The sequence below is a fragment of the Micromonospora citrea genome (assembly GCF_049629545.1).
GTDB lineage: Bacteria > Actinomycetota > Actinomycetes > Mycobacteriales > Micromonosporaceae > Micromonospora > Micromonospora citrea_A.
The window spans coordinates 57,672-113,907 of record NZ_JBNADX010000021.1; the positions used below are offsets into that span (position 1 = coordinate 57,672).

Below are 56,236 nucleotides of genomic sequence, written 5' to 3' on the forward strand. Positions count from 1 at the left end.
CGGGTCCGCCAACAACCTGATCACATCAGGCGACGATGATATCAGCACGGCATGATGTAACCACGACGAGCCGCGCCCGTCCACCCCGCGGGGCGACAGGTCACCCTGCGGGCCTTCCCGGACACCGCCCGGCAGGAGGTGTCCGGCCGGTGATCACGCCCGGAGCGGACACGCCGTCCCGTCGCCAGGTCGGCCGGCGGGCGTGACCCCACGGATCGGGATGCCGGCGATAGCATCGATTCGCCTCGAACTGCGGCCCGATCTGATCGCGGCCCGGTGTTCGGTCGATGCTGCGCCATTCCCGGCGCATTTCTCCACTCTCAGGGAGCCGATACGTGCGGAAGATCTTCAGCGTGTTCGTGGCCGTACTGTTCCTCGTCATTTTCGCACCGGCCGCACAGGCCGATTCGGGACCGGTGACCCGAGTGACGTTGACGAGCGCGAACAACTTCCATTCGAGAGCCGAGGAGCGCCTGCTGAGCAGAACGGTCACGCTCGCCGCCGGGGAGTCCCGACACGTACGGGGCCGTCTCGAGGCCACGAGCAGCGTGACGCAGATCGTGGCGATGAACAACACGCTCAAGTGCGTCGACCCGACCGGCGCGGTCGTCGGCATCACCTCGACGTCGTCGCGCAACCACGAAGGCTCGGACACCACCTACTACGCCACGCCCGGACACCTGCCGATCTACGCCGACCTGCTGTTCACCGCGCCGTCGGCCGGCACCTACACCTGCGGCCTGTACGCGTACACGGCCTCCAGTTCGCTCACCGGCTACCACCTGACCGCCGTCGCCGGCAACACCTGGCTCGAGGTGAGCGACACCGACCAGGTCGGCGCGCGCTGGTGGCAGAACCCCACCTGCAACAGCACCGGGACGTCCAGCACCTGCACCTACATCGGCGCGGGCACCTCCACGGCCTGGGTGTTCTACAACGACGGCACTCCGGTCCACAAGTGGACCGCCGCGAGCAACGCCACCAGCGTGCAGGCGCTGGCCAACCTCGAACTCACCACCTGCTACACGGGCACGGCCTCGTGCAGCAGCAGCGTCGACGCCCACGAGAAGCCGCGCGGCACCAACGCGGTGGTGGACGTGCGCTTCGAGCTGATCCAGCTCGACCCGACGGCGCACACCTGCCGTACGACGAGCACGGCCACCTCCCGCAGGACGATCCGCGACGACGCACACCACTACGTCGCCAACTTCGCGCTGTCCGGCATCCCCGTCGACCCGGCCTGCGGCACCCGCACCTTCATCATGCGCATCTTCGTGCAGCACGTCTCCGGCAATCCGATCAAGATTGACGGAGTGCAGAACACCACCTCGCTCACCAACGGCATCGCCATGAACATTTTCTGACCAGCCACACGGACGTCGGACACGGATTCGGGAGCCCCCGCGTAGGGGCCCCGGATCCGTGTGATGTTCGGGCAGGTGAGACGCCATCGGTCAGCTCGTCACCTCCACCACGGGACAACGGGATCGCGTGTGCGCATATACGCTCGTCGAACCATCGGGGGCACTGGTCCATTAAGGAGGCTCCATGCGTAGACGCATGGTGTTCATCTGCTGCGTACTCACCACGATCGCGGTCACCTCGCCCGCCGCCCAGGCGAAGGAGCCGGCGGCGAAGTCGGCGGCGCAACCCGGATTCGCCGCAGCCGTCGACGTCGAGGCGATGACCGCGCAGTTCCACCGGCTGGAAGCCATCGCCGCCACGCATCCGGACGGCGCGGGCGGCACCTACTTCGACGAGGGGACCGGAGAGCTGGTCGTCCGCCAGGTGCAGAACACCGAGGGCGCCCGGCTGAAGTCCGCGGTGGGTCTGCGGGCCCGCCAGGCCGGCGAGGTCCCCGTCCGGTTCGAGACCGCCGCGGTGCCGATGAAGCGGCTGGAAGCCGCAGCGAAGCGGCTGGACCGCAACCGCGCCTGGGCCGGCGCCCACGCCGGCAGCGTGCACCGGGTCACGCTGGACCGCCTGACCGCGCAGGTCGTCATCCACGCCACCGGCGACGCCGAGTCACTCGTCGCCGCCGCGGCCAAGGCCACCGGCGTGACGCCCCGGGTGTCGCTCTCGGAGGCCGGGGTGACGCCCGCCAGCCGCCGGGTCGACTCCATCCCCTACTACGGCGGGCTGGCGCTGTTCGACTACAACGTCACCGGTGCGGGACACAACCCGCGCACCGTGACCGCAGCCTGCACCACCGGTTTCCGGATGACGCGCGGTGGCACGAACAGCAACTGGGTGACGACCGCGGGACACTGCGGCGCCAACGGCACCTACTTCTGGCACAACGGCGGCTGGAACCTGCGCGTCAGCTCGAACTACCTGAGCCTGGGCACGGACGTCTCCATGGTCGCCGGCGAGAACGGCGCCTACTTCAGCCGGTACTCCTGGTTCGGCGAACGCGACACGTCGACGGCCAACCCCGTCACGGCGAAGCTGACCGGATGGCCCGCCATCGGCTCCGCCGTATACTCGTCCGGCTCCAACGGCGGGCTGGTCTACGGCAGGGTGACCGACACCGGCAACATCGGCTGCACCGGTTCCCCGGTGGTCGAGCTCGACACCGTCACCGGCCACCCGGAGGACGGCCCTGTGCTCGGCGGCGACTCCGGTGGACCGGTCACCAGGTGGAACACCGCCACCTCGGCGACGAACGACCTCGTCGCCGTCGGCAGTGTCACCTGCTCCGACCGCAGCAGCTACGCCGAGTTCGACCCGATCCACCGCATCGAGGCGGCGACCGGCGCCGTCGTCGTGGTCGCCGGCACCTGACAGAGCCCGGTGTGCGGGCGGTGACCACACCGTCCGCACACCGGCTCACCGAGGTCGTCCCGCGCCGGAGACAGCCTCGCTGCCAGCCGGCGGTGCTACGAGGTCGGGCCCGGCGCCGACAGAGTCGCCGGCGGCAGACCCGGCACCAACCGGAACCCGGTGACCAGGCGCGGCTGCAGCGTGATCACATGGTTCGGCGTGCCCACCCACGGGTGCAGCAGCTCCCGGTACCGGTCGGCCAGGGCGGATTCGCCGACCCGCGTCGCGAAGCCCGTCACGACCACGCTCCAGCCGGTGCGGCTCGCGACGTCGATCTCGTCGGCCTCGTACGCGATCACGATCCCCCGGGCCCGGCCGACCTCCGTGGACACCGAGGAGTCGTCGTGGGTGCCGAACACGACCAGGCCGTCGGTCACCACGTGGTTGACGGGACGGATGGCCGGCAGCGCCCGCTGGGTGAAGACCACCCGGCCCACCGCCACCGAGGCCAGCAGGCGCAGCGCATCGGACCGGGACAACTCCCGCAGGGTGCGTCGGTCCTCCACGCCGGTTCCTCCCTCGGTTGCGCTGGTGGGCAATCAGCAGGTCAAGGCCACGATGCCGACGCTCACCCCGGCCCGGCTAGGGCCTAAGGTCCTCTGTCACCCGGGCCTGGGCCCCGGCCGGCGCCCACCGGCGCTGCGAGACGGCACCGTAACCTGATCGGCCACGGTCGACCGGCCCCGATCCGGCGGGACCTTCCGCGCTGCCGCGACGGGGTTTCCCCGGGTCACGCTCAACCATGATCTCGGTACGCCAGGCGGCCTTCGACATCTTCCGCTCGCACCAACTCACCACCGTGTTCGGCAACCCCGGGTCGACGGAGCTGCCGATGCTGGCCGACTTCCCCACCGACTTCCGCTACGTCCTCGGTCTCCAGGAGGGCGTGGTGGTCGGGATGGCCGACGGGTACGCCCAGGCCACCGGCCGTCCCGTCCTGGTCAACCTGCACAGCGCTCCGGGCGTGGCGACCGCCATGGGGGCGCTGGTCAACGCCGCAGCCGCCCGCAGCCCGCTGGTGCTCACCGCCGGTCAGCAGGTCCGCGCCCTGCTGACCGGTCCGGCGATGCTGACCAATCCCGAGCCGACGGTGCTGCCCCGCCCGCTGGTGAAGTGGAGCGTCGAGCCACCACGGCCGCAGGACGTGCCGGCCGCCCTCGCCCGGGCGGTGCACCTGGCCGCGCTGCCGCCGCGCGGGCCGGTACTCGTCTCGCTGCCCATGGACGACTGGGCCGCCGAGGTCGACGAGGACAGCGTACGGTCGCTCGCCGCGCGGCGGGTCGCCGTCAGCGCCGCACCCACCACGCAGGTTCTCACGAGGCTGGCCGCCCGGATCGCCGCCGCCCGCTCCCCGGTGCTGCTGGTCGGTGCGGGACTGGACAACCCGGCGGGCTGGGCCGCGGCGGTGGCGGTGGCCGAGCGGTGCCGGCTGCCGGTGTACTGGGCGCCGCTGGAGCCGCGCTGCGGATTCCCGACCACCCACCCGGCCTTCCAGGGAGTGCTGCCGCCGAGCCAGGAACGGGTCGGCAAGGCCCTGCGGGGCCACGACCTGATCCTGGTGGCCGGCGCCACCGCCTTCCGCTGGTACCCGTACGTGCCGGGACAGCTCCTCGGCGGCGAGGCGGAGCTGGTGCTGCTGACCGACGACCCGGACGAGGCGGCCCGGGCGGAACTCGGGGAGGCGGTGCTGACCGACCCGGTGGCCGCGCTCGCCGGGCTGGCCGACGAGGTCGCGGCGACGCGGCGTCCGGCACCCGCACCGGGCCCCCGGCCCGAGCCGGTCGACCTGGGCAGGCGGCCGATGACCACGGCAGCCGCGTACGCGACGATCGCCCGGGTGCTGCCGGCCGATGCGGCGCTGGTCTGCGAGGCGGTGTCGAGCATGCGGGACTGCCAGGACCAGATCCGCATCGCCCGGCCCGGGGGCTACTACAGCCCGGCCGGAGCGAGTCTCGGCTTCGGTGTCCCGGCGGCGATCGGGGTGCGGTTGGCCGAACCTGACCGGCCGGTGGTGGCGGTGGTCGGTGACGGCGCGTTCCAGTACGCGGTGCCCGCGCTGTGGAGCGCCGTCCGCTACGGGGTGGGGCTGACGGTGGTCGTGCTGCGCAACGACCGGTACGCGGTGCTGGAGGACTACCGCGACTTCCTCGGGCTGGCCGGGGTGCCGGGGTTGCGGGTGCCCGGCATCGACACGGTGGCGCTGGCCCGCGGCTACGGGGTGGCGGCGCTGCGGGCGGAGGGAGCCGACGAGCTGGCCACGGCGCTGCGGGACAGCCTCGCCCGGCCGGGGCCGACGCTGATCGAGGTGCCGGTGGGCGGCTGCTCCGGGAGCCACTGGTGAGCGGGGACGAGGCCGCAGCGCCCGCCCCGACCCGGCAGCGCCGCAGCGCGCGGGCCGACCAGCCCGTCGTCTACTCCTGCTCCGGGTGCTCCAGCGCGGCCCAGACCGCCAACGCGCTGGCGCTGCAGCTGGACCGCCTGGGTGAGGCCGAGATGTCGTGCATCGCCGGGCTCGGCGGCGACGTGGCGCCGCTGCTGCGCCTGGCCCGCTCCGGCCGGCCGATCGTCGCGCTGGACGGCTGCCCGCTGGTCTGCGTCGTCGCGACGCTGCGCCGCCACGGGCTGACCCCCGACGCCCACGTGGTCCTCAGCGAGCACGGCGTACGCAAGCGCCGGCACGCCGACCACGACGACGAGGACGTCCGCCGGCTGCTGCCGCTGGTGGCGGAGGCCGCGCGGTCGACCCGTCGCGCCGGCAGCGACGACCCGGCGGCCTCCGACGCGCCTGTGGCGAGCCGGCGGTAGCGTAATGGGCGGTGGCCGACGGCGTGACGCGCCGGCCGCCACCGCCCTGCCCGGCCGTCGCACCCGCCCCGCGGCCTACGAGGCCGACGACGCCGCGGCGACCTCCTCGATCCAGCCCAGCGCGGCGATCGCGGTGGGGAAGCCACACGTGGTGATGGCGGCGAGCGCGACCGCGCGCACCTCGTCGAGGGTCGCCCCGTGCTGCAGCGCCTTACGCACGTTGGAGCGCACCGCCCCCTCGGCCTCCGCGCCGATCGCCATCGCCAGCTTGATCAGCCGGTCGGTCCGGTCGTCGAACGGGTTGCGCTCGCGCACCGTGCGCGCCAGCGCGCCCTGGGCCTGCGCGACGTCCGGGAAACGCTCCAGGAACTGCACGTAGATGCCGGGCAGGTAGTCCTCGTCCATCTTCCCTCCAGTACCGATCATGCCCATACCGTAGTCAGGACGCCGGGACCGCCGCGCCCTGACCACGGTACGGGCATCGCGGTCAGCGTCCCGACGACACCGGGTGGCGGGCGGCGTCGCGGACCGCCGCCGGGGCGGGCTGCGCCGCCGGGGGCGCGCCGCGCCGGCTGCGGTAGACGACGTACGGCCGCCACAGGTACGCCAGCGGCGCCGACCAGACGTGCACCAGCCGGGTGAACGGCCAGAGCGCCAGGAAGAGGAACCCACCGATGGCGTGCAACTGGTAGACCAGCGGCGCACCCGTCATCAGCTCGGTGTGCGGCTGGAACCAGAAGACCCCTCGGAACCAGACCGCGATGGACTCCCGGTAGTCGTACCCGTCGCCGAGCAGGTTGGTGCCGACCGTGGCGGTCATGCCGAGCGCCACCATGGCGGCCAGCGCCACGTACAGGATCTTGTCCATCGTCGTGGTGACCCGCCGGACCCGGCCGCTGACCAGCCGGCGCGCGATCAGCAGCACCAGGCCGACCACCAGCATCAGACCGGTCACCGTGCCGCCCCACACCGCGGTCAGGTGGTAGAGGTGTTCGCTGATCCCGATCCGCTCGGTGACCGACGCCGGCACGAGCAGGCCCATGGCGTGTCCGCCGATGACCCCGAACGCGCCGAGGTGGAACAGGGGCGAGCCGAGACGCAGCAGCCGGCTCTCCAGCAGCTGACTGGTGTGGGTGGTCCAACCGAACTGGTCGTGACGCCACCGCCAGACGTGGCCGGCGACGAACACCGCCAGGCACAGGTACGGCAGGACGATCCAGACGAGCGTGTTCATCGCGCAGCCTCCGACGAGGAGCAGACGGGGTACGGGGCGAGGGTCGCACCGTGCAGATCAGGGCCGTGCCCGAGCGACTCCAGGCCGACGGTCTCCACCGGCGGCCCGTCGACGGCGAGCGCGGCGACGGCGGCCCGGTCGGCGTCGGTGAGTTCGGGCAGCACGGCGCAGACGGCGTCGAGCAGCAGCCGGTACGGCGTGCCCGACTCCGCCAGCGCGCTGCGCAGCAGCTCGATGCCGTTGCGGTGCTGGCGCAGCGGCGCCTCACCGTCACCGGGCCCGACGGTGGCGGCGAACTCCAGCACCACCGGCAGCAGGTCCGGCAGCTCACCGTCGGCCAGCCGCAGACCGTGCGCCCGGTAACGCTGCTTGAGCACGAGCAGCGCCATGCCGCGCTTGCGCGTGTCGCCGTGCAGGTGGTACGTCAGGTACAGCCCGCTGCGGCGGCGCAGGTCGAAGGTCTGCACGTAGTGCCGCTGCACATCGACCGGCGCGGTGCCCGACAGCCAGTCCAGGAACTGCCCGACCTGCCGCCGTGCCGACTCGTGCGCGATCCGGTCGGCGGCCGCGCGCAGTTCCTCGCCGGCGCCGAGCAGTTCGTCGTCGGGGTAGGTCAGCAGCACCGAGACCAGCTGGAAGATGCGGGCCCGGTCGACCGGCGGGGCGCTCACGACCGGCTCCGCAGCGGGTTGATGGACAGCCCTCGCCGGCCGTCCGACCGCCGGGACAACAGCCCCGGCCGGCCGGGGCGTACCTCGTCGCCGGCGACCAGGTGGAAGCTCTGCACGGTGGCCTCCGCGTTCATGCCGGGGCCGCCTTCGCAGTCGAGCGAGCAGTCCTCCTGCGCGGCGGCCTGCGCCTCGAGGGCCGCGGCGTCCTTGTGGTAGGCCTTCGGGATGACGTACCGCTCGTCGTACTTGGCGATGGCCAGCAGCCGGTACATCGCCTCGACCTGCTCGGCGGTCATGCCGATGCTGTCCAGCAGTTCCTCGGCGACGGTGCCGTCCAGGGTCCGCATCCGCATGTAGGAGCGCATCACGGCCAGTTTCATCAGCACCCCGGCGGCCGCGTCGGCGTCGCCCGCGGTGAACAGCTCGGCGAGGTACTCCACCGGGATGCGCAGGTCGCGAATGGTGTGGAAGACGTCGTCGGCGTCGGTGTCGTCCCGACCGGCGGCGCCGACCGCGTCCAGCACCGGCGACAGCGGCGGCACGTACCAGACCATCGGCAGCGTGCGGTACTCCGGGTGCAGCGGCAGCGCGATCCGGTACTCGCTGATCAGCCGCCACACCGGCGAGCGCCGGGCCGCGTCCAGCCACTCCTGCGGCATACCGGCGTCGCGGGCGGCCTGCTGCACCGCCGGGTCGTCCGGGTCGAGGAACACGGCGCGCTGCGCGTCGAGTAGGTCGTGCTCGTCGGGCACCGACGCGGCGGCGAGCACCGCGTCCTCGTCGTAGAAGACGATGCCCAGGTAGCGCAGGCGTCCGACGCAGGTCTCCGAACAGATGGTGGGCTGCCCGGCCTCGATACGGGGGAAGCAGAAGGTGCACTTCTCCGCCTTGCCGGTGGCGTGGTTGACGTACACCTTCTTGTACGGGCACGCCGACACACACATCCGCCAACCCCGGCACTTGTCCTGGTCGACCAGCACGATGCCGTCCTCGGCCCGCTTGTACATCGCCCCGGACGGGCAGGCCGACACGCACGCCGGATTGAGGCAGTGCTCGCAGATGCGCGGCAGGTGGAACATGAACGTCTTCTCGAACTCGAACTTCACCTTCGCCGCGGCCTCGGCGGGCATCCGGGCGATGTTGGGGTCGGCGCCGGCGTGCTCGTGCGCCCCGCCCAGGCTGTCCTCCCAGTTGGCCCCCCAGGTGACGGCCATCGGCTCGCCGGTCAGCGCCGAGTGCGGCCGCTTGACCGGGGTGTCGGTCAGCCCGGCGGGCGCGTTGACCAGGATGTCCTTGTCGAAGGTGGCCGGCTCGTAGTAGTCGTCGAGCGAGGGCAGGTCCGGGTTGGCGAACAGCCGGGTGAGCCGCTTGACCCGGCCACCGGAGCGCAGGACCAGCCGGCCCTTGCCGTCCAGCTTCCAGCCGCCGTGCCAGCGGTCCTGGTCCTCGTAGTGCTTCGGGTAGCCGATGCCCGGCTTGGTCTCGACGTTGTTGAACCAGACGTACTCGGTGCCCTCCCGGTTGGTCCAGGTCTGCTTGCAGGTGACCGAGCAGGTGTGGCAGCCGATGCACTTGTCCAGGTTCATCACCATGGCGACCTGCGCACGGATTCGCATCAGTACTCCACCTCCTGCGTACGGCGGCGGATCACGGTGATCTCGTCGCGCTGGCTGCCGATCGGGCCGTAGTAGTTGAACGCGTACGTGAACTGGGCGTGCCCACCGGCCAGGTGGGTCGGCTTGACCAGCAGCCGCGTCATCGAGTTGTGGTAGCCGCCGCGGCGGTTGCTCTTCTCCGCCTTCGGCACGTTCACCGTGCGTTCCGGCGAGTGGTACTGGAACACCGTGCCCTCGGGCATCCGGTGGCTGACCACCGCGCGGGCCACGACGACGCCGTTGCGGTTGTGCGCCTCGATCCACTCGTTGTCCCGGACGCCGATCTTCGCCGCGTCCTCGATGCTCATCCAGATCACCGGACCGCCGCGGGACAGCGCCAGCATCAGCTCGTTGTCGTGGTACATCGAGTGGATGGACCACTTGGCGTGCGGGGTGAGGAACCGCACCGTCACACCACCGTCGACCAGCTCGCCCGGTCGGCCGAAGTGCCGGGCCATGTTCAGCGGCGGGCGGAAGGCCGGCAACTGCTCACCCAGCTCGGCCACCCAGTCGTGCTCGACGAAGAAGTGCTGGCGGCCGGTGATCGTGTGCCACGGCTTGAGCCGCTCCACGTTCAAGGTGAACGGCGAGTAGCGGCGCCCGCCCTTCTCCGACCCCGACCACTCCGGGCTGGTGAAGACCGGCTGCGGCGCGGCCTGCGTCTCCGGGTAGGTGATCCGGTCGCTCTCGTGCCCCTCGATCAGGTCGGCGAACCGCTGCCCGGTGCGCTTCTCCAGGGCCGCGAAGCCGGCGGCGGCCACCCGGCCGTTGGTCGTGCCGGACAGCGCCAGGATCGCCTCGCACATCCGGTCGGCGGTGGCCAGCGACGGCCGCCCCACGAACGGGCCCTCGGTGATGACCCCGTTCTCGTGCCGCAGGTACGCCACCTCGTCGGTGACGTCGACCGTGAGCGCCTTGGTGGTGGTGCCCAGCGTGTCGAGCAGCGGGCCGACGGCGCGCATCTTCGCGCCGATCAACGTGTAGTCCCGCTCGATCTCGACCAGCTTCGGCATGGTCCGTCCCGGCACCGGCTCGCACTCGCCGGCCTTCCAGTCGCGCACCCGCCCGCTCGGCATCGCCAGCTCGTCCGGGGTGTCGTGCTGCAACGGCGCGGCGAGCACGTCGCGGCGCACGCCCAGGTGGTCCACCGCCAGCTCGCTGACCCGGTCGGCCAGGGCCAGGAAGGTGTCGTAGTCGGTGTGTACGTCGCCGGGCGGCTCGACGGCCGGGCTGAACGCGTGCACGAAGGGATGCATGTCGGTGGTCGAGATGTCGTGCTTCTCGTACCAGGTGGCGGCGGGCAGGACCAGGTCGGCGTGCAGGCCGGTGTTGGTCATCCGGAAGTCGATCGCGGTGAGCAGGTCGAGCTTGCCGGTGGGCGCCTCCTCGCGCCACACCACGTCACGCGGCCGGTGCTCCGGGTCGCACTCGCTCGCGGTCGCCGACGAGTCCACCCCGAGCAGGTGGCGCAGGAAGTACTCGTTGCCCTTGCCCGACGAGCCGAGCAGATTGGCCCGCCACAGGGTCAGGCAGCGGGGGAAGTTCGCCGGGTCGTCCGGGTCCTCCGCCACCGCCCGCAGCCGGCCGGCGGTCAGCTCGGCGACGATGTGCTCCTGGACGGTGACCCCGGCCTCGGCCGCCTCGTCGGTCAGGTCCAGCGGGTTGCGGTTGAACGCCGGATGGCCCGGGCTCCAGCCCATCCGCTGCGCGGCGGCGACCGTGTCGGCGAACGCCATGCCGGCGAACCGGCCCGTGCCCAGGGGTGAGGACAGCTCGTCGGCCGGCACCCGCTCGTAGCGCCACTGGTCGGTGTGCAGGTACCAGAACGGGGTGCTGGCCTGGTGCCGCATCGGACGCTGCCAGTCGAAGGCGAACGACATGTGCTGCTGGCCGGTGATCGGCCGCGCCTTCTCCTGGCCGACGTAGTGCGCCCAGCCGCCACCGTTGACGCCCTGGCAGCCGGTCAGGGTGACCAGCGCGATGAACGCCCGGTACGTCATGTCCGAGTGGAACCACTGGTTGGCGCCGGCGCCCAGGACGATCATCGAGCGGCCCCGGCTGCGCTCGGCGTTGCGGGCGAACTCGCGGCCGATCCGGGCGGCGAGCGCGGCCGGCACCCCGGTGATGCGCTCCTGCCAGGCGGGGGTGTTCGGCGCGTCCGCGTCGTCGTAGCCGGTGGGCCAGTCGCCCGGCAGGTCACCGCGGCGCACCCCGTACTGCGCCATCAGCAGGTCGAACACGGAGGTGACCAGGTGCTCGCCGACGCGTCGCACCGGCACGCCGCGGCGCATGGTGGCCCCGCCCTCGGTGTCGCCGACGTCGAACCGGGCCAGGTCGATCTCCACCGTCTCGTCGCTGTGACCGAGCAGGCCCAGCGCCGGGACCACGTCACCGAGGTCCAGGTTCCAGCGGCCCTCACCGGCGTCGCCGTACCGGAACCCCAGCGAGCCGTTCGGCACGACCGGCTCGCCGGTGCGCTCGTCGACCAGGACGGTCTTGTGCGCGCCGTCGGCCTCGCCCAGGTCGGCCGCGGTGAGGAAGCGGTCCGCCGCCCAGGCGCCGTCCGTGCTGCGGCGCAGCGTGACCAGGAACGGCAGGTCGGTGTAGCGGCGCACGTAGTCGGTGAAGTACGGCACCTGCCGGTCCCGGAAGAACTCGGTGAGCACGACGTGCCCCATGGCCATGGCCAGGGCGCCGTCGGTGCCGGGGTGCGGGGCCAGCCAGTCGTCGGCGAACTTGACGTTGTCTGCGTAGTCGGGGCTGACCGCGACCACCTTGGTGCCCTTGTAGCGGGCCTCGGCCAGGAAGTGCGCGTCCGGGGTGCGGGTCACCGGGATGTTGGAGCCCCACATCATCAGGTAGGTCGCGTTCCACCAGTCGCCGGCCTCCGGCACGTCGGTCTGGTCCCCCCAGATCTGCGGGGAGGCGATCGGCAGGTCGGCGTACCAGTCGTAGAAGCTGAGCAGGGTGCCGCCGAGCAGCGCGTGGTAGCGGGTGCCGGCGGCGAACGACGCCATCGACATCGCCGGGATCGGCGAGAACCCGACGACCCGGTCCGGCCCGTACGTCTTGGTGGTGTAGACGTGCGCCGCCGCCATCATCGTGATCGCCTCGTCCCAACCGGCCCGCACGAAGCCGCCCCGGCCACGCTGGCTCTTGTACGCGCGCGCCTTGAGCGGGTTCTCCACGATCTCGGCCCAGGCCAGCACCGGGTCGCCGAGCCGCTGGAGGCCCTCGCGGAACATCTCGGCCAGCACGCCCCGCAGGTAGGGGTGGCGCACCCGCGACGGCGAGTACTCGTACCAGGAGAACGACGCCCCTCGCGGGCAGCCGCGCGGCTCGTAGTCGGGCGCGTCGGGGCCGGTGGTCGGATAGTCGGTGGCCTGGTGCTCCCAGGTGATCAACCCGTCCTTGACGAAGACGTTCCACGAGCACGAGCCGGTGCAGTTCACGCCGTGGGTGGAGCGGACGACCCGGTCGTAGCGCCACCGGTCCCGGTAGAACGACTCCCACCCGTTGCCGTCGACCTCGTGCAGGGTCCGGCCGTGATCACCGACGGTCTCCTTGGTCAGGAACCGGCGAGCGGCCAGCAGCGGCGCCGCCCCGGGCACCTGGTCCGTCGCGGGAGTCCTGGCGGCGTCCGGCGAGCGCTGTGGCGACACGGCGGTCACTCCTTCGAAGTTGAGCAGGTCGACGGTCGTCCCCGTCGGGGACACGCAGGGGCGCGTCCGGCCTTCAGCCTCCGCCCTCGTAGTCCGCAGGTCGTGAGGCTGCGGTCCCGACCCGGCGGGACCAAAGTCCGTACCCGCACGGGGTTGTACGGCCCGCCCGGCCCCAGCTGTGAGCAGCCTCTCCCCGTTGACCGCGCGCCGCACGGGTCCATCGGGCCGCAACCCGGGTCCCCGGTCCCTGCCGACCGGCATTTTCCGCACGAACCCTGAGGGAATGACCGATGAGCAGACGCAGGAGTCCCCGCAGCCGCCGGATACCCGACGCCGCCGCCCCGGCCGCATGGTCGCCGGCGGCCTGGCCCTCGTGCTGCTGCTCGGGACGGCCTACGCCGCCGGCGACCGGTTCGCGGGCGGACCCGCCACGGCACACACCCCGGGACACGAGGCGTCCGACGAGCCGAAGCTGGACACCGAGGACGGGCACGACCACGGCGCCCACGAGGGCACCGAGGGCGACCCGGCGGTGTACGACCCGGGCGCGACCCCCGGCCCGCAGTTCCGCGCCCGCGATGCGACGCTGGCGCCCGCCCCGCCCGGCCGGGAGCACCGGATCACGCTGACCGTACGGGAGTCGGTGCGCGAGGTCGCCCCCGGCGTACGCCAGCGGACCTGGACGTACAACGACATGCTGCCCGGTCCCACGCTGCGCGGCCGGGTCGGCGACCGGTTCGTCGTGACGCTGGTCAACGAGGGCTCGACCGGGCACTCGGTCGACTTCCACGCCTCCCAGGTGGCCCCGAACGCGCAGATGCGCAGCATCGAGCCGGGTGAGCGGCTCACCTACACCTTCACCGCGCAGCGGGCCGGGGCGTTCATGTACCACTGCGGCAGCGCCCCGGCGGTGCACCACATCGGCAACGGCATGTTCGGCGCGATCATCATCGACCCGCCCCACCTGGCACCCGTGGACCGGGAGTTCGTCCTGGTGCAGTCGGAGCTGGCGCTCGGCCCGCAGGACGGGCTGGCCCGGCTGGGCAAGCTGTACCGGGCCGAGTACGACGCGGTGGCCTTCAACGGCTACGCCGGGCAGTACCGCTTCGCGCCGTTGACCGCCACCACCGGCGCCCGCACCCGGATCTGGGTCGTCGACGCCGGACCGTCGGCGCCGACCTCGTTCCACGTGGTCGGCACCGTCTTCGACACCGTGTACAAGGAGGGCGCCTACGTCCTGCGTCCCGACGCCACCAGCGGCGGCGCGCAGTCGCTGGACCTGGCCCCCGCCCAGGGCGGTTTCGTCGAGTTCGCCTTCCCCGCACCCGGGGAGTACCCGATGCTCACCCACCGGTTCGCCGACGCCACCCGCGGCGCCGGTGGTCTGTTCCGGGTGGCACCGTGACCACCTCCCCACCGCCCCAGCAGCCAGGAGCCCTCCGATGACCGCCAGGACACGCCGCAGAACCACCCCGCCGGCCCGGACGCCCGGTCGCCCGGCCCGCCCGACCGGCCGTACGCGTGGCCGGCGGGCCACGATCGGCGCGGTGGCGGCGGCCGTCGTGGTGCTCGCCGCCGTCGTCGCCGCGACGGTCCTGCGCTCCGACGCCGACGCGGGAGACGACCGGCAGGCCCGCGCCGGGGACTTCGGCCACGTCCACGCCCTCGCCGTCGACCCGGGCAGCGGCCGTGTGCACCTCGCGACCCACCACGGCCTGTACCGCGTGGACGACGCCGCGTCGGCGGTACGGGTGTCGGCGCACACGTCGGACCTGATGGGGTTCGCCGTGACCGGACCGGGTCACTTCGTCGCCTCCGGCCACCCGGGCGCCAACGACGACGGGCCCGGCAACCTCGGTCTGGTCGAGTCCACCGACGCCGGCGCCACCTGGACGGCCACCTCGCTGCCCGGCAGGGCGGACTTCCACGGCCTGCGCGCCGCGCACGGGGCGCTGTACGGGTACAACTCCACCGACGGCGCGTTCATGGTCAGCACCGACCGCCGCACCTGGGAACACCGCTCGCTGACCGCGATCGGCGCGTTCGAGGTCAACCCCGCCGACCCCGACGAGGTGCTCGCCGTGGGCCGCGGCGGACTGCGACGCTCCACCGACGGCGGGCGCGGCTGGCACCCGCTGGCGCAGACACCGCCGCTGGTCGTGCTCACCTGGCAGGCCCGACAGGAACTGTTCGGCGCCGACGCCGAGGGCGTCGTCTGGCGTTCGGGCGACGCTGGGACGACCTGGCAACGGCGCGGCCACGCCGGCGCACCCGCGCACGCCATGACCTGGCACGCGACGTCGCTGTACCTCGCGACCGCGGACGAGCGGGTCCTGGTCAGCGACGACGCGGGCGCCTCCTGGCGAACCCACTACGAGCCGGCATGACACCCCTGCCGTCCGGTCCGGGGCCGACGACGTCGACGGTCGTGCTCGACGGGGGCGACCGCGGCTGCGTACGACTGCTGCTGGAACTGCGCGCGCTGGTGGCCGACGTCGCCCCGGGCACCGTCATCCACCTGCGCACCACCGATCCCGCCGCGCCGCTCGACCTGCCCGCCTGGTGCCACCTGACCGGCCACAGTTACCTCGGGCCGATCCCACACCGCGGCGCCCCCACGTACGGCATCCGCACCCACCCGGTCGCCGGCGCGGGCACCGACCCGGGCAACCCGTGGCGTCCGACCCGGCATCGGTGAGCCCTGGAGGCGGGCAGGGGATCAGCGGCGCGGTAGCCGTTCGCCGCCGGGGCGGGACCTAAGGCTCTGTCGTGGCGCGAAGCACGGGCACAGGCTTGCCCCCGATCACCGCTGGACTGTGGCCGGCGGTCCGGACCACGTCGGTACACCGGCGGCGCCTTGATCGGCGCTCGCCGGCAAGGGAGGGTCGAGATGACAGACGGCGTCGTGCACGCAGCGGTGCCCGGCCGTGGCGGGGGCGTGCTGGCGGACGTGTGGGGGCGTTCCGTGGCACGCGACACGGTCATGATCGTCGGCGCCGCCGTCGGCGTCGGCGTGGCCGCGCAGTTGACGCTGCCGGTGCCCGGCTCGCCGGTGCCGGTCACCGGACAGACGTTCGCCGTGCTGCTCGCCGGCGCGGCCCTGGGCCCGGCCCGGGGAACGGCCGGCATGCTGCTGTACGTCGTGGCCGGCGGCCTCGGCGTACCGTGGTTCGCCGGCGGTACGGCCGGCTGGCCGACCGCGACCATGGGCTACCTGCTGGGCTTCGTGCTCGCCGCGGCGCTGGTCGGTCGGCTGGCCGCGGCCGGGGCCGACCGGCGACCGGTCCGTGCGCTGGGCATGATGGCCGCCGGCAACGCGCTGATCTACCTGATCGGCGTGCCGTGGCTGGCCGCCACGACGGCGATGCCGTTGTCCCGGGCGGTAGCCGTGGGTGTGCTGCCCTTCCTGGCCGGCGACCTGCTCAAGGCCCTGCTGGCGGCCGGCCTGCTGCCCGGCTCCTGGCGCCTGGCCGGCCGGATCTCCGACCGACCGGACCCGAGACGGGCTCCCCGATGACCCGCCCGCACGCCGCCGGCACTCCCGTGATCATTCAGGGTGGCATGGGGGTGGGCGTGTCCGGGTGGCGGCTGGCCCGGGCCGTGGCCGGCACCGGCCAGTTGGGCGTGGTCTCCGGTGTGGCCCTCGACGCGCTGCTCGCCCGCCGCCTCCAGGACGGCGACCCGGACGGGCAGGTACGACGGGCGCTGGCACACTTCCCCGACCCCGCGCTGGCCGACCGGACGCTACGCCGCTACTTCGTGCCCGGCGGGACCGACCGGGCCCAGCCGTACCGGCCGGTGCCCCGGCTCGGGCTGCGCTCGCACCGCCACGGTCAGGAACTGGCGGTGCTGGGCAACTTCGTCGAGGTGTTCCTCGCCAAGGATGGCCACCACGGGCCGGTCGGGGTCAACTACCTGGAGAAGATCCAGATGGCCACCCCGGCGGCGGTGTACGGCGCGATGCTGGCCGGCGTCGACTACGTGTTGATGGGCGCCGGACTGCCGACCGAGATCCCGGGCCTGCTCGACACCCTGGCCGAGCACCGCCCGGCCCGGCTGTCGGTGGCCGTGCAGGCGGCCGCGGCGGGTCAGCGTTTCCACGTCACCTTAGACCCCGCCGACCTGCTCCGGGCCACACCCGCACCGGTACGACGGCCCCGTCTGCTGGCCATCGTCTCGTCCGCCGTGCTCGCCGCCTACCTCACCCGCGACGACACCACGCGACCGGACGGGTTCGTGGTGGAGACCCCGCTGGCGGGCGGGCACAGCGCCCGTCCGCGGGGCGCGTTGCGGCTCAGCGCCGACGGTGAGCCGGTGTACGGCCCCCGCGACGGCGTCGACCTGGCCAAGGTGGCCGCGCTGGGTCTGCCGTTCTGGATCGCCGGCGGTCAGTGCGGTCCGGACCACCTGGCCGCGGCGCGGGATGCGGGCGCCGCCGGAGTGCAGGTGGGCACGGCGTTCGCGCTGTGCCGGGAGTCGGGCCTCGACGCGACGTTGCGCCGGCGCATGCTGACCCGGGCGGCCCCCGGCACCCTGGTGGTACGCAACCACGCCGCGGTGTCGCCCACCGGCTTTCCGTTCAAGCTGGTGCACCTGCCCGGCACGGCCGCGGACGACGACGTCTACGCCGGCCGGCCGCGCCACTGCGACCTCGGCTATCTCCGGACGCCGTACCAACGCCCGGACGGCAGGGTCGGGTACCGCTGTCCCGCCGAACCGGTGGACGACTACCTGCGCAAGGGCGGGGCGGTCGAGGACACCGTCGGCAGTCGGTGCCTGTGCAACGGCCTCGTCGCCGCCGTCGGTCTGGGGCAGCGCCGACCGGACGGCTACCGCGAACCACCGCTGTTGACCCTGGGGCAGGATCTGTCCTTCCTGCCCCCGCTGATGGGCGGTCGGGACGACTACGACGCCGCCGACGTCGTCGAATACCTGCTCGGGGCGTCCGCAGCGACCCCCGCCTGAACACCGGCGGACGGGCGACCCACCCGGACCGGTGCCCGGCCCGCTCCCTCCGGCGGGGACGGCACCGGTCCGCTGAGACCGATGGCCGTGACCAGCGATTGCGCCGGTCACGGCCATCGGCGGGGGCAGCCCGGTCCGGACCCGTCCGGCACCGCGGCTCCCGGTGGACCAGACCCGCGTCGTGCGGGTCGAGTCGCTCGCCGAGGACGGCTCAGCCGCAGTTGCCCCAGCTGTACCGGCCGGCGCCCTGCCAACTGGTGCCGTACAGGACCTCGCCGCTGTACATCATGCACCGGTCCCGGGCGGAGCGCTGTGCCCGCGACGCGAGCGTCACCGCCGCGACGGTCGCGGCGACAATCGAGACGGCCAGTCGTCGTGCCGATCCGCGCATACAAGTCCCCCAATGCTTTGACACGAAGATCGCGCTGTCGAGCCGCCATGATTCCACAAGGGAGGGTCACCAAGATCAGGGGTGGCGCCCGACCGGCCGGCAGTAGGATCACCGGCAGGCCGGCCGCGCCGTCGCCTCCGCCACCCCGGAGTCCACATGTCCGAACAGCCACCCGGCACCGTCACCCGTGCCGGCCGAAGGCGGGGTGTCCGTCGAGCCCTGGCTCTCGCGTGGCTGATCGCCGCCGCCGCGCTGCCGGCCGGCCCGTCCCGCGTCGACGCACCCGGGTCGACGACGCTGCGGGCGCTCCAGATGAACCTCTGCAACAGCGGCCGCGCCGGCTGCTACACCGGCCGGTCGGTGACCGAGGCCGTCGAGGTGATCCGCGCCGGGACGCCCGGCCTGGTCACCCTCAACGAGGTCTGTCAGGACGACATGGCCGTGCTGGAGCGCGCGTTCGCCGACGTGCACGGCGGCGGCAGTGTCGTGTCGGCGTTCACGGTCGCCGGTGACCGCCCGAGCGGCGACGCCACCCGGTGCCGCAACGGCCGGCCGTACGGGATCGGGTTGCTGATCCGACTGCCGGGGCCGCACCGGGTTCACACGGTGCACAGCGGGATGCACCCGACGCAGGACGTCGCCGACCCCGAGCAGCGGGCCTGGCTCTGCGTGCACGTCACCGACCTCGTGCACGCCTGCACCACACACCTGGCTGCCACCAGTGGCACGGTCGCGCTCGCCCAGTGCGGCCACCTGCTCGGCACGGTCGTGCCGACGATCCGCAGGAGCGCCGGGTACGCCCCCACCATGGTCAGCGGCGACCTCAACCTCCGGCACGGCGGTTCACCCGACGTGCGCTCGTGCCTGCCACCGGGCTACCGGCGCATCGACGACGGCGCCGTGCAACAGCTCATGGCGACCGACGACGTGACCATCGGTGCCCGCAGGTCGGTGAACATGCACGGGGCCACCGACCACCCCGGGCTGCTGGTCACGCTCACGGTCGGCCCCAGCCGGCCCGACCGGCCCGCCACCGCCCAGCAGCGTCGACCCCAGGCTCTGCGCCCCGACACTGTCGGATCAGCGGCAGGACGGCGAAATTCCGGTCACGTTGCGTCGACACGTCAATACGCTCCTGACGTGGGCGGCGCGTGAGGCGTGCCGCCGGCACCGTCCGCACGACGAGGAGCATCCCGTGTCCCACGCGACCCCCGACGAGATCCGACCCACCGCCCTCGACCCGCCGTCCACCTGCCCGATCGGCTGGCAGCCCAGCGCCCTCGCCCCGGTCTTCTGGGGCTGGCGGGAGTACGGCCCCACCCAGGGCGCGCCCACCCGCGTCCGGGTGTTCCACCCCAGCATCGACTCCACCCCGGACACCGCGGCGATGCTCACCGGCTGCGGCAAGTACCCGCTCGTCGTCTTCGCCCACGGGCACTGCGACCAGGACGCCAACCACTACCAACGGTGGTTCCGCACCCCGGCCGCGCTGGCCCGTTCCGGGTACGTGGTGGCCGTACCCGAGCTGCCCGACATCGCCGTGCACCCCGCGCTGAGCCCTCGCACCCAGCAGGCGCTCGCCGACACGGTGGCGTGGATGCGGCAGGGCTGGAGCGGCAAGAGTGCCCTGCTGCCCGCCGCGCAGACCGGCCTGGCCGGGCACTCCTACGGGGCGCTGCACGCCGGCATCCTCGCCACCCGCATCCCGGTCGCCGCCGTCGCCTCGCTCAGCGGGGTGTGGAACGACTGGCAGCCGAACTACGGCACCAAGCCCATCCACCAGGGCACCGTGCCCCGCCTGCTGACCTGGGGCACCATCGACCCCGACGCCACGCTGAGCGGCCCCGACTGGAACGCGATCGCCAAGCCCCGGCACCGGGCCGTGTTCGGTGAGGCCGAGCACTACGACTACTTCCCGTACCACCAGAACCTGCCCTGCCGGTTCGGCAACAGTGGACCGTGTCCGCACGTCGGCTCCGCCACCGACGACCTGCTCGTCATGTTCTTCGCCAACTACCTGCCACCGGAGCTGTGGCCCGACCTGCCCGGCCGGATCCCCGACAACCTCGTCCCGCCGCCACTGAACCTCACCCCCGAGCAGCGGTTCTACGCCGGTGCACACCTGGTCGGGCTGTCCACGTTCAACGCGACGTCCTCGTGCAGCGTCTCGCTCTCGGTGGAGCTGCCGCTGGACAAGACCGTCCCCCACGTCCGGGAGATGCTGCGCCCGCAGGCCGACCAGGCGGTACGCAACGCGGGGCTGGTGCCGAAGTTCACCGGTTCGACGAGTGCGAGCGCGTGGGTCGCGAGCCAGTCGCCGACGGGCGGCACGAAGGTGGCGGCGGGAACCACGGTCACGATGACCATGCAGACCGGCCCGATCCCGTAGGCCGTCACGGGGCAGCAGTCACCGCCGCCCTGGTCGCGGTCCCCGTCGTACGTCGCGTGCCGGTGGAGGCCCCGACCGGTTCACCGAGCCGCGTACCGACCCTGCACGGTCTCCGACGGAGATCGCAGGGCGCGGGCCAGGCGGCGAACGGCCTCGTCCATCAGATCGGCGGGGGCGGCGGCGTAGGTGAGGCGCAGGTGCGGGGCCGGGGGTTCGGCGGCGTACCAGGGGCGACCGGGAAAGACGACGACCCCTTCGGCGGCTGCGGCAGCAGCGAGCGCGACGTCGTCGGTGCCCTCGGGCAGGCGGACCCAGAGGTGCATGCCCCCGCGCGGGACCGGCTGCTGGGCGAGTTCCGGCACGTGCCTGCGGAGCGCGTCCAGCAGCGCCTCACGCCGTGTCCGTAGCGCGGCGCGCAGGGCGCGGCAGTGACGCGCCCAGGCCGGGGCGGTGACGAACTCGAGCGTGGACTGCTGCAGCGGACCGGCGACGAAGAAGTCGTCGAGCAGCCGGCCCGCCCGTAGCCGGGCGCCGGCCGGGCCGCGGGCGCCGATCGCGGCCACCCGCAGCCCGGGCGCGGTCGACTTGGTCAGTGAACGCAGGTAGATGACGTGTCCGTCGGGGTCGTCGGCGGCCAGCGGTGGCGGGGCCGGGCCGTCGAGGGTGAGGTCGCGGGCGTAGTCGTCCTCGATCAGGAACGCCCCGGCCTCGCGTACGGCATCGGCGACCTGGGCCCGGCGGTGCCCGGCCAGCGTCGCGCCGTGCGGGTTGGCGTGCAGCGGCTGACAGTAGAACAGCCGGGCGCCGGTGCGGGCGAACGCGACGGCGAGTTGGTCGGGTCGCACGCCGTCGGCGTCGGCGGGCACGGGCACCACCCGCAGTCCGGCGGCCCGGGCGGTGGCCAGCGCACCCAGGTAGGTCGGCGACTCGACGAGCAGGGTGTCCCCGGGCGTGGTGAGCGCCCGCAGCGCCGTCGACAGCGCGGCCTGCCCGCCGGGGCAGATCACCATGTCGTCGGCGCGCAGCCCGGCCCCGGCCTCGCGGGCGAACCAGGCCCGTAGGTCCTCGCGCCCCTCGGCCGGCCCGCGCTGCCAGGACGCGGGCTGCCGGGCGGCGCGGCTGAGCGCGGCGCCGAGCGCGGCGGCAGGCTGCAGATCCGCGTCCAGGTAGCCGCCGGACAGTGGGATCGCCCCTGCGGGTGGTACCGCCAGCAGCGCCTGCATCTCCTCCTCACCCGGCCGGCGCGGGCCGAGCGCCACGGTCTGCCAGGACAGGTCGGGGGCGCGCCGCTCGTGCGGCGGGGTGGCCACGAAGGTGCCCCTGCCAGGTCGCGTCTCGATCAGCCCTTGGGCCACCAGCTGCCGGATGGCCTCGGCGACGGTGACCGGTGAGGCCTGGTGCCGGGCGGTCAGCTCGCGCACCGAGGGCAGCCGTGTGCCGGGATCCGCGACAGCCACGAGTCGACGGAGATCTTGGATAACGCGTGCCGCTGCGTTACCGTCATTCATGAGGGCCAAGAGTAGCGCTACTGCCGCGCACACGGTAACAGCGGATCGGACGGTCGGTCTCACGCTCGGCGCGCTGGGCGTGCTCGCCTTCAGCATGTCGCTGCCCGCCACCCGCGTCGCCGTGCAGCAACTCGACCCGTGGTTCGTCGCCTTCGGCCGGGCAGTCGGCGCGGCGCTGCTGGCGTGGGCGTACCTGCGTCTCACCGACGCACCGCGGCCCACCCGCGGCCAGTGGCGGCGACTGTCGATCGTCGCCCTCGGCGTCGTCGTCGGCTTCCCGCTGTTCACCTCGCTGGCGCTGATCACCGAGACCTCCGCGCACGGCGCGGTCGTCATCACCGTGCTGCCCGCCATGACCGCCGTGTTCGCGGTGCGGCGAGCCGGCGAACGCCCGCCGCCGCTGTTCTGGGTCGCTGGCCTCGGCGGGCTGATCGCGGTGCTCACCTTCCTCGGTGCCAGCGGCGCCGTGCGCGGGGCGGTTTCCCCGCCCGACCTGTTCCTGCTCGCGGCGGTCGTGCTCTGCGGCCTGGGATACGCCGAGGGCGGCGCGCTCGCCCGCGAGCTGGGTGGCGCTCGGACGATCTGCTGGGCGCTGCTGCTCTCGCTGCCCGTCACCGTGCCGGTCACGGTCGTCGCCGCCGTGGCCGATCCTCCGCACGCCGACACCGTCGCCTGGTCGGCGTTCGGCTACCTCTGCGTGGTCTCCATGTTCCTGGGCTTCTTCGCCTGGTACGCCGGGCTGGCCCGGGGCGGCATCGCCCGGGTCGGCCAGCTCCAGCTCGCCCAGCCGGTGTTCACCCTGGCCTGGTCGGCGCTACTGCTCGGCGAGACGGTCACCCCGGCCTCGATCGCGGCGGCGCTGATGGTGCTGGCGTGCGTCATGCTGATCCAGCGCACCCGCACCAACGCGCCGACGCCCGCAGGCCCCACCGGGTCCGTGGTGCCCACCGCTGCGTCGACGAGTCCACCGTCGGCGAGTCCTGACCTGATGCCGCCACCGCCGGACCGGTCGCGCCTGCCGTCGGGACCACGACTTCCAGGTACGGCCGGAGCATCAACCGGAGGTGGCCGCGAGCGGCTCCGTCCCCGCCCCGCGCACCGCCCGGCCGACGCGATGCGCCTCGGCCAGGATGTGCCGTCCCCAGCGTCGCCACAGCGGCGCCATCCGGGAGGTGATCAGCACGACGTCGACGGCGTTGTCGGGTAGGACGGTGCGGATGCCGAGGCTGTGGTGGATCTGGTGCTCCGGGCTCCGCGGCAGTTGTCGTAACAGGTGCTCGTCGAAGTCGACCAGCACCGCGGATGGAAAGCCGTCCGGCAGCGCCGGGCCGCAGCCGAAGACGGCGACCCGGGCCCCCGGTGGCAGGTCGTCGCGCAGCCGGGTCAGCTCCGCCGTCACGTCCTTGTTGCGGACTCTGCCGGTCGCACGCCGGATCGCCGGCAGTTCCTGCCTCACGTGCCAGGCGCGGGTGTCACCCAACTGGGGCAGGTGCCGGGAGAACCACGCCCACAGCAGTTCGGTCACCGGCTCGGGATGCTTGTGCAGAATGGTGAGCACGTTACTGCGATTGTCGCTGACATCCTGCGTCACCGATCGCGGGTGCGGTGTGTCCACCGCCCACGCCTCCTGGCTGACCTCGAACGCGAGACCGCGCCGGTGCAGCCTGATTCCCAATTCCATGTCCTCTCCGCCCCAGGACCGGAAGTCCTCGTCGAAACCGCCGACGGCACGGAAGTCAACCGTCGGCACGGAGCAGTTGAGCGACCAGAACAACTGCCAGGGCAGTGGAATGCGCGAGAGGTCGAACCGGCTGGAGGCGAAAGTGGGATGACGGGAGTCCTGAAAGGCGGGGGCGGCACCGAACCGCCGGACGATCTCCTCGGGGCTGTGGGAGCGCAGTGCGGCATCCAGGCCGGGGGTGGGGTCGTCGGGCCGGTAGCCGTAGGTGTAGCCGATCACCGCGCGTGACGGGCCGGGGCGTCGGTGCACGGCCAGGTGGGCGGCGAGGAAATCCGGGCCGGGCAGCACGCCGGTGTCGACGAACGCCAGGACGTCGGCGCCGGCCAGCCGAGCGCCGGCGTTGCGGGCCGCGGCGGCGCGGAAGCCCAGGTCCTCCTGGTGTACGTACCGTATGCGCAGACGGTCGGTGAATGCCTCCACCCGGTCCCGGGTGTCGTCGGTCGAGCCGTCGTCGGCCACGACGACCTCGAAGTGCGCTGCCGACATCCGTTGGTCGGCCAACGCGGTCAGGGTGCCACACAGCAGTTCGGAACGGTTGTACGTCGGAACAACGACGGAGATCAGTGGCGTGGCATCCTGCGTGGACATGGCGGGAACTCCGTAGGTGGGAATCACCACCGTAAATGGCCGACGATCGACACACCCCGTCATCGACCGCGATTAGGGGTCGGCACTGGGGTCCAGATCGGCAGCCATTGCCACCTTCTCGCCATTTGAGAATGCCCGACCCCGACGACGACTCCTCCGCAATTCCGAGCCGCGGTTTCCGTGAGCCTGCCTCGTCACCGGGGGCCGTCCTGACGCCGACGGACCTCCGGATCGAGCATCCGCAGGTGCCGGCGGCCGAGGGGGCCCGGTTGCCGACCCGTTTGCGGAGGCGCACCGCGGGAACTCGGCTGCCCCGTCGGCGAGAGAGAGGGCCCGAAGGTGAACGACAACGAGTTCCTCGCCCTGGTGGCGACGCGTTCCGGCCTGTCACCGGAGCAGGCCGCCGCCGTCACCCGGGCCACCCTGACCACCCTGGCCGAACGCATCGACGGTGGAGAGGCGCGCGACCTGGCCGGTCAGCTTCCCGAAGGACTGCGGGCGCACGCCTTCGGCGCCAGCGAGGCCGCCGAACGGTTCGGGCTCGACGTGTTCGTCGCGCGGGTCGGTGGCCGTGCGGACGTCGACGGCGACCAGGTGAGAGACGGCGTGACCGCGGTCTTCGACGTCCTGCGCGACGCCCTCGACCCCGCCGCGTACGAGCAGGCGGTCGCCCAACTGCCCGCCGAGTACGCCGACGTCGTCGACCGGTCCGCGCCGTTCGTCCGACGCCGGTCCTGACCAGCGCGCGCAGCCGGCCCGTCGGGGCGGCCGTCGCGGCGACGGCCCGGAAGCGACAGCAGGACGAGCCGGTGGCGCCGCCGGAGAGCCGGTGGCGGGGCGGACGCCCGTCAGCGCGGGGTGAGCAGGTAGTCGTCGACCTCGGGATTCCAGGCCAGGTCGACGACCCCGCCGGTGGCCGCGGCCTTGCAGAACTGCAGGAAGCTGCGGTACCCGAGCTTCTGCTCGCTGAAGTCCGGCCGGGCCCGACGGAGCTGGTTCTTCAGCCCGGAGAGCGCGACCGGGCCGCCTGCGGCGGCCAACTCCGCGACCACGGTACGCAGCAGCCCGAAGGCCACCTCCCGGTCGCCGTGCTCGGGCAACGACACCTCGGGATCACCCTTGGCCGGGCCTTCGGCCAACTCGACGACGTTGTGCGCGGCGAGGTGACGCAGCAGCTCGCCGAAGGTGCGGAACCCGTAGTCGGACTCGCTGAAGGTGGGGTCCTTGCGCAGCAGGGTGAGCTTGAGCCGGGAGGCGGTCACCGCGCCCCCGGCGCCGCCCTGCAGACCGGCCACCGTCTGCGCGACGACCACGGCGAGGGCGTCGACGTCGCGTACCGGCTCCTCGGCGGCGGCCACCTGCTCCAGGTCCTGGTCGGCCGGGGCGGCGGCCTCGGCCGGGCGGGTGGGACGGCCCCGCCGGGCACGCGCCGGCGGGATGTCGACCCCTTCCAGCCGGTCGTAGTAGAGGAACTCGTCGCACGCCGGCGGCAGCAGCGCCGAGGTGGACTTCTCCACGCCGACCCCGATCACCCGCTTGTTGAGCTCGCGCAGCTTGTGCACCAGCGGGGTGAAGTCGCTGTCGCCGGTGCAGATGACGAAGGTGGAGATGTAGCCGCGCTCGAACGCCAACTCCACCGCGTCGACCGCCATCTTGATGTCGGCGGCGTTCTTACGGGAAGCGCCCATCCGCTGCGGGATCTCGATCAGCTCGACGTGGGAGCGGGTGAGCATCCGGCGGTCCTCGTCGAAGTACGACCAGTCGGCGTACGCGCGCCGCACCACCACCCGGCCGCGCTCGGCGAGGGCGTCGGCGATCGGGCGGAAGTCGAAGGGCCTGCCGCCATGGTGGTCGCGCGCCCCCAGGGCCAGGTTCTCGTAGTCGAGGAAGAGGGCGATCCGGTCTTCTTGATCCACCAGGTCAGCGTACGCCCGCCCGGGCCGCGGTCGAGCCGGCGCGCCCACCGTGGGAACTGCACGAACGCACAAGTGCCGATGTTGCGGAATGTGATTTCAAGATTACCCTGACTAGATGTTCAGCTAATGGAAATAGACGTGCGTGAAGCGGCGCTGGCAGGCTGACCCAGGACGCAGGTCCGGGTCCCGGCGCGCCCCTCGGTGCACGGGCCCCGACGATACGGGGGTGGACGTGACGGCGAAGGTCCTCGTCGTGGATCCGGTGGCGACCACTCGCGAGGGTGTCGCCCTCATCCTGGAACGCTGCGGCTTCCAGGTGGACCGGTCGGGCAGCGCGGACGCGTGGCCCACCCACCAGTGCATGGACGCCGTGGTGATGAACGTACACACCGAGGACGACTTCACCGGGGTACGCGCGCTGCGCGACCGCCACGACAGCGTGATCGTGGCCCTACTGCGCTCGTCGGAGGCACGTGACTACCAGACGGCCCTGACCTGCGGCGCCCGGGCCGCCTGCGCCTGGGACACCTCACCGCAGGATCTGGCGATGGTGGTGACCGCCGCGTTGGCCGGCCGGACCGTGCTGCCCACCTGGATCGTGGAGCGGCTGGTCGGCCTGGTGCAGCAGGCCCCACCCGAGCCCACCGTCTCCGCGGAGGAGCTGCGGTGGTTGCAACTGCTCGCCCGTGGCGGATCGGTGACCGAACTGTCCATCATCGCGGGCTATTCGCCACGGGAGGTGTTCCGCCGGCTGCGTCAGCTCTACCAGCGGATGGGAGTCAGCAACCGGCAACAGGCCATCGCGGTGGCCGGCACCTGGGGACTGGTGGACGTCGCCGCCACGGGTGACCGACGAAGGCTCTCGCGTGTCTGACGATCGCCCGTTCGACCGGGACCGCCACCGCCTCGTCTCGACGATAATCAATTGCCTGCGAACAACGGGGGTTTCAGGTGATAGACGTACGGCGGCTTCGACTGTTACGTGAACTGTCCCGGCTCGGTACCGCGTCAGCGGTCGCCGAGCTCTACTTCCTGTCGCCGTCGGCGGTCTCCCAACAGCTGTCCACGCTGGAGCGGGAGGTCGGTGTCACGCTCCTGCGCCGAATCGGACGCCGGCTGGCCCTCACCGCCGCGGGAGAGCTGCTCGTCAAGCACGCGGACCGGATCCTGGTGGATCTCGAACGAGCCGAGGCGGATCTGGCCGCCCTCCAGGCCGAGCTGCGGGGCAGGGTACGCATCGCCGCGTTCCCCACCGCCTCCCGGCTGTTCATGGTGCCCGCCCTCACCGCCGCCGGACGGGAGCACCCGGAGCTGACGATCGCGTTCGAGGAGATGGAGACCCACGAGGCGGTGGACGCGCTGCGCCGTGAGGATCTCGACGCCGCCATCATCTACGAGTACGAGGTCCTCGGCCCGATCGCCGCGCCGGACCTGGAGATCGTCACGTTTTTCAGCGAGCCGATGGTGCTGCTCGTCGGCCAGGACGAGGCGCAACGGCCGACGCACCTGGCCGAGCTCGCGGACCGACGGTGGATCGCACCGCGCCCCGACACCCTGTGCCACGCCGCGTTCGTCGCCGTGTGCGAGGCAGCCGGCTTCACGCCGCGGATCGACGCCCTGACCAACGACTACCTGCTCACCCACAACCTGGTGGTCGGTGGTCTCGGGGTCGCCCTCGTCCCCACCAGCGGACTGGTGGGCATGCCGGTGACGCTGCGCTCGGTGGCGCTGCAGGACCCCGGGCTGGTCCGTCGGGTGTGCTTCGCGTCGCGCATCGGCGGGCAGCGGCGACCCGCGATCATCCGGATGTTCGACACCTTCCTGCGGCTGACCGAGGACTATCAGGACCTGTGACCCTCGCTCACCCGCGGGTGTCCTTGACGGTACGCAGCGGGAAGAAGACCTCCGCGCGGCGCACCCCAGGCAGCGCGCGGATGTCCTCGCTCACCACCCGCAACAGATCGCCCTCGTCCTGGAATCCCACCCAGACCAGCATGTCGTACGCGCCGGTGCACGGCACCACGTTGTCGAGCCGGACGAGGGCGCCGGCGGCCTCCAGCACCGGGTCGGTGCTCCCGTCGACGGACAGTCCGATGACCGCCTGCCGCGTACCGTCGACGACATCCCGGTTGACGCGCACCGCGACGCGGGCGACACCCGTGTCGAGCAGGTGTTGCACCCGCCGCCGGGCGGTGTAGGGCGACACCCCGGCGTCGGCGGCGAGTTGCAGGTAGGAGCGGCGTCCGTCGGCCCGCAGGCCGGCGAGGAGCGCGCTGTCCACGTCGTCGAGCAGCCGGTCACCGCCCATCGGTGACCCTCCCTCCGCTGGTCGTGGCCGGTGGCGGGACCGCCGCCACGGCCACCGGGGCCGGTGGCGCCGGGGACGGCACCACGGTCGTGTCGCCGCCGCCGTGCGGGAAGGCGGCCAGGCCGCCGACGATGAGCGCCGCCCCCACGGCCTGAGTGAGCGTGAACTGTTCGTCGAGCCCGATGATGGCGGCGAGCACGCCGAAGACCGGGATGAGATTCAAGGTCATTCCGGCCGCCCCGGCCGGGACCTTGCGGATGGCGAAGTTGTAGAGCAGGAAGCTCATCGCGAAGCCGAGCCCACCGGCGGCCACGGCGGCCGCCCAGTGGCCACCGGCCGGTGTCAGCTCGGTGAGCCGCTCCTGACCGGACGTCCACTGCACGCCCGCGACCGGCAGGGTGAACAGCAGGCCGAAGCCGAACTGGTAGGTGGTCATCTCGATCGGGTCTACGTGCGGTGCCAGCCGGCTGGCGAAGATCACATAGATCGCCGCCGACAGCGCGCCTCCCATGATCAGCATGTCGCCGACGCTGACGGCGTTGACGGAGTCGGCCCGGTTGAGCACGGCCACGCCGATGACGGCGAGGGCCAGGCCGAAGGCCGAACGGCGGCCGATGCGCTCACCGAGGAACAGCGCGGCCAGGATCACCACGAAGCAGGATTCGAGGCTGGACAGCAGCGAGGCGTTCGCCGCCGTGGTGTAGCCCAGCCCGAGGGTCAGACCGGTGTAGGCCAGCGCCGGCTCGAAGAAGCCGAGCAGGGCGAAGCGCCACGGCGCCGAGGGGCGGCGCATGCCGCGTACCGCCAGGGCCGGCCAGAGGATCAGGTTGGCCACGACGAGTTGTACGACCAGCAGCGTGATCGGGGGGAAGCCGTCCAGCGCGTACTTGGTGAAAGCCGCCGAACTGCCCCAGCCGAGCGCGGCGACGACGAGCGCGGCGAGGTGCCAGGGCCGCCTCATGCCACGGCCCGCTCGACCGGGCAGCGGTCCTGCGGGCAGATGACGTAGTCGCAGAGTCGGCAGATGCGGTCGGCGGAGTGCCGGTCGGTGCTCAGCTCCGCCAGGACCCGCTCCACCATCGTGCCGAGGGCGGCGCGCTCCTGCGGTCGCAGGCCGGCCAGCGCGTGACGCAGCGTCTCCCGACGTCGCGAGACGATCTGCAGGGCCACGGCGGAGCCGGCCGGGGTCAGGTGGACGGCGACGCTGCGGGCGTCCCGGCCCGGCCGGCGCTCCACCAGGCCCGCGCTCGCGAGCCGGTCGACGAGGCGGACCGCACCCGAGTTGGTGATGCCCAGGACACGGCTGAGGGACTCGACACTCTCCCCCGGGCAGGCCTGGAGGGTGGCCAGCGCGGCCGGCGCGGACGCGCCGAGGCCACTGACCTGGGTGCCCGCGTCCGCCATCCGGTCGTGCAGGGCGTCGACGAGGGCGCCGAGGAGATTGAGGGCACGGCCGTCCATGGCCGTAAGATACATGACTGCGTCAGTCATAGACACTCCCGTCAATGCCCGCCGCGCCCCGGCCGGGGCGCGGCGGGCGGCGCGACGTCAGGACACGAGGAAACGCTCGAACGCCCAGCACTCGCCGTCGGCGGCGGCGCCGGCGTACCGGGCGAACGGGTCGTAGCTCGACGGTGTCCAGTCGGTCTGCACCGACGGACACGGGCCGAGGTACGGGTTGGCGACCGCCAGCACCTGCTCGTGGTCGAGGTCGTCCGGCACGCACAGCCCGCGACGCGGGTTGCGCACGATCCAGTGCACGGCCCCGAGCACCGAGGCGGCCACCTGCAGCGTGGTGGCGTTCTGCCCCGGCACCAGACGGCGGGTCTCGTGGATGTCCAACTGCGAGCCGACCCACCAGCCGTTCAGGTCGTGCCCCAGCAGCAGGACGCCGAGTTCGTCGGCGCCGTCGACGATCTCGTCGGCCATGATGCGCTGGTCCTGCTGGAGCTCGTAGCCACGCATCCGGCACTCGTGCAGGGACGCCATCGCCGCGTCGGTCGGCAGGTAGGCGTAGTGGACGGTCGGCCGGTAGCGGGCGGTGTCACCGTCCCACACGGTCAGCTTGTCGCTGATGGTGAACGCCTCGCCGTGCCGAATCACCATGCCGATGATCGGGCCGCCGATGGGCACCCACGAGCGGACCAGTGTCGTCATGCCGGTACGGGCGATGCAGATCTGGTTGCGCGGACCCGACTCGTGGGTGAAGGCCCCCTGCGGCAGGGCCGGCTCGTGGGTGCCCCACCCCAGCTCGGCCGGCGCGATGCCCTCCTCGTAGAAGCCCTCGATCGACCAGGTGTTGACGAACTCGCCCACCCGCTTCGGCAGGTTGCCGATCTGGGTGTCGCGCTCGGAGATGTGGATGACCTTCGTCCCGGTCAGCATCGCCAGCTGTGCGTGGTCGCGGTCGCCGAGGGCCGATTCGAGCGCGGTCGCCCGCTGCGGCTCCAGCGGCGCCGGGAGCCGGTCGGGGTCCTTCAGCATCGCCGTGGCGATGTCCTCCAGCGCCACCTTGGTCCAGTGGCTGACCAGACCGGGGTTCGCCCCGTGCTCGACCACGGCGGTGCTGCCGTCGGCGCCCCACCGCCGGGCGTGCTCACGCAGCCGCATGTGCCGGGCGTAGAGCGTCCGCTCGCTGGGGTGCTTGGCGGCCTGGTCCTCGTACGGGTCCCACAGCTCGACGGAGGTGTCGACGTAGAGCACGTCGTTGCGCTGGCACCAGTCGACGATGTCGATGGTGTCGATGTTCCAGCTCAGGTTGATCAGCAGGTCGCCCCGGCCGAGGTGCTCGCCGAGCGTCGCGGCGAGGTTCTCCGGGGTGATCCGGTGCCGGACGTAGCGGGCCCCCGCGGCGAGGGTGTCGGGGATCTTCCCGGCCAGGTCGGCGAAGTCCATGACGGTCAGCCGGGTGAAGTCCATGTCCAGGTGCCGCAGGAGCAGCGGCTGCAGGCACTGCGACACCGATCCGCTGCCGAGCAGCAGGACGCGTCCGGGGAAGGTGAGCTTTCCGGGCAGGGTCACTCGTCGTCTCCTATGCAGACGGTTGGCAGGGGCGGGAATCCGTTGAACCCGACAGAGGCGTAGGTGGTGGTGTAGGCGCCGGCGGCGAGGATGTCCACGGTGTCGCCCTGGCGCAGGGCCAGCGGCAGCCGGTAGGCCGCGCGCTGGTAGAGGATGTCGACGCTGTCGCAGGTGGGGCCGGCCAGCACGACCGCGCCGTCGGGTCCGCCGTCGTGCGGTGTGACGAGCCGGTACCGGATCGCCTCACCCTCCGTCTCGGCCAGCCCGCCGAAGCGCCCCACGTCCAGGTAGACCCAGCGGGTGTCGTCGTCGAAGGTCTTGCGGGAGACCAGGACGACCTCGGTCCGCAGCACGCCCGCGGTCGCGGCGACGTACCGGCCCGGCTCGGTGGCCAGCCGGGGACGGGTGCCGAAGTGCCGCCCGACCGCCGCCGTGATCGCGGCGGCGTACCGCTCGATCGGCGGGACCGGGGAGGTGTACTCCACGGGGAAGCCACCGCCGATGTTGAGCATGGTCAGCTCGATGCCGGCGGCGGCGAGCGCGCCGAACACCCGCGCCGCCACGGCCACGCTCGGCTCCCACCGGCCCGGGTCGAGCTGCTGGGAGCCGACGTGGAACGACACGCCCACCGGCCGCAGGCCGAGCCGGCGCGCCTGGGTCAGCAGATCGATCGCCATCTCCGGGGTGCAGCCGAACTTGCCGCTCAGCGGCCACTGCGCGCCGGCGCTGCTGGCGAGCAGCCGGCAGTACACCGCCGAGCCGGGCGCGTGCTCCGCCAGCTTGAGCAGCTCGTCCTGGCTGTCGAAGACGAACAACCGCACGCCGCTGCGGTAGGCGTACCGGATGTCGGAGACCTTCTTCACCGTGTTGCCGTACGACAGTCTCGACGGGTCCGCCCCCTCGGCCAGGCAGAGCGCGATCTCGGCCGGGCTGGCCACGTCGAAGAAGGCGCCGGCCCGCACCAGCCGTCGGACCAGGCGTGGCTCCGGGTTGGCCTTGACCGCGTAGTAGGAGTCGGTGTCCGGGAAGGCCGAACGCAACCGCTCGTAACGGTCGGCGGCGATGCCCGGATCGAAGTAGAGGCACGGGGTGCCCGTTGCCGCTCCCCACTCCCCCTCACCGACGGCGTCGACGACGGCACGGCGTTCGACGATCTGCAGGCCGCCCCGGGGCTCAGTCATGACCACCGGCCCCGGTGGGCAGCACGTTGTCGAGGGTCAGGGTGAGGCAGCGTACGCCGCCGCCGGCCTTGAGGAACTCGCCGACCGGGCGGACGACGACCTCGAACCCCCGGCGGCGCAGCTCGGCCTCCAGCCGGGCGGAGCAGGCCGGCATGATCACCACGTGTCCGACCACGATGGAGTTGGCGCTGAACGCCAGCGCCTCCTCCATGGTCAGCAGCACCGGGTCGGGCACGAGTTCGGTCAGCGCACGGCGTCCCTCGCGGTCGAAGGCGTCCGGAGCCACGATGGCCTGCCGGTCGTCGAGCGGGCAGAAGGCGATGTCGACGTGGTACAGCCGGGGATCGACCAGGCGTACCGGCAGGATCCGCCAACCGGTGCGGGCGGTGACGTCGTCGTAGGCCGCCCGCTCGGACCGGAACCCGTACCCGGCCACCAGGACGTCACCGAAGGCGAGGGCGTCACCCGCGCCCTCCTGCCAGCCGGCCGGCGGGTCGAGCACCTTGCACCCGAACTCCTCGAACCAGGCCCGCAGGTGAGGCGTCTCGCCCTGCCGCTCGGGGTGGCGCATGGCGGCGGGCAGGAAGAAGTCCCCGCTGACGATGCCGCCGTTGGCGACGAAGACCATGTCCGGCAGGTGCGGTACGGCCGGGATCTGCTCGACCAGGCCGCCGGCCTCGCGGATCGTCTCGACCAGTCCCCGCCACTGCTCGTGGGCCGACTGTTCGTCGACGGCGACGTGCGGATCCATCCAGGGATTGATGGAATACGACACCTCGAAATAGTCGGGTGGGCACATCAGGTAGTGCCTGCCCCGCGTGAATTCCTCCGTCGTCATGTGCTGTCCTCCACCTTCACCGGGGATCGCCCGGTTCGTCCGGTCAGTAACGGAACTGCTCGTCGTTCCATGCCTCACGCGCCTGCCAGGGGTTGTGGTACCGGTTGCAGTCGTCCACGGGATGGCCCTGGAACTGCCCGTAGTTCTCGTGGTCGGCCGGGAAACGCTCATCGGTGATGTAGTCGAGGAGCAGATTGGGCCAGATCTCGACACCGCTCGACTCGTACGGCCCGCTGACCCGCGTCCCGTCGACCGTGACGGCGGTCGGGACGAGCACGTCGGTGTGGTAGAGGGCCGAGTAGCTCTGCGGGTCGAAGTCCGGCGGGACGTAGGACGGCAGCCGGCGGACCGGACACCCGTCCTGCTCCTCACGTCGGCGGTTGTGCCAGCTCTGACTCGGCACGTCGCCCGCGCCCAGCCCGCCGTTGCCGATCGACCGGAACGCCGTGTCCCGGACGAACTCGATGGCGGCCGGCAGCGAGTCGAAGAAGCCCCGGGCGTGCAGGGAGTTGGCGTAGTGGCCCGGTGAGTTCATCGAGAACATCAGGCCGCCGGGGACCCGCCGGTCGTGGTTGCGGGTGCCGTGCGCGCCCGAGTAGAAGATGTTGCAGCCGACCTTGAACAGGTGCAGCCGCCCGTCGAGGCGCAGCGGCGCCGCCTCGGTGTAGATCACGTCCGGACGGGTCGGGGCGTGCTCGATCAGGTACAGGTCGGACAGGAACAGGCACAGGCGCAGCAGTTCCTTGCCCGGCGCGGCGAAGGCCAGCCGACGGCTGTTGAACATGATGAGGAAGCCGCTGGCCAGGCCCTGCTCGGCACGGTCCTTCCAGCGCCGCCGGGCCTGCTGGATCGTGGCGCTGACATGGTCCGCGCCGCGGGCCAGGTCGTCGTCGGTGAGCCAGCACACCTCCGCCTCCAGGCCCTTGGCCGCTGCCGGGCCCTTGGCCGCGTGTGCCGCGAGACGCCCGAACAGGCAGGGCTGCCAGCGCCCCACCCACTGGAAGAGCGCCCGGCGCTTCTCCTCGACGTCGGCGTCCGAGAGCAGGGTGTGGTGGGCGCGCTCGATGTCGTCACCGAAGTCCGCGTTGGGCGGCAGGCTGGGCAGCTCGTCGAGCATGTCCGACAGGCTGGGCAATGGTCCCCGCGAACCGTTCAAGGTCCCGATCAAGCTCACTTTCCGGCCTCTTCTCCTGACACTTTTCATCGGCTCCCACCAATCGGGCGGGCGGTCGCCATATTTGTATCCCCTGCGACCGGCGCGCAGGTGTGATGAATGTTGTCCCGGCACCGACCGATATCCGGCGCGGTCGCGCCAGGAATTCGTCGCGATCGCGCCGGATATGGCCGGGCGGCCCGCCCGACCTCGACGCGCACCGCATTTCACTGCTATCAAGTAATGCGTTTCGAAAAAGAAGGGCCGACACTTCCAGAGGCGGAGAAAATGCGGATCGGAGACGGTGTCGTCGTCCCCGCGGTGCTGCGCGACCTGCCCCAGCTACCCGCCGACGTGTCCTTCGGGGCGGACATCGACGCCGCCCACGAGGTGCTGCTGTCGCCGGGGAGCACCGAGGCGCAGCGTCGCGCGGCCCTGCACCGGTGGCTCGCCCGCAGCCAGCCGTGCCTGTTCGGTCGCCTCGCCACCCGGCAGGACGACGACGTCCGGGCCAGTAGAGGGCTCGGCATGGACGTGTGCTGGATCAGCGACGAGGACCTGTCCCGGGGCCTGGACTCGGTGACCGGGAAGATCCAACGCGCCCGCCGCCGGTGGAAGGACCGGGCCGTCACCGGCCACAGCAGCGCCTTCCTGATCATGTTCAACAGCCGGCGTCTCGCGTACGCCCCGCCGGGGCCGGAGCTGGCCGCCACGGCGCTCACCCTCGCCAGCACGTACCTGGTCGAACACGCACCGATCCGGCCGGACGTCATCTACACCGAGGCGGTGCCGCTGCGACACCCCGACGGCGCGCTGCGCGTCTACAAGGCCAGCGCCCAACTGTTCCACACCTCGGCCCACCTGCGCCGCCACCACGACCGCAGGGTGCCGGGCGGGCTGCTCATCTCCATGAACGCCCCGGGGCACTACGCCCAGGCCCTGGTCGCCCGCGGGCTGATGCCCGATCTCACCGAGGCGATGGCGTTCGTCCGCCGGATGGCCCTGCGCTCCATCGGCGCCGGCGGCATCGGCCACCCCCGGGCGCACGGCTCGAGCTGGCGCAACCCGGCGCCTGACGCGTCCGGCGGCACCTGCCCCCGCGACGGGTTCGACCCGGACCGCTACTCCGCCACCTACCAGATCGACGTCCTGGTGCAGCCCGAGGTGCTGACCGACGCGCGAGTCCGCACCGACGGGCCGTGGGCGGCCGAGGAGATCTGGTCGTCGCTGCACCTGGACTACCTGGATCCCGCGCCGACCGATCCCGGATCCCCGGAGCACGGGTGGGTGCACGGGCTCGACGTCGAGGAGACGGCCCGCCACGACAACCCCTGGCCGGCCTGGCCGGCGGTCAACGCACCGGACTTCGACTACTGAGGAGGCGCCGTGCTCGTCCGGCAGATCGGCGACGACCAACTGCTACCCGGCTACGGCGTGCGGTACCAGCAGATCTATCCCCACGGCGGAGAGGACCTGGCCGACTGGGGCGTCGGACGCGCCGTGCTCGACCGTGGCGACGCCACCGACGAGCACGCCCACCCCGAACACGAGATCTTCCTGATCCTGTCCGGACGCGGGGACATGACCGTCGGCACGGAGCAGCAGCCGGTCGTCGCCGGGCAGGCCGTCGTCATTCCCGCCGACACCCCCCACCGTCTCGTCAACACCGGCGCCGACCCGCTGGTGCTGCTGTCCGTGTACTGGCCGCCGGCGTACGGCCGGTTCGACCTGTAGGGAGCACGCATGCCACCGGCCGACCGCGTCGCGAACCCGGCCCTGAGCGTCGTCACCGCGGCGCCACCCACCCCGAACGGCGACCTGCACCTCGGGCATCTCTCCGGGCCGTACGCCGCCGCCGACATCTACACCCGGGCCCGCCGGCTCACCGGGCACGGCGCCGTCTACCTGACCGGCTCGGACCTGCACCAGAGCTACGTGCCGGCCAAGGCGCGGGCGATCGGCGTCGACCCGTACCGGATGGCCGACGGCTTCGCCGACGACATCGCCGAGGTCTTCACCGCCATCGGGTTCGCCACCGACGCCTGTCCTCGGCCGGCGCACGACCGACGGCACCGCGACATGGTGGTCGAGTTCATCGCGACCCTGCACGCGCGGGGAGCCCTCGTACCGCGCACGAGCGACGGACTGTTCTGCGAACGCTGCGACCGCTACCTGTTCGAGGCGTACGTCTCCGGCGGGTGCCCGCACTGCAAGGCCGACAGCGACGGCAACTCCTGCGAGGCGTGTGCCCAGCCGAACAGCTGCGTGGACCTCGTCGATCCGGTCTGCAACGTCTGCGGCACGTCGCCGGTCCACCGGCCCTACCGGCGGCTGGTGTTTCCCCTGCAGCGGTACGCGGACACCCTGCGCGCCTACCACGCCCGGGCCGTGATGAGTCCGCAGTTGGAGGCGCTCTGCGCGGCTGTGCTGGCCGCCCCGCTGCCCGAGATCCCACTGACCCACCCCACCGACTGGGGCATTCCCAGCCCGGTGGCCGGCTTCACCGACCAACGCGTGTACGTCTGGGCCGAGATGGTTCCGGGATACCTCACCGCGCTCGCCGAGGCGCTCGCCGCCCGGGGCGGCAGTGACTGGCGGGCGGTGTGGGACGCGCCGGGCAGCGAGGTCGTGCAGTTCTTCGGCTTCGACAACGGCTACTTCCACGCGATCCTGTTCCCGGCGTTGCTGACGGCCTACGACCCGGGGATGCGGCTGCCCGACGCGCTGCTGACCAACGAGTTCCTCCACCTTGACGACGAGAAGTTCTCCACCAGCCGTGGGCACGCCATCTGGGCCCGAGAGCTGCTCGACCACGTCCCGGCGTCCGCCGTGCGCTTCGCCCTGGCCCACGACCGGCCGGAGACCGGCCCGTCGTCGTTCACCATCGACCGGTTCCGCACGCTGATCGACGACGAACTCGCCGGCAGGTGGCAGTCATGGCTGGGTGGCCTCGCGGATCGGGTTGACCCGGCCGGGGTGCCGCCGCTGGGCGAGCCGCTGCCCAGCCACCGCCGTTTCCTCGCCGACCTGGCGGACCTGGCCCGGCAGTGTCTCGCCGCCTACACGGCCGCCGGGTTCTCACCCCGCACGGCGACCCGGGTGCTGGTCGACATCGTCCGCCGGGCGACGGAGTTCGCGGCCGGCCAGTCCCGGCTGCGGGCCGCCGGCCCGTCCGCCGCGTCGGACGCGGCGGTGGCGGCCGAGTCTGCCGCCGCCCGGACCCTCGCCCAGCTCGCCTGGCCGGTGATGCCGGAGTTCGCCGAGCGGCTGTGGCACGCGCTCGGCGAGAGCGGCACCCCCCGCTGGGACGGGGTCCACCCCGCCGCCCCGGGCCGACGGCTGACCCGGACCGCGCCCTTCTTCCTCCCGCTGCCGACCGACCTGGAGCAGTCGGTGTGGCCGGGCTGACCGTCGGGCGGGCCACGGTGGTCGGTGCCGGGGTCTTCGGACTCTGCGTCGCCCACGAACTCGCCGTGCGGGGCTGGCGGGTGCAGGTCGCCCACCGCGACCCGCTCGACAACTCCGGCGCGTCCACCGCGGAGTCGCGCATCCTGCGCACGTCGTACGGTGCCGACGACTGGTACACCCGATCGGCGTGGCGGTCGCGGGAGCGGTGGCGCCGGTTCGGTCAGGTCGCCGGACGCACCGTGCTGGCGCCGACCGGTGTGCTCCTGTTCGGTACGGCCGACCGGTGGACGCGCGACACCGTGGCCGCGGCCCGGTGCGTCGGGGTGCCGCTGTGCGAGGTCGACGGCGTCGAGGCACGCCGCCGGTTCCCGTGGTTCACCCCCGGCCCCGACGACCACCTGCTCTTCGAGCCGTCCGGCGCCGTGCTGCTCGCCCGGGAGGCGATCCGCGCCGTGGCCGCGTGCGCCGTCGACAGGGGCGTACGGCTGCGCCGGGCCGACGTACGCGCGGTCGACGGCCAGCCGGTCATCGACGGTCGTCCGCTCACCGGCGACGTCACCGTCTGGGCGGTCGGCCCGGGCCTGCCGGTCCTGTTCCCCGGCCTCACCTCGGCGCGGGTGGTCGCCCAGGACAGCACCTTCCTCGACCCGCCGGCCGCGTGGCGCAGTGACCGGCCCCCGCCCGCCTGGATCGACCGCGACGCCGAATGGTACGGCGTGCCCGCCGTCGGCTCCGGCGGCGTCAAGGTGGTGGCGGACCGGACGGTCACGCCGGACGCCGACGCCGTGCCGGTCGACCCGCACCCCTACCTGCGGCGGCGGGTGCCGGCGTTGCGGGACGCGCCGGTGCGGCGGCGGGAGCGCTGCCGCTACGTGGAGATGCCGGACGAGCACTTCCTGCTGGACCGGCACCCGGCCGACCCGACGGTCTGGCTCGTCGGTGGCGACGGCGGACACGGCTTCAAGCACGGCCCGGCCTGGGCGGCGTTCGTGTGTGACGCGGTGGAGGGACGCATCGAGGTGCCCTCCCGGTTCCGGATCCGATGACAGGTGGTCACCGTGGACATGGCGTTGCTTCACCAGTTGTCGCCCGGTACGGCGGTCGGGCTGCACGGGACCCGGTGGACGGTGCTCACCCGGCTGCTGGCCCGCGACGGCGTCGACGAATGGGGCGAGTACCTGCTGCGCAGCGGCCGGGCCGGCATGTGGCTCGCGCTCGAGGCCGGCCCGGACGGGCTGCGGGCGTCCTCGTGGATCCGACGGCCGGTCACCGCCGACGAGTACGATCCGGCGCGGGGCCGACTGCGCGACACCGTGCTGACCGAGACCGGCCGGGGACGGGCGGCGTACCGGGCCGACGGAGACCTCACCGTCGTCCCCGGGGTAGCGGCGCGAGGGCACCTGCACTACGTCGAGTACCTCACCGACGCGGGTGTCCACGTGGCGGCGGAACAACTCGCACTGGACGCACCGTGGCTGATCGGGGTGGACTGTGCGCTGACCATGACCGACCTGCGACTGCTCTCGGAGGTTGCCCCGTGACGTCCGCGCTGCGACGGACCATCCACACCCAGGCCGACGCGATCGAACGGATGGCGGCGGCGGACCTCGCCGAGCCGGCGCAACGGCTGCGCGACGCCCGCCGGGTCCTGCTGGTCGGCACCGGCACCAGCCGGCACGCCGCCGACCTGGGGGCGCTCCTGCTGCGCGACGCCGGCCTCGACGCGTACGGCTTCGCCGCCGAACAATTCGTCACCTGGGGTCCGACGCTGCACCCGGACGACGCCGTGGTGGTCATCTCGCACACCGGCCGTACGGCCTACAGCCGCCGGGCGCGGGAGACGGCTCGGACGGCGGGCTGCCGGCTGCTGACGATCACCGGTGAGCGGGCCGGCTGGCCGGAGGCGATCGTCACGGTCGCGCCGGAGGAGTCCGAGACGTACACGGTCAGCTACACGGCCTGCCTGGCCGCGTTGGCCAACCTGGCGCATTGCCTCGGCTGCCCGGACGTCGGCCCGGCCGACCTCACCCGGGCGGCCCGGCACGTACGCGCCGTGTGCGCCACGTACCAACCCGGCGCCGTGCCCGCACCCGGACGCGCGCTGGGGCTGGTCGGCGCCGGGCCGTACGCCGTCACCGCCGCCGAGGGCGCGTTGAAGATCCGGGAGGCCGCCGGAGTGCTGGCCGAGGGCTTCGACGCGGAGCGGTTGCTGCACGGCGCCGCCGTGCCGTACGGGCCCCGGGACCGGCTGCTGCTGGTCGCCCCGGACAGCGACCCCGACGGGCTGGTCGCCGCGATCGGCGCCGCCGCCACCGCCGAGGGCATCCCGGTGAGCACCGTCCCGGGCATCGCCGGCCTGCACCCGGTGCTGGCACAACTACCGGTCACCGTCGGCCTGCAACTGGTGGCCGCCGAGTTGGCCGAGGTGGACCGACGCGATCCCGACCAGGTGATCGTCGGCGCGTGGGCCGAGGAGAGCCTGTGGGAGCGAGGTTCCGTGCCGAGCCCGGGGCATTGACGACCCGCGGGCCGGTGACGGTGGCTCCCGCCCGATGCGGTGCCCGGCAGGGATCGGTGCGGGCGAGCGCCGGGTTGTCCCGGCAGCCGGTGCGAAGCGCGGGGTGTACGCGCAGGCGTGTGGAGCACCCGCCGCGCGACGCCGAAAGTCGGTTGCCCGGCGCGGTGGGCTCCGCGAAGGTGGAGCCCATGACGTTCTGACGGACAGCACCCGCGTTGCTCCTGCCGCCCCACGGCGCCGATGGCGTCGTGCTGCCGTCCGTCCACGTCCTCTCCGCGAGATGCGAGCGTCTCCTTGTCCGTGCACCCTTCCCTGCCACGGTCCACCTCGGCCACCGTCACCGTGTTCGCCTCCCCCACCAGCTGGATCGAGTCCGACGCCGTCGCACAGTGCCATCAGGTGGCCACCCTCGACGGCATGATCCACGTCGCCGGCATGCCGGACCTGCACCCGGGCAAGGGCGCCCCGATCGGCGCCGCCATGGCGTCGACGGTGCTGTACCCGTTCCTGGTGGGCTCCGACATCGGTTGCGGCATCGCCGTGTTCCCCATCCGGCTCAAGCGCGCCGTACCCGAGCGGCTCGCCGCCCGGTTCCCGGACCTCGACCGCCCGCTCGATCCCGAGCAGGACGCCGACGATCCGGCCTGGGCCGTCCTCGCGGGCGACGTTCCCGCCGGTCACGTCGAGGGTCTCGGGACGGTCGGCCGGGGCAACCACTTCGTCGAGCTGGCCCGGGTCGACACCGTCTTCGCACCCGACCACGCGGAGCGTCTCGGGCTCACCGCCGGTCAGCTCGTGCTCATCGTCCACAGCGGTTCGCGCGGACTGGGTGAGCGGATCCTGCGGGCGCACACCGAGGTCCACGGCGCCGGTCCCGCCGCTGACCCCGCCGCCTACCTGGCGATGCACGACGCCGCGGTGCGGTGGGGATCGCTCAACCGGCGGCTGATGGCCGCCCGGGTCGCCCACGCCCTGGGAGCCGAACCCACCGCCCCGATCGTCGACGAGTGCCACAACCTGGTCGAGGTCCGCGACGGCGTCTACCTGCACCGCAAGGGCGCGGCGCCGGGTGACGGCCGCGACGTGCTCGTCGCCGGCACGCGGGGCACCCCGTCCTACCTGGTGGCCGCGCACGCCGGCGCGGAGGCGAACCACTCCGTGGCGCACGGGGCGGGTCGCAAGATGTCCCGCGCCGACGCCCTGCGCCGGGGCCGGGCCAAGCACACCGTCGAGGAGCTGCGCCGCACCCCGGTGGGGTCGCTGGTGGTGTGCGGTGACCGGCAACTGCTCTTCGAGGAGGCGCCGACGGCCTACAAGCGCATCGAGCAGGTGATCGCCGACCTGGTCGCCCACGACCTGGCCACGCCGGTGGCCACCACGGTCCCCCTGGTCACCTACAAGACGCCCGACGTCGGCACCGCGCCCCGCACGGCCCGCCTCGACCAGCGCCGCAGGAAGGGCCGGGCATGAGCGTCGACCTGCTGCTGTCGGCCGGTCGGGGCCCGCAGGAGTGTGCCTGGGCGTTGTCGCGGCTGCTGCGCCGGCTGGAGGCCGAGGCCGTCCGGCACGACCTGTCGACCCGCCGCGTCCAGACCGTCGCCGGCGACCGCTCCGGCACCTTCCGGTCGGCGCTGGTGCGCATCCACGGCGCCGCCGCCCAGGAGTTCGCCGCCTCCTGGACGGGAACCCTGTGCTGGCAGGCCCCCAGCCCCTACCGGGCGAGCACCGGCCGCAAGAACTGGTACGTCACCGCCCGCCCGTGTCAGGTCGACGTGCCGAGCACCCCGTTCGCCGAGGCGGACGTGCACGTCGTCGCCTGCCGTACCGGCGGCCCGGGCGGGCAGCACCGCAACAAGGCCAGCACGGCGGTACGGGTGACCCACCGTCCCTCGGGCCTCGTCGTCGTGGTCGACACCGAACGGCAGTTCACCCTCAATCGCCGGCTCGCCGTGCAGTTGCTGCGACGGCGCATCGAGCACGGGGACGAAGCCGTGCGCCGCGACGTCGGCACCGTCCGATGGCGCATCCACGACGAACTCGTTCGCGGCGATCCCGTCCGGGTCGAACGTCCGGGGCCGTCGGTCCAGGACCTGACCACGCCGCGTCGGACGCGCCGTGGACAGCGGTAGGCCGTACGGACCCGGTCGGCACGCGGAGATCGGTCCGGATACCGGTGTGGTGTCCGGACCGATCCCTGAGGTTCCCTGGCCCGCCGCAGGCCGGCCAGGGGCCTCGACACGCGTCCTAGAAGCGGGCCCCCACGTCAGCGCCGTTGCTCGGGCGCAGGAAGGTGGAGGACGGGATGGAGCCGTCGGCGGTGCGTGCTCCGGTGATCGTGCCGGCGTTGGTGCTCTGCAAGGACCAGCTGCCGCCGAGGTTCCACGAGTTGCCCGAGCCGCCGGAGTTGGACCCGAGCGAGACGTTGGTGCCGTTGGCCACGGCGAGGTTCTTCGTCAGGGTGCTGTCCGAGCGGTTGAAATTGAACCCGGTCCCTGGGTTGTCCCACGCGGTGCAGTGGTCGACGACGTGCCGGCCGGGGTTGTTGTTGTCGATGAACCCGCCGACCGCGTTGTCCCACGCCATGCTGTTGCGCACGGTGTGGTCGGCGGACACGCCGTTGCCGCCCAGCTTGAACCCGTTGCCGTCGCCGGTGAAGTCGGGCAGGTTCCAGCGGTTGAACCCGTTGCCCCAGGCGAGGCTGTTCTCGATGCGGATCGACGAGGAGAACATCCAGAAGTCCAGGCCGTCGTCGGAGTTGTTCCACAGCCGGGCGCCCCGCACGACGTTGCCGCTGCCGGAGCCCTCCTTGATGGCCAGGCCGTCGGCGCTCTCGCCGTTCTTGCGCGGGTCACGGTTGCCGTGACTGTCCAGGTTGATGATCTGGTTGTTGCTCGACGCCTGGACGATGTGCAGGCCGGACTCGTAGTTGTCGCGGGTGATCAGGCGCTCGAAGACGTTGTTGTTGGTGTCCAGGCCGAAGATGCCGTACGGGCCGTGGATGATCTCCAGGCCGATCAGGCGCCACCAGTCGCCCTCGATGTGGATGGCGCCGCGCTCCGGGCGGGGGATGGTGGAGTCCACCGCGCCGGGGGTGTAGGGCATGTTCTCGCCGTCGATGACGACCCGCTCACCCTCGTAGTTGCGCATCGTGATGGGTGCGCTCGACGTGCCGTTCTTGAGGATCTGGATGTTCGTGCTCGGCGCGTACGTGCCACCCCGGATGAAGATGGTGTGTCCGGGTTGCGCCAGGTCGACCGCGCGCTGGATGGTCTTCAGCGGAGCGCTCAGGGTGCCGGTGCTGCTGTCGTTGCCGTTGGTCGCCACGTAGAGCGCGTTCGTCGTCGGCGGCGGCGGGCTGGTGCCCGTCTCGACGTCGAGGAAGTCGACGTTGGGCAGCCCGGCGGAGCTGGTCGGGTTGAGCCGGATCGTATTGGTCCCCGCGTTGAGGCTCAGCGTCAGGGTCCTGGTCGCCCAGCTGTTCCATGCGCCGGTGCTCTCGAACGAGACGTTCTGCACGCTCGCGCCGTTCACGACGAGGCCGGCCGGTCGCGCCGTGGTGGTGCCGTTGGCGAAGCGGACCCCGACCGTCGCCGTGCCGGCGGCCGCGGCGTTGACGGTGAACTGCGCCCAGCCGCCGGTGGAGTTGTCGCCGTTGCAGAATCCGGAGCCGGAGAACCCGGACCAGTTGCTGTCGATCGTGCCGGTGCAGACCGCCGGCGAGTTCTCCGCCTCGTATCGGGTCGGCGCGGCTGTCGCCGGGGACGCGGGCAGCGCGAGGGCCGCGCCGGCCGCCAGGGCAGCGCCTGCGGTGAGCGCCGTGAGTCTCATCAGGTGTCTCCCATGCTGTTGGTGACGTGACGTGGCGCGGGCGAGGGTCGCGCTGCCCGTACGCGGCAGGCGAGACCGCCCGATTGGCCCTCGCCCGGAAAGGGACCAACGCATTGATGGATGGCAGTATAGGAAAGCGCTTTCCGAGTCGCAAGGGGAAGGGCGCGCAGCTTTTGTCGCGCGACCCGGACGCACCCACCCACCCGCTCGACGGCCCGTGGCGGCCGCGGCGGACCCGGGCAGCACACTTCATTGACTAGCTTCGATCGAGGTGGGAGTCTGCCAGGCAGAGCCGCAGCGGGAGCCACACATGCGGGCACGGGAGCGGGCAACTCCCGGGCCGTCCGGGCGTCGTCGTCCCACCTCTTCCCTTGGAGGCTCCGTGTCCACCCTCACCCGACCACGCCGCGTCCCGCTCGTGGCGTGGCTGCTCGCCGCCGGCGCGGTCGCCGTGCTGCTGCTGACCACCGCCCTGGCCGCGCCGGCCTCCGCCCACGGATCCGTGGTCGACCCCGCGTCCCGCAACTACGGCTGCTGGCAGCGCTGGGGCAGCGACTTCCAGAACCCGGCCATGGCCACCCAGGATCCGATGTGCTGGCAGGCCTGGCAGTACAACACGACGGCCATGTGGAACTGGAACGGCCTGTACCGCGAGGGCGTCGCCGGCAACCACCAGGCCGCCATCCCGGACGGCCAGCTCTGCAGCGCCGGGCACACCGGCGACGGCCGGTACAACTCGCTCGACGCCGTCGGCGCGTGGAAGACCACCAGCGTCGCCAACAGTTTCCGGGTACGCCTCTGGGACCAGGCCAGCCACGGCGCCGACTACATCCGGGTGTACGTGACCAGGCAGGGCTTCAACGCCCTCAGCAAGCCGCTGGCCTGGAGCGACCTGGAACAGGTCGGCCAGATCGGCAACACCCCGGCGTCGCAGTGGACGCCGGAGAGCCAGGGCGTGTCCATCCAGATCCCGGCCAACGCGCCGGGCCGCACCGGGCGGCACATCGTCTACACGATCTGGCAGGCCAGCCACTCCGACCAGTCGTACTACCTGTGCAGCGACGTGGACTTCGGTGGCGGCTCGACCACCCCGCCCACCACGCCCCCGCCCACCACGCCGCCGCCGACCACCCCGCCCCCGACCACCCCGCCGCCGGTCCCGGCCGGCTGCGCGGCCAGCTACAAGAGCACCGGGCAGTGGCCCGGCGGCTTCCAGGGTGAGGTCGAGGTGACCGCCGGCAGCAGCGCGATCCGGGGCTGGACGGTCACCTGGACGCTCGCCGGCGGCCAGCAGATCAGCTCGGCCTGGAACGCCACGGTCACCACCAGCGGGTCGACCGTGACCGCCAGGAACGCCGGCTACAACGGCACACTGGCGGCCGGAGCGAAGGCCACCTTCGGGCTGACCGGCTCCGGCTCGAACTCCACCCCGACGCTCAGCTGCACCGCGACGACATGAGCGCAGCCGGGGTCGTGGCCGACGCACCGGTCACGACCCCGGCCAGCACGCCACGCACGGCGCACCGACGCATCCGACCAGGCCCGATGCCGCCGTTCTCGGTCCCGGTCACCCTCCGGCGCCCGACGGGCCCGCTCCCGGCAACGCCGGGTCGTCACCGCCCCAGGCGGCTCGCACCAGAGCGGGAAGCAGCTGAGCGGACGGGCCGCGCAGGTTCACGTCGGCAACGGCGTCCAGCGGCGTCCGCTCCGGGTTGACCTGGATCACCCGGGCACCGAGGCGGGCAGCCACCTGGGGAATCTCGGCGGCCGGGTACACCAGGCCCGAGGTCCCCACAGTGATCAGCAGGTCGCAGCCGGACGCCGCCCCGATCGCGGCCTCCAACACCGCAGCCGGCAACGCCTCACCGAACCACACCACGCCGGGTCGGACGGGACCCGCGCAGCGCGCGCACCGGGGCGGCGACACCCGCCGGCCGTCACCGGGCTCCTGCGCCACCTCGTACGGCGCCGGACGGGCGCACACCGAACACCGCGGCGCGAACAGGCTGCCGTGCAGGTGCAGCGGCGCCACCGAGCCGGCGCGCTCGTGGAGATCGTCGACGTTCTGGGTGACGACGAGGCTGTCGGGGACACGTGCCTCGATCGCGGCCACGGCCAGATGACCCGCGTTCGGCACAGCTCGGGAAACCCTGCTGCGTCGCCACTCGTACCACCCCCAGACCAGCGCGGGGTCGTCGCGGAACGCCTCCGGCGTGGCGAGCGCCTGGGCGTCGAAGCGCCGCCAGAGACCGGTCAGGGCGTCGCGGAACGTCGGCACACCGCTCTCGGCGGAGATCCCCGCACCGGTGAACACGACGACGCGTCGCGCGTGCGCCAACAGCTCCGCCGCTTCCCGCACGTGCGGCTCCGCCATCTGATCCTGCTCTCTCTCCCGGCGCGGACACGGCCAGGCAAAGACTAGGTGCCGGCACCCGACCGTCGGCCGGCGGCCGGGTGCCGCGCGAGCCGACTCGTCTCGTACACCCACCCGCGCCGGAGCCGACCGCCGCTCCGGCCCGCCCCGGGCCACCGAGCGGCGATCACCGATTTCCCCCATCAGTGTGACGAATACGACGGCGGGAACCGGCCGCCTCCGCCGCCCGACCAACGAGGCGACCACGACGCAGGATCAGCGAGGAGAAACCACCCATGCCGAGTTCCACCACCTCCGGCCGGCGCGCTGCGGTCGTCCTTCTCGCGGCCGGGCTGCTGACCGCCGGCATCACGGGCTGCGGATCGTCGGACCCGTCGTCGACCACCGCGCCGAGTGCGACGCCGTCGGCCACGGCGAGCGCCACCGCCGACGTGCTCGGGATCCGCGACCCCTGGGTGAAGGCCGCGGACAAGGGCATGACCGCGGCATTCGGCACGCTGGTCAACGCCGGGGACACGGACGTGACGATCACCGCCGCCAGCACCGAGGTGTCGCCGATGGAACTGCACGAGATGACCATGAGAGACGGGAAGATGGTCATGCAGCCCAAGCGGAGCGGCATCGTGATCAAGGCCAGGAGCGAGCACGTGCTGCAGCCCGGCGGCGACCACCTGATGCTGATGAACCTCACCCGGCCGGTGCAGGCCGGCGACGAGCTCACCGTCACCCTCACCTTCGCCGACGGGCGCACCCAGACGTTCACGGCGGTGGCGAAGCCGTTCACCGGCGCGCAGGAGAGCTACGCCCCCGGCCACGGCCAGCCCGCGCCGGGCACGAGCGCCACGCCGGCGATGACCATGAGCCCCACCTCATGACCGACGAACCAGCCCACCGGCCGGTGGGCCGGCGCGGCCTGCTCACCGGCGCAGCCCTGACCGCCGGGGGCGCGCTCGCCGGCGCCGCCGCGCTCGCCGCCGCCCGGCACGACGATCAGCGCGTACGAGGTGCCGAGGCGAAACCGGTGGCGCAGGTCGGCAGCGCGGTCGAACCGTTCCACGGCCCGCGACAGGCCGGTGTCGCCACCGAGGCGCAGGCGCACGCGGCGTTCGTCGCGCTCGACCTGAGGCCCGGCGCCGACCGCGCCGGGCTGGGCCGGATGCTGCGGCTGCTCTCCGACGACGCCGCCCGCCTCACCCGGGGCCGTCCCGCCCTCGCCGACACCGAGCCCGAACTCGGTCTGCTGCCCGCCCGCCTGACCGTCACCTTCGGCTTCGGGCCCGGCCTCTACCGGGCGGCCGGAGTCGACGACCGCCGTCCGCCGTCGGTGGCCGACCTGCCGCCGTTCCGGGTGGACCGGTTGCAGCCGCGCTGGTCCGGCGGGGACCTCCTGCTGCAGATCTGCGCCGACGACCCGCTCACCGTCGCCCACGCCCAACGCGTGCTGATCAAGGACAGCCGACCGTTCGCCACCGTCCGATGGGTGCAGCAGGGCTTCCGGCGCGCCGCCGGCACCGAGCCGGGACGGACCCAGCGCAACCTGTTCGGCCAACTCGACGGCACCGCCAATCCGCAACCAGGTGGCCCGCTGGAGACCGCCGTATGGGTGCCCGACGGGCCGGCCTGGCTGCGCGACAGCAGCACCCTGGTCGTCCGGCGGATCAGCATGAACCTGGAGACGTGGGACCTGCTCGGCCGCGCCGACCGGGAACTGGCCGTCGGCCGTCGCCTCGACACCGGCGCCCCGCTGACCGGCTCCGCCGAACACGACGAGCCGGACTTCGCCGCCCTCGGCCCCGACGGGCTCACCGTGATCCCGGACTTCTCCCACCTCACCCGGGCGCACGTCACCGACGACCGGCTGAGGATCCTGCGCCGGGCGTACAACTACGACGGGGTGCCGGCCGCCGACGGCACCGCCGACAGCGGACTGATCTTCGCCTCGTACCAGGCCGACATCACCCGACAGTTCCTCCCCGTCCAGCGCCGGCTGGCCGAGCGGGACCTGCTCAACGAGTGGACCACGCCGATCGGCTCCGCCGTCTTCGCCGTCCCACCCGGCTGCCCGGAGGGCGGCTGGGTCGGCCAGCAACTGCTCGGCTGACCGCGACATCCAGGAGAGACATGCCCACTCCCGCCCGCCGGACCGTCGCCACCCTGGTCGCCACCGCGCTGACCGCGGTGGCGCTACTGCTCGTCCCGGCCTCGCCGGCAGTCGCGCACAACTCACTGCTGGCCGCCACCCCGGCCGAGGACGCCGTGCTGACCGCGCCACCGGGCACGATCACCCTCAAGTTCCTGCAGAAACTCAACCCGACATTCACCACCATCACGCTCAGCGACGCCAACCAGCGGAAGGTGCCGACGAGCGACCCCGTCGTCACCGGAGCGACGGGCGCGGTCACCGTCGCGCAGGCCCTCCCGAACGGCTCCTACACCGTCGCCTACCGGGTCGTCTCCACCGACGGACACCCGGTGCAGGGCTCGTACCGGTTCACCGTCGCCGACCCCACCGCCGACACCCCGATCCCGCCCGCCGCGACACCCGCCGCGCCTACGGATCAGGCCACCCCGGCAGCCCCGGTATCCTCGCTCGCCGCCGGACAGGGTCCACCGCTCGGTTTGATCATCACCGGCGTCACCCTCGCCGTCATCGCCGTCATCACCGCAATGCTGCGCCGCCGCGCCCGGCGCCGGTGACGCACCACCTGCCTGGCCCTCGCCTCATCCGATGACCACCACCCGCGCCCAGTCCGGCGGCGAGTCCGGCTCGTACTCGTCCTCCTGCTCCCACGACCGGGTCCGCTGCCGGGGGAACAGCCCCACCACGGTGCGGCACGGGGGCCGCGACGACGGCCACGGCGTCTGCCCGTCGGTCAGCACGACCACCACGTCCGGTCGGGGCCGGGCCCGCAGCGCCGCCGCGAAGCCCGCCCGCAGGTCCGTCCCGCCACCGCCCAGCAGCGGGATCCCCTCGGCGCGGCACAGCGGATGCACGACCTGGGCCGCCGCGTCGCACGGCAGCACCGTGACCATGTCCCGCCGGCCACCGACGGCGCGGCCGATCGCGGCGACCTCCAACAGCGCGCTGCCCAACTCGGCGTCGCTGACCGAGCCGGAGGTGTCGATGACCACCGACACCCGGGGCGGCCGGCGCCGCAGGCTCGGCAGGACGGCGCCGGGCACACTCGCGGACCGCCGCGACGGCCGGCCGTAGGTGTAGTCCTCCCCCGCGCCGGCGCTGGCCGCCGCCGAACGCACCGCCGCCCCCAGCAGGTCCCGCCACGGCTGCGGCGGATGGAACGCCTCCTGCGCCCAGCGCCGCCACCCGCTCGGGGTGTCCCCGGGGCGGCCGGTGATGCCCTGTGCCACCCGGAACCGCACCGCGTCGCGCTCCTGTGGGCTGAGCCCGTGCGCGTCGTCCGGTCCGTGGTCCCACTCCCGCTGCGATCCGTCGGCACCGCTGCCGCAGTCCAGCCAGACCAGGCCCTGGGTGTACGGCCCGAGCTGGAACATGCGCAGGTAGTCCTCCATCAGCTCACCGTCGGGGAGCTTGAGCAGCGCCGGGTCGACGGCACCCTCCGGTCGGGCCAGTCCGTCGCCGTAGATGTCGTCGTTGATCTCGCAGTCGGCGGCGATGTTCATCCGCAGCCGCTCCCCCGGCCCGGTCAGCCCGCGTTCTCGCGCGACCCGGTCGCTGCGGCCGTGGTGGTCGCGCAGCAGGTGGGAGACCTCGTGCACCCACACCCCGGCCAGCTCCTCCACCGGGGTGCGGTCCACGAAGACCGGTGACACGTAGCAGCGCCAGTGCGGATCCACGGCCATCGTGGGGACCCGCCGTGACTCGACGGTGTGCAGGGCGAACAGCGCCGTCGCCAGATAGGGCCGGGCCCGGGCGGCGTGCAGCCGGGCGGCGAAGAGCTTGTCGCGGTCCAGCCGCCCGCTCACCGGCCGGCCTCCGCGGCGGCCGCGACCCGCGCGGCGGCCCGATCGGCCCGCCGGTCCACCGACACCACACCGGCGAGGCGTTCGATCGCCGCCGGGACGTCCCAGTCCTCGCGGCGCAGGGCGGCGAGGGTGGTCGCGGGGACGACCACCAGATCCGGTGCGCCGGTCTCCCACGCCCGGACCAGCACCGCCCAGGCCGCATCCCAGCGGGCTCTCTCCGGGCGCGTGCGCACCGCCTGCACCACCGCGTCGAGTACGGCCTGACGCAGGTCGCCCCGCTCGGGCAGGTCAGCCGCCCCCGGGTCGGCGAGCAGGTCCTCGGGGTCCGGGAGGTCCATCCGGTCCATGCTGGCCAGCAACTCCAGCCCCGGGCCGTCGCCGACCGTGCCACGGACCAGCAGGGACAGCACGTCCCGGCAGGCACCCGCGGCGGTGGCGAAGGCGGTCAACCGCAGCGTCATCTCCCAGGTGCGCGGAGACGGCCAGGGCCCGCCCCGGCGGGTCTCGCTGCTCGGCAGCCGGTGCACGAGCGCGGGACGGGCGGTGAGCAGCCCGCACACCGCCCGGCGGGCGAACGTCACGGCCTCGGTGAGCCGCCGCGGGTCGAGCTGTGGCAGCGCCGCCCGGGGCCAGGTTCCGGCGAGGCCGCGTACCACGACGTCGTGGTCATGGGTCCATTGCAGATGCACGAAGCGGTTGGCCAGTGGTGGGCTGAGTTCCCAGCCGTCGGCGGCGGAGGCCCGGGGGTTGGCGGCGGCGACGATGCGCACGCCCGCCGGTAGCCGCAGGGCGCCGACCCGCCGTTCGAGCACGAGACGCAGCAGGGCGGCCTGCACGGCCGGCGGCGCGGTGGACAGCTCGTCGAGGAAGAGCAGCCCTCGCCCGGCCCGCGCCAGGCGCACGGCCCAGTCCGGTGGGGCCATCGGGACGCCCTGCACGGCGGGATCGTCACCGACCACGGGCAGGCCGGCGAAGTCGGACGGCTCGTGCACGCTGGCGATCACCGTGGTCAGTGGCAGGTCGAGGGCGGCGGCGAGCTGGTTCATGGCGGCGCTCTTGCCGATCCCCGGCTCCCCCCACAGCAGCACCGGCAGGTCGGCGGCGACGGCCAGGGTCAGCGCCTCCAACTGCACGTCGGCACGCGGCTCGGTCGTGGTGTCGGTGAGCAGGGCGAGCAGGTCGGCGGCGACGTCGAGCTGCGCGGGGTGGGCGGTGGACGGGACGGACGTGAGCATGGGCATCACCTCTGGTGGGCGTAGGGCTCAGCGGGGAGCCGGGGATGAGAACGGGAGGCCCGCAGGTCAGGGGCGGGTGGCGTGACGCGGGTGGGGGCGGTGCCCGCGAGGGCGACGGTCACGCTCCGTCCGGGGCGGCGCCAGCCCGGCCAGCCCGGCCCGGAACAGCCCGTGCGTGACCCGCCGCCGCGCCGCCGCCTCCAGCACCTCGCGCAGTGCGCCGGCGCGCAGCAGCGCGCCGGGACCGAGCAGCTCCTCGACGGCGGCCAGGGCGCCGGCGGTGTCACCGTGGTCGAGGCGGGCCCGGACGTCGACGAGGCACTCCGGGTGGCGGTGCGCCTCGTCGATCACCTGAAGGCAGGGCAGTGGGGTGCCGGTCAGCGCGGCGAGCAGTTCCTCGCGTCGGATCTGCGCCGGGTCGTGGTCCAGCGCGACGAGCACCCCGTCCACGAGGCCGATCCGGTGCTGCTCGCCCCGGCAGGCGACGAGGCGGGGGCCAAGCCGCTCGTCCGGCGTGGGCGGATCGGCCGCCGGACGGCCGGGCGTCAGCGCCGCCGCGACCAGCGGGTGCAGCCGGTCGACGTCGATCAGCCCGGCGCGGAGCAGCGTCAGGTCGGGCGGCACCCACGTCGCCGCGTCGGGCAGCACCGGCAGCGTCGTCCGGTCACCTGCCGACGCCGTCGTCATCCGTGGGGGCCGGTCCGGGTGCGCCGCCGGGTCCAGGACGAGTCGACGCCGGCCACCGAGCCGTACGGCGACGGCGCCGTCGGCCCGCCCCTGCGACTGCAGCAGCAGCCTCGCCTCGTCCGCCCACCGGTCGACGGCGCAGTGCCACCTTCGCAGCATGGCGGGGTCCAGCCAGGACCGGTCGTCGGGGCACGTCGTCCGGTCCTCGTCGACCGGCACGGTCACCGCGTCGGCGACGCTCGCCGGCAGGTCCGCCCCCGAGCGGGTCCACAGCTCTCCCGCCCGGCGGGCGTCCCAGAGGTGGCGGTGCAGGTCGAGGCGAAACCGCCGGTGCGGACGGGGATGCGGGTGCGAGCAGGCGGTCGTGGCCCCGGATCCGTCCCGGACGGCGAGGCTGATCCGTTGACCGGCGTCCGCCCAGGCCGGTGGCGTACGGGCCACCAGGTGCACCGTCGCGCCGGTCTGCTGCCCGTCGGTGCCGTACCGGGCCAGGGGGATGGTCAGTCCGGGCCTGAGCAGCCCGTCCGGGGCGATCCTCGGCAGGTGCCAGCGCAGCAGGTCGGGAGCCAGGTGGCGCAGGTCGGCCCGGACCCGGGCCGCGAGCTGCCGACCGTGGGTACGGGCCACCGCGCGCAGGTCCAGGTCGACGTCGACGCGGGCGGCGGCGCACGCTCCCGCCCAGTCGCCGGCGGCGCGACGGACGGTCGCGGTTCTGATCATGGAGGGCGGCACGGCGAACTCGCGTACGCGCAGCCAGAGGGAGAGGCGGGCGTCCCTGGTCCCGGTGCGGTGGCGCATCAGCACTCACCTTGCGAGAACCGGGCCCCCAATCTGGTGAGAGAGGTGTTCATCGCGGGCGAGCATATCGGCGGTCGACCGGCGGGGCCATCCCTTTCCGAGTCCTCGTGCGGCATGTCGCCGCAGGCTCGACGCACATCCCGCCCTTCCTGCCGCAAATGAAAACCGTTATCATCAACGCGCCGGCGGTCGACCGGCGGCGTCGATGGCGCCTGTCGTGATGGCGGAAAGCGAGGTCTGTGCGGATGAACACCCACGTCGTGCCGTCCGATCGCCGCACGGCCGCCGCAGCCCGCGACGGCGTCGCACGGCTCTGCGCCGAGGCGGGCGAGACGTGACACCGGTGGGAGCGGGCCGGTGAAAGCCACGTGGACGTCCCTGCGCAGCTTCCCGTCGGCGATCCGGCTGCTGGTGGTCAACCAGCTCCGGGTCGACGTCGGGTTCTACATGCTGCTGCCGTACCTGGCCGGACACCTCACCGACCAGGTCGGACTGTCGGCCACGCTGGTCGGCCTGATCCGGCCGGCTGCGGGCACGGATGAGCCGGGGCGCGGCCATCGCCGCCGGGATGGCGATCACCGCAGTCGCCTTCCTGCTGCCGCTGACGCCGGTGGACGGCCCGGCCGGCGTACGGCTGCTGCCGGTCCTCGCCGCGGCGCTGGCACTGGCCGGCGGCGTGCCGGTCGGGGCGTGGCTGCTCTGCGCCGGGCTCGGCCTGGCCTCCGCCGCGGCGGTGTGGCTGCTGCACCGCCGTGGCCTGCTCACCCCACCGGCGGCGCCCGTCGCGATGGCCGCGGCGCGATGACCCGGCCGGACGCGCAGACCCGCCACCCCGGCCCGCCACCCCGATGCCCGACGCAAACCCGCGGCGGCGACGCGGCCCGCACCACCCCGACATCCGGAAGGACCCGATGATGCACACCCTGCCCGCCCCGACGCGAGGGCTGTCCCGCCGAGCGTTGCTCGGTGGCGCCGCCACACTGTCCGCCGCGCTGCTGACCGGCTGCGGCGCCGACACCGTCCCGGCCACGTCCCCCTCCGGCCGGCCGAGGCGGGGTGGGCGACTGCGGGCGGCGTTCGCCGGCGGCGGCGCGAACGAGACCCTCGACCCGCACCTGGCCAACCTGTTCAACGAGGCGTCCCGGGCCAAGGCGGTCTTCGACAAGCTCGCCGACTACGGCCCCGACGTGTCGATCCGGCCGCGGCTGGCCCAGCGGTGGGAGCCCAACGGCGACCTCACCCGTTGGCGGGTCACCCTGCGCGAGGCCACCTTCCACGACGGCCGGCCCGTCCGGGCCGCCGACGTGCTGGCCAGCTACGCCCGCATCGGCGACCCGAAACGCGCGTTCCGGGCCAGAGCCAGCACCGCCATGATCAACCTGCGGGCCAGCCGGGCGGTCGACGAGCGCACCGTCGAGTTCGGGCTCACCCGCCCGTTCGCCGAGTTCGGCAACGTGCTCGCCGCGTTCGGCGCGTACATCGTCCCCGAGGGCGCGCAGGGCTTCGACAAGCCCGTCGGCTCCGGCCCGTTCACCGTCGACACCTTCCGCCCCGGCACGTCCCTGCTGCTCAAGCGCTACCCGGACTACTGGGACGGCCCCGCGTACCTCGACGAGTTGGAGTACCTGATCGCCAACGAGGAGTCCGCCCGGATCAACGCGCTGCTCGGCGGACAGGTCGACTACGCCCACGACATCAGCCCGACCACCGCCCGCACCCACCTCGGTGACGACCGGATCGCCATCACCCGGATGGCGAACAGCACCCTGCAGGGCTTCAGCATGAAGGTGGACCGGCCGCCGTTCGACAACCGGGACCTGCGCGAGGCGATGTTCCTGCTCACCGACCGGCAGCAATTGGTCGACACGGTCCTCTCCGGCGCCGGCCGGATCGGCAACGACCTGTTCGGCAAGGGATACCAGTACTACGCCGACGACATCCCGCAACGCGCCCGCGACCTCGACCGGGCCCGCTTCCTCGTCGACCGGGCCGACGCCCGCGGCCTGCGGATCCCCCTCGACACCGCCCCCGTGGCCAGCGGCTTCGTCGAGGCCGCCAGCGTCTTCGCCGACCAGGCCCGGCAGGCCGGCCTCACCGTCGAGGCGGTGCAGCGCAACAAGGACACCTACTGGCGCGACGTGCTCACCGGCGGGGTGCTCGCCGGCTTCCGCTCCGGGGCCATGCCCATCGAGACGCACATCTCCCAGCGGCTGTTGAGCGCCTCGAGCACCAACGCCACCCGCTGGGCGCGGCCCGACTTCGACGCCCTCTACACCACCGCCGTGTCCACCGCCGACGAGCAGCGACGCCGCCAGGCGTACGGCGACATGCAGCGCATGCTGCACGCGGAAGGCGGCCTGCTGGTGTGGGGCTTCGCCGACTTCCTCGTCGCCACCGGCCCCCGTGTCGGCGGGGTCTCGGCCGACGCCCCGGCCAACACCCTCGACTGGGCCCGCTTCGACAAGGTCTGGCTCGCTTGAACCTGCCCCGCTACGCCGCACAGCGGCTGCTGCTCGGCATCGGGCAGGTCGCCGGGGTTGCCACCGTCGTGTTCGTCCTCACCGAGGCGCTGCCCGGGGACGCCGCCGTGGTGA

The 56,236-nt window shown here is 73.0% G+C and carries 52 protein-coding genes and 1 pseudogene (2 of these 53 only partly in view); 30 read left to right on the forward strand and 23 right to left on the reverse strand.

Annotated features, from left to right (window positions below; all coding sequences use genetic code 11):
• On the reverse strand, positions 1 to 24 hold the beginning of the coding sequence (locus ACPFP2_RS21515; protein WP_424090973.1) for an ArsR/SmtB family transcription factor. The gene continues 261 nt to the left of window position 1, outside the view; only the first 24 of its 285 coding nucleotides appear in the window; it begins with the start codon at positions 22 to 24; the stop codon falls past the left edge of the window.
• A 524-nt stretch (positions 25 to 548) separates the two neighbouring features.
• Between ACPFP2_RS21515 and ACPFP2_RS21520 the strand changes: the two genes are divergently transcribed.
• A complete protein-coding gene (locus tag ACPFP2_RS21520) occupies positions 549 to 1,364 on the forward strand; it encodes a hypothetical protein (protein WP_424090974.1) in 816 nt (271 codons plus the stop codon).
• 184 nt (positions 1,365 to 1,548) lie between these two features.
• Positions 1,549 to 2,784 carry a hypothetical protein gene (locus ACPFP2_RS21525; RefSeq protein ID WP_424090975.1) on the forward strand — a complete coding sequence of 412 codons (1,236 nt, stop codon included), beginning with the start codon at positions 1,549 to 1,551 and terminating at the stop codon, positions 2,782 to 2,784.
• 95 nt (positions 2,785 to 2,879) lie between these two features.
• Here the strand turns inward: ACPFP2_RS21525 and ACPFP2_RS21530 are convergent, their stop codons facing one another.
• On the reverse strand, positions 2,880 to 3,329 hold the full coding sequence (locus tag ACPFP2_RS21530; protein ID WP_424090976.1) for a pyridoxamine 5'-phosphate oxidase family protein: 450 nt from the start codon (positions 3,327 to 3,329) through the stop codon (positions 2,880 to 2,882).
• Between the two features lie 236 nt (positions 3,330 to 3,565).
• On the opposite strand from ACPFP2_RS21530, the gene mdlC reads away from it, so the two are divergent.
• Positions 3,566 to 5,164 carry a benzoylformate decarboxylase gene (gene mdlC / locus ACPFP2_RS21535; protein WP_424090977.1) on the forward strand — a complete coding sequence of 533 codons (1,599 nt, stop codon included), beginning with the start codon at positions 3,566 to 3,568 and terminating at the stop codon, positions 5,162 to 5,164.
• A complete protein-coding gene (locus ACPFP2_RS21540; RefSeq protein ID WP_424090978.1) occupies positions 5,161 to 5,628 on the forward strand; it encodes a putative zinc-binding protein in 468 nt (155 codons plus the stop codon). The genes mdlC and ACPFP2_RS21540 overlap by 4 nt, the downstream gene beginning before the upstream one ends.
• 75 nt (positions 5,629 to 5,703) lie before the next feature.
• On the opposite strand, the gene ACPFP2_RS21545 is transcribed toward ACPFP2_RS21540, so the two are convergent.
• The 5 genes from ACPFP2_RS21545 to ACPFP2_RS21565 form a co-directional block, all read right to left on the reverse strand.
• Positions 5,704 to 6,033 carry a carboxymuconolactone decarboxylase family protein gene (locus ACPFP2_RS21545; protein ID WP_424091036.1) on the reverse strand — a complete coding sequence of 110 codons (330 nt, stop codon included), beginning with the start codon at positions 6,031 to 6,033 and terminating at the stop codon, positions 5,704 to 5,706.
• Positions 6,034 to 6,115: 82 nt separating this feature from the next.
• Positions 6,116 to 6,862 carry a respiratory nitrate reductase subunit gamma gene (gene narI, locus ACPFP2_RS21550; protein WP_424090979.1) on the reverse strand — a complete coding sequence of 249 codons (747 nt, stop codon included), beginning with the start codon at positions 6,860 to 6,862 and terminating at the stop codon, positions 6,116 to 6,118.
• Complete coding sequence (gene narJ, locus ACPFP2_RS21555) at positions 6,859 to 7,533, reverse strand: nitrate reductase molybdenum cofactor assembly chaperone (protein WP_424090980.1); 675 nt, start codon at positions 7,531 to 7,533, stop codon at positions 6,859 to 6,861. Before narJ ends, narI begins: the two co-directional genes overlap by 4 nt.
• Positions 7,530 to 9,149, reverse strand: a complete 1,620-nt coding sequence (gene narH / locus ACPFP2_RS21560) for a nitrate reductase subunit beta (protein ID WP_424090981.1) — start codon at positions 9,147 to 9,149, stop codon at positions 7,530 to 7,532. Before narH ends, narJ begins: the two co-directional genes overlap by 4 nt.
• A complete protein-coding gene (locus ACPFP2_RS21565) occupies positions 9,149 to 12,781 on the reverse strand; it encodes a nitrate reductase subunit alpha (RefSeq protein ID WP_424091037.1) in 3,633 nt (1,210 codons plus the stop codon). Before ACPFP2_RS21565 ends, narH begins: the two co-directional genes overlap by 1 nt.
• Positions 12,782 to 13,133: 352 nt before the next feature.
• Here ACPFP2_RS21565 and ACPFP2_RS21570 point away from each other — a divergent pair, with 352 nt between their 5' ends.
• The 5 genes from ACPFP2_RS21570 (at position 13,134) to ACPFP2_RS21590 (ending at position 17,815) form a co-directional block, all read left to right on the forward strand.
• Entirely contained in the window at positions 13,134 to 14,255 is a 1,122-nt protein-coding gene (locus tag ACPFP2_RS21570; RefSeq protein ID WP_424090982.1) for a multicopper oxidase domain-containing protein, read from the forward strand.
• A gap of 37 nt (positions 14,256 to 14,292) precedes the next feature.
• On the forward strand, positions 14,293 to 15,237 hold the full coding sequence (locus ACPFP2_RS21575; protein ID WP_424090983.1) for a F510_1955 family glycosylhydrolase: 945 nt from the start codon (positions 14,293 to 14,295) through the stop codon (positions 15,235 to 15,237).
• Positions 15,234 to 15,548, forward strand: a complete 315-nt coding sequence (locus ACPFP2_RS21580; protein WP_424090984.1) for a sulfurtransferase TusA family protein — start codon at positions 15,234 to 15,236, stop codon at positions 15,546 to 15,548. Before ACPFP2_RS21575 ends, ACPFP2_RS21580 begins: the two co-directional genes overlap by 4 nt.
• A 192-nt stretch (positions 15,549 to 15,740) precedes the next feature.
• Entirely contained in the window at positions 15,741 to 16,367 is a 627-nt protein-coding gene (locus ACPFP2_RS21585; RefSeq protein WP_424090985.1) for a biotin transporter BioY, read from the forward strand.
• 44 nt (positions 16,368 to 16,411) lie between these two features.
• Positions 16,412 to 17,815 carry a nitronate monooxygenase gene (locus ACPFP2_RS21590; RefSeq protein ID WP_424090986.1) on the forward strand — a complete coding sequence of 468 codons (1,404 nt, stop codon included), beginning with the start codon at positions 16,412 to 16,414 and terminating at the stop codon, positions 17,813 to 17,815.
• 211 nt (positions 17,816 to 18,026) lie between these two features.
• On the opposite strand, the gene ACPFP2_RS21595 is transcribed toward ACPFP2_RS21590, so the two are convergent.
• Positions 18,027 to 18,149: a hypothetical protein gene (locus ACPFP2_RS21595; protein WP_424090987.1), complete on the reverse strand. Its 123-nt coding sequence runs from the start codon at positions 18,147 to 18,149 to the stop codon at positions 18,027 to 18,029.
• Between the two features lie 213 nt (positions 18,150 to 18,362).
• Between ACPFP2_RS21595 and ACPFP2_RS21600 the strand changes: the two genes are divergently transcribed.
• Both ACPFP2_RS21600 and ACPFP2_RS21605 read left to right on the forward strand, forming a co-directional pair.
• Positions 18,363 to 19,361 carry an endonuclease/exonuclease/phosphatase family protein gene (locus ACPFP2_RS21600; RefSeq protein ID WP_424090988.1) on the forward strand — a complete coding sequence of 333 codons (999 nt, stop codon included), beginning with the start codon at positions 18,363 to 18,365 and terminating at the stop codon, positions 19,359 to 19,361.
• Between the two features lie 40 nt (positions 19,362 to 19,401).
• On the forward strand, positions 19,402 to 20,595 hold the full coding sequence (locus ACPFP2_RS21605; RefSeq protein WP_424090989.1) for a PASTA domain-containing protein: 1,194 nt from the start codon (positions 19,402 to 19,404) through the stop codon (positions 20,593 to 20,595).
• Positions 20,596 to 20,675: 80 nt separating this feature from the next.
• On the opposite strand, the gene ACPFP2_RS21610 is transcribed toward ACPFP2_RS21605, so the two are convergent.
• Positions 20,676 to 22,103, reverse strand: a complete 1,428-nt coding sequence (locus ACPFP2_RS21610; RefSeq protein ID WP_424090990.1) for a PLP-dependent aminotransferase family protein — start codon at positions 22,101 to 22,103, stop codon at positions 20,676 to 20,678.
• On the opposite strand from ACPFP2_RS21610, the gene ACPFP2_RS21615 reads away from it, so the two are divergent.
• Positions 22,102 to 23,310, forward strand: coding sequence for an EamA family transporter (locus ACPFP2_RS21615; RefSeq protein WP_424090991.1), 1,209 nt, complete (start codon positions 22,102 to 22,104; stop codon positions 23,308 to 23,310). The two genes, ACPFP2_RS21610 and ACPFP2_RS21615, sit on opposite strands and share 2 nt — an antisense overlap.
• Before the next feature lie 438 nt (positions 23,311 to 23,748).
• Here the strand turns inward: ACPFP2_RS21615 and ACPFP2_RS21620 are convergent.
• A pseudogene (locus tag ACPFP2_RS21620) lies at positions 23,749 to 24,495 on the reverse strand (glycosyltransferase); the annotation flags it as partial.
• Between the two features lie 276 nt (positions 24,496 to 24,771).
• On the opposite strand from ACPFP2_RS21620, the gene ACPFP2_RS21625 reads away from it, so the two are divergent.
• A complete protein-coding gene (locus ACPFP2_RS21625; protein WP_424090992.1) occupies positions 24,772 to 25,170 on the forward strand; it encodes a DUF2267 domain-containing protein in 399 nt (132 codons plus the stop codon).
• Between the two features lie 110 nt (positions 25,171 to 25,280).
• On the opposite strand, the gene ACPFP2_RS21630 is transcribed toward ACPFP2_RS21625, so the two are convergent.
• Positions 25,281 to 26,348, reverse strand: coding sequence for an NYN domain-containing protein (locus ACPFP2_RS21630; RefSeq protein WP_424090993.1), 1,068 nt, complete (start codon positions 26,346 to 26,348; stop codon positions 25,281 to 25,283).
• Between the two features lie 226 nt (positions 26,349 to 26,574).
• On the opposite strand from ACPFP2_RS21630, the gene ACPFP2_RS21635 reads away from it, so the two are divergent.
• Positions 26,575 to 27,222: a hypothetical protein gene (locus ACPFP2_RS21635; protein ID WP_424090994.1), complete on the forward strand. Its 648-nt coding sequence runs from the start codon at positions 26,575 to 26,577 to the stop codon at positions 27,220 to 27,222.
• Between the two features lie 77 nt (positions 27,223 to 27,299).
• Positions 27,300 to 28,202, forward strand: a complete 903-nt coding sequence (locus ACPFP2_RS21640) for a LysR substrate-binding domain-containing protein (RefSeq protein ID WP_424090995.1) — start codon at positions 27,300 to 27,302, stop codon at positions 28,200 to 28,202.
• Positions 28,203 to 28,209: 7 nt separating this feature from the next.
• Here ACPFP2_RS21640 and ACPFP2_RS21645 read toward each other — a convergent pair whose 3' ends face one another.
• From ACPFP2_RS21645 to ACPFP2_RS21675, 7 genes are all read right to left on the reverse strand, one after another.
• Entirely contained in the window at positions 28,210 to 28,656 is a 447-nt protein-coding gene (locus tag ACPFP2_RS21645; protein WP_424090996.1) for an Lrp/AsnC family transcriptional regulator, read from the reverse strand.
• On the reverse strand, positions 28,646 to 29,617 hold the full coding sequence (locus ACPFP2_RS21650; RefSeq protein WP_424090997.1) for a DMT family transporter: 972 nt from the start codon (positions 29,615 to 29,617) through the stop codon (positions 28,646 to 28,648). The genes ACPFP2_RS21645 and ACPFP2_RS21650 overlap by 11 nt, the downstream gene beginning before the upstream one ends.
• Positions 29,614 to 30,117: a MarR family winged helix-turn-helix transcriptional regulator gene (locus tag ACPFP2_RS21655; protein WP_424090998.1), complete on the reverse strand. Its 504-nt coding sequence runs from the start codon at positions 30,115 to 30,117 to the stop codon at positions 29,614 to 29,616. Before ACPFP2_RS21655 ends, ACPFP2_RS21650 begins: the two co-directional genes overlap by 4 nt.
• Before the next feature lie 87 nt (positions 30,118 to 30,204).
• Positions 30,205 to 31,677, reverse strand: coding sequence for a saccharopine dehydrogenase NADP-binding domain-containing protein (locus ACPFP2_RS21660; RefSeq protein WP_424090999.1), 1,473 nt, complete (start codon positions 31,675 to 31,677; stop codon positions 30,205 to 30,207).
• Positions 31,674 to 32,858: a type III PLP-dependent enzyme gene (locus ACPFP2_RS21665; protein ID WP_424091000.1), complete on the reverse strand. Its 1,185-nt coding sequence runs from the start codon at positions 32,856 to 32,858 to the stop codon at positions 31,674 to 31,676. Before ACPFP2_RS21665 ends, ACPFP2_RS21660 begins: the two co-directional genes overlap by 4 nt.
• Entirely contained in the window at positions 32,851 to 33,696 is an 846-nt protein-coding gene (locus ACPFP2_RS21670; RefSeq protein ID WP_424091001.1) for a dimethylarginine dimethylaminohydrolase family protein, read from the reverse strand. Before ACPFP2_RS21670 ends, ACPFP2_RS21665 begins: the two co-directional genes overlap by 8 nt.
• Before the next feature lie 43 nt (positions 33,697 to 33,739).
• Entirely contained in the window at positions 33,740 to 34,813 is a 1,074-nt protein-coding gene (locus ACPFP2_RS21675) for a hypothetical protein (RefSeq protein WP_424091002.1), read from the reverse strand.
• 324 nt (positions 34,814 to 35,137) lie between these two features.
• Between ACPFP2_RS21675 and ACPFP2_RS21680 the strand changes: the two genes are divergently transcribed.
• From ACPFP2_RS21680 to prfH, 8 genes are all read left to right on the forward strand, one after another.
• Positions 35,138 to 36,226 (forward strand): hypothetical protein, encoded by a 1,089-nt coding sequence (locus ACPFP2_RS21680; RefSeq protein ID WP_424091003.1) that lies wholly within the window; start codon positions 35,138 to 35,140, stop codon positions 36,224 to 36,226.
• Between the two features lie 9 nt (positions 36,227 to 36,235).
• Positions 36,236 to 36,583, forward strand: a complete 348-nt coding sequence (locus ACPFP2_RS21685) for a cupin domain-containing protein (protein WP_424091004.1) — start codon at positions 36,236 to 36,238, stop codon at positions 36,581 to 36,583.
• Between the two features lie 9 nt (positions 36,584 to 36,592).
• Positions 36,593 to 38,257, forward strand: a complete 1,665-nt coding sequence (locus ACPFP2_RS21690; RefSeq protein ID WP_424091005.1) for a methionine--tRNA ligase — start codon at positions 36,593 to 36,595, stop codon at positions 38,255 to 38,257.
• Complete coding sequence (locus ACPFP2_RS21695) at positions 38,245 to 39,303, forward strand: FAD-dependent oxidoreductase (protein ID WP_424091006.1); 1,059 nt, start codon at positions 38,245 to 38,247, stop codon at positions 39,301 to 39,303. Before ACPFP2_RS21690 ends, ACPFP2_RS21695 begins: the two co-directional genes overlap by 13 nt.
• An 18-nt stretch (positions 39,304 to 39,321) precedes the next feature.
• Positions 39,322 to 39,798, forward strand: coding sequence for a DUF4178 domain-containing protein (locus ACPFP2_RS21700; RefSeq protein WP_424091038.1), 477 nt, complete (start codon positions 39,322 to 39,324; stop codon positions 39,796 to 39,798).
• Positions 39,795 to 40,775 (forward strand): SIS domain-containing protein, encoded by a 981-nt coding sequence (locus ACPFP2_RS21705; protein ID WP_424091007.1) that lies wholly within the window; start codon positions 39,795 to 39,797, stop codon positions 40,773 to 40,775. The genes ACPFP2_RS21700 and ACPFP2_RS21705 overlap by 4 nt, the downstream gene beginning before the upstream one ends.
• Before the next feature lie 300 nt (positions 40,776 to 41,075).
• Positions 41,076 to 42,245, forward strand: coding sequence for an RNA ligase RtcB family protein (locus ACPFP2_RS21710; RefSeq protein WP_424091008.1), 1,170 nt, complete (start codon positions 41,076 to 41,078; stop codon positions 42,243 to 42,245).
• Entirely contained in the window at positions 42,242 to 42,904 is a 663-nt protein-coding gene (prfH, locus tag ACPFP2_RS21715) for a peptide chain release factor H (protein WP_424091009.1), read from the forward strand. The genes ACPFP2_RS21710 and prfH overlap by 4 nt, the downstream gene beginning before the upstream one ends.
• A 115-nt stretch (positions 42,905 to 43,019) precedes the next feature.
• Here the strand turns inward: prfH and ACPFP2_RS21720 are convergent, their stop codons facing one another.
• Positions 43,020 to 44,603 carry a right-handed parallel beta-helix repeat-containing protein gene (locus ACPFP2_RS21720; RefSeq protein ID WP_424091010.1) on the reverse strand — a complete coding sequence of 528 codons (1,584 nt, stop codon included), beginning with the start codon at positions 44,601 to 44,603 and terminating at the stop codon, positions 43,020 to 43,022.
• Positions 44,604 to 44,985: 382 nt separating this feature from the next.
• Between ACPFP2_RS21720 and ACPFP2_RS21725 the strand changes: the two genes are divergently transcribed.
• Positions 44,986 to 46,062: a lytic polysaccharide monooxygenase auxiliary activity family 9 protein gene (locus tag ACPFP2_RS21725; protein WP_424091011.1), complete on the forward strand. Its 1,077-nt coding sequence runs from the start codon at positions 44,986 to 44,988 to the stop codon at positions 46,060 to 46,062.
• 108 nt (positions 46,063 to 46,170) lie between these two features.
• Here ACPFP2_RS21725 and ACPFP2_RS21730 read toward each other — a convergent pair whose 3' ends face one another.
• Positions 46,171 to 46,977, reverse strand: a complete 807-nt coding sequence (locus ACPFP2_RS21730) for an SIR2 family NAD-dependent protein deacylase (RefSeq protein ID WP_424091012.1) — start codon at positions 46,975 to 46,977, stop codon at positions 46,171 to 46,173.
• 275 nt (positions 46,978 to 47,252) lie between these two features.
• On the opposite strand from ACPFP2_RS21730, the gene ACPFP2_RS21735 reads away from it, so the two are divergent.
• Genes ACPFP2_RS21735 through ACPFP2_RS21745 form a run of 3 tightly spaced genes read left to right on the forward strand, consistent with a single transcriptional unit; the run spans position 47,253 to position 49,674 of the window.
• Positions 47,253 to 47,852 carry a copper chaperone PCu(A)C gene (locus tag ACPFP2_RS21735; RefSeq protein WP_424091013.1) on the forward strand — a complete coding sequence of 200 codons (600 nt, stop codon included), beginning with the start codon at positions 47,253 to 47,255 and terminating at the stop codon, positions 47,850 to 47,852.
• The gene (locus ACPFP2_RS21740) at positions 47,849 to 49,078 is read left to right on the forward strand and encodes a Dyp-type peroxidase (RefSeq protein ID WP_424091014.1); all 1,230 of its coding nucleotides are present in this window, start codon (positions 47,849 to 47,851) and stop codon (positions 49,076 to 49,078) included. Before ACPFP2_RS21735 ends, ACPFP2_RS21740 begins: the two co-directional genes overlap by 4 nt.
• A gap of 20 nt (positions 49,079 to 49,098) precedes the next feature.
• A complete protein-coding gene (locus ACPFP2_RS21745; protein WP_424091015.1) occupies positions 49,099 to 49,674 on the forward strand; it encodes a copper resistance CopC family protein in 576 nt (191 codons plus the stop codon).
• Between the two features lie 24 nt (positions 49,675 to 49,698).
• On the opposite strand, the gene ACPFP2_RS21750 is transcribed toward ACPFP2_RS21745, so the two are convergent.
• The 3 genes from ACPFP2_RS21750 to ACPFP2_RS21760 form a co-directional block, all read right to left on the reverse strand.
• Positions 49,699 to 50,922: a DUF2201 family putative metallopeptidase gene (locus ACPFP2_RS21750; protein WP_424091016.1), complete on the reverse strand. Its 1,224-nt coding sequence runs from the start codon at positions 50,920 to 50,922 to the stop codon at positions 49,699 to 49,701.
• Entirely contained in the window at positions 50,919 to 52,157 is a 1,239-nt protein-coding gene (locus tag ACPFP2_RS21755) for an AAA family ATPase (protein WP_424091017.1), read from the reverse strand. Before ACPFP2_RS21755 ends, ACPFP2_RS21750 begins: the two co-directional genes overlap by 4 nt.
• Positions 52,158 to 52,223: 66 nt before the next feature.
• Positions 52,224 to 53,642 carry a hypothetical protein gene (locus ACPFP2_RS21760; protein ID WP_424091018.1) on the reverse strand — a complete coding sequence of 473 codons (1,419 nt, stop codon included), beginning with the start codon at positions 53,640 to 53,642 and terminating at the stop codon, positions 52,224 to 52,226.
• Between the two features lie 538 nt (positions 53,643 to 54,180).
• On the opposite strand from ACPFP2_RS21760, the gene ACPFP2_RS21765 reads away from it, so the two are divergent.
• The 3 genes from ACPFP2_RS21765 to ACPFP2_RS21775 form a co-directional block, all read left to right on the forward strand.
• Positions 54,181 to 54,447 (forward strand): hypothetical protein, encoded by a 267-nt coding sequence (locus ACPFP2_RS21765; protein ID WP_424091019.1) that lies wholly within the window; start codon positions 54,181 to 54,183, stop codon positions 54,445 to 54,447.
• Between the two features lie 109 nt (positions 54,448 to 54,556).
• On the forward strand, positions 54,557 to 56,122 hold the full coding sequence (locus tag ACPFP2_RS21770) for an ABC transporter substrate-binding protein (protein ID WP_424091020.1): 1,566 nt from the start codon (positions 54,557 to 54,559) through the stop codon (positions 56,120 to 56,122).
• Positions 56,119 to 56,236, forward strand: partial view of an ABC transporter permease gene (locus ACPFP2_RS21775; protein WP_424091021.1) — the 5' end (the start) only. Its footprint extends 833 nt past the window's final position; the window shows 118 of its 951 coding nt (coding positions 1-118); its start codon is at positions 56,119 to 56,121; its stop codon lies off the right edge, out of view. Before ACPFP2_RS21770 ends, ACPFP2_RS21775 begins: the two co-directional genes overlap by 4 nt.

Bases quoted from the DNA above. Each gene is read 5' to 3' on its own strand.
- ACPFP2_RS21525 (WP_424090975.1), top strand. From the start codon at position 1,549: ATGCGTAGACGCATGGTGTTCATCTGCTGCGTACTCACCACGATCGCG.
- mdlC (WP_424090977.1), top strand. From the start codon at position 3,566: ATGATCTCGGTACGCCAGGCGGCCTTCGACATCTTCCGCTCGCACCAA.
- ACPFP2_RS21545 (WP_424091036.1), bottom strand. From the start codon at position 6,033: ATGGACGAGGACTACCTGCCCGGCATCTACGTGCAGTTCCTGGAGCGT.
- narI (WP_424090979.1), bottom strand. From the start codon at position 6,862: ATGAACACGCTCGTCTGGATCGTCCTGCCGTACCTGTGCCTGGCGGTG.
- narH (WP_424090981.1), bottom strand. From the start codon at position 9,149: ATGCGAATCCGTGCGCAGGTCGCCATGGTGATGAACCTGGACAAGTGC.
- ACPFP2_RS21570 (WP_424090982.1), top strand. From the start codon at position 13,134: ATGACCGATGAGCAGACGCAGGAGTCCCCGCAGCCGCCGGATACCCGA.
- ACPFP2_RS21575 (WP_424090983.1), top strand. From the start codon at position 14,293: ATGACCGCCAGGACACGCCGCAGAACCACCCCGCCGGCCCGGACGCCC.
- ACPFP2_RS21580 (WP_424090984.1), top strand. From the start codon at position 15,234: ATGACACCCCTGCCGTCCGGTCCGGGGCCGACGACGTCGACGGTCGTG.
- ACPFP2_RS21585 (WP_424090985.1), top strand. From the start codon at position 15,741: ATGACAGACGGCGTCGTGCACGCAGCGGTGCCCGGCCGTGGCGGGGGC.
- ACPFP2_RS21590 (WP_424090986.1), top strand. From the start codon at position 16,412: ATGGGGGTGGGCGTGTCCGGGTGGCGGCTGGCCCGGGCCGTGGCCGGC.
- ACPFP2_RS21600 (WP_424090988.1), top strand. From the start codon at position 18,363: ATGTCCGAACAGCCACCCGGCACCGTCACCCGTGCCGGCCGAAGGCGG.
- ACPFP2_RS21615 (WP_424090991.1), top strand. From the start codon at position 22,102: ATGAGGGCCAAGAGTAGCGCTACTGCCGCGCACACGGTAACAGCGGAT.
- ACPFP2_RS21610 (WP_424090990.1), bottom strand. From the start codon at position 22,103: ATGAATGACGGTAACGCAGCGGCACGCGTTATCCAAGATCTCCGTCGA.
- ACPFP2_RS21645 (WP_424090996.1), bottom strand. From the start codon at position 28,656: ATGGGCGGTGACCGGCTGCTCGACGACGTGGACAGCGCGCTCCTCGCC.
- ACPFP2_RS21650 (WP_424090997.1), bottom strand. From the start codon at position 29,617: ATGAGGCGGCCCTGGCACCTCGCCGCGCTCGTCGTCGCCGCGCTCGGC.
- ACPFP2_RS21655 (WP_424090998.1), bottom strand. From the start codon at position 30,117: ATGGACGGCCGTGCCCTCAATCTCCTCGGCGCCCTCGTCGACGCCCTG.
- ACPFP2_RS21665 (WP_424091000.1), bottom strand. From the start codon at position 32,858: ATGACTGAGCCCCGGGGCGGCCTGCAGATCGTCGAACGCCGTGCCGTC.
- ACPFP2_RS21670 (WP_424091001.1), bottom strand. From the start codon at position 33,696: ATGACGACGGAGGAATTCACGCGGGGCAGGCACTACCTGATGTGCCCA.
- ACPFP2_RS21675 (WP_424091002.1), bottom strand. From the start codon at position 34,813: ATGCTCGACGAGCTGCCCAGCCTGCCGCCCAACGCGGACTTCGGTGAC.
- ACPFP2_RS21680 (WP_424091003.1), top strand. From the start codon at position 35,138: ATGCGGATCGGAGACGGTGTCGTCGTCCCCGCGGTGCTGCGCGACCTG.
- ACPFP2_RS21690 (WP_424091005.1), top strand. From the start codon at position 36,593: ATGCCACCGGCCGACCGCGTCGCGAACCCGGCCCTGAGCGTCGTCACC.
- ACPFP2_RS21700 (WP_424091038.1), top strand. From the start codon at position 39,322: ATGGCGTTGCTTCACCAGTTGTCGCCCGGTACGGCGGTCGGGCTGCAC.
- prfH (WP_424091009.1), top strand. From the start codon at position 42,242: ATGAGCGTCGACCTGCTGCTGTCGGCCGGTCGGGGCCCGCAGGAGTGT.
- ACPFP2_RS21720 (WP_424091010.1), bottom strand. From the start codon at position 44,603: ATGAGACTCACGGCGCTCACCGCAGGCGCTGCCCTGGCGGCCGGCGCG.
- ACPFP2_RS21730 (WP_424091012.1), bottom strand. From the start codon at position 46,977: ATGGCGGAGCCGCACGTGCGGGAAGCGGCGGAGCTGTTGGCGCACGCG.
- ACPFP2_RS21735 (WP_424091013.1), top strand. From the start codon at position 47,253: ATGCCGAGTTCCACCACCTCCGGCCGGCGCGCTGCGGTCGTCCTTCTC.
- ACPFP2_RS21740 (WP_424091014.1), top strand. From the start codon at position 47,849: ATGACCGACGAACCAGCCCACCGGCCGGTGGGCCGGCGCGGCCTGCTC.
- ACPFP2_RS21745 (WP_424091015.1), top strand. From the start codon at position 49,099: ATGCCCACTCCCGCCCGCCGGACCGTCGCCACCCTGGTCGCCACCGCG.
- ACPFP2_RS21755 (WP_424091017.1), bottom strand. From the start codon at position 52,157: ATGCTCACGTCCGTCCCGTCCACCGCCCACCCCGCGCAGCTCGACGTC.
- ACPFP2_RS21760 (WP_424091018.1), bottom strand. From the start codon at position 53,642: ATGCGCCACCGCACCGGGACCAGGGACGCCCGCCTCTCCCTCTGGCTG.
- ACPFP2_RS21765 (WP_424091019.1), top strand. From the start codon at position 54,181: ATGAGCCGGGGCGCGGCCATCGCCGCCGGGATGGCGATCACCGCAGTC.
- ACPFP2_RS21770 (WP_424091020.1), top strand. From the start codon at position 54,557: ATGCACACCCTGCCCGCCCCGACGCGAGGGCTGTCCCGCCGAGCGTTG.